The organism is Streptomyces sp. NPDC002835 (genome assembly GCF_053591995.1).
The window spans coordinates 57,672-114,498 of record NZ_JBSFUW010000006.1 but is presented as its reverse complement, the minus strand read 5'-3'; the positions used below and the strand labels follow the sequence as shown (position 1 = coordinate 114,498).

The following is a 56,827-nucleotide window of genomic DNA, read 5'->3' as shown; positions in this document are numbered from 1 at the left end:
GTCAGGAACGACAGCAGGGTGCCGACGAGCGGGTCGGAGTCGGGGAAGAACAACTTGTTGAAGACGAGTGCGGCGGCCGAGCCGTAGAGGAAGAAGTCGTACCACTCGATGGTCGTGCCGATGAGACTCGCGGCGACGATGCGCTTCAACGAACTGGGAGCTGGTGGAGCGCTTGCGGGGGCGGCCATGGACACCACTTCCGGACAGTTGGCGGGGACGATTGCGTGTCGCCACACCGTAGGAACGCGCAGGTCAGGGGCGTATGTGGTGGGACACCATAGTTCTCGGGTCGAGTGTGCGCGGGACCACCATGCGAGACACATCGGCGCTGGTTCGAGGGCCGTTTCGTAGGGCCAGGGAGGGCTGTCCGGGTTGCGCCGTTCGGTATGTTTTGGGGGCCTGATGCTGACTCCCGTGCTGGTTTGGTGCTGACCTGAAGCCGCATGTCAGTACTCCTGATCATCTGTCTCGTGCCGACTTGGTGCTGACTACGCAGCGTAGAACTCCGACATTCGGCATGGATCAGGCATGGCGCTGAATCAAGGCGGACGTGACCCATGCAGTCACTGGACGAGCGAGGTCCGAGGCGGAGATCGCAGCCCGCCCCAACCGTGGAGGGTTCAGTCAGGGAAATTTCGTTCGCCACCCATGCCGTTCCGATAATCCGCGCGGAATACGGAATCCCGCGGGTGCGGGGAGCAGAGCGCGCCGGCGGCCCACGTGTCGTAGTCGCCGGGACCATCCCCGCGGGTGCGGGGAGCAGCCCGACGTTCGGCCCCATGGCGGCGATGTACCGGGGATGGTCCCCCGGCGGGACGACACGGACATCTCCAGGCCCGCGATCAGCCGAGCCCCTCGACGCTTCGCAGCGCGCAGGGCCACTGGCCCAGGAACTGGCCTGGCCGCCAGCGTGGGCCAGGGAGTTGCCAGTAATGCCGGACACCAGGCCGGTGCTGCAGCTGGTGTAGCGGCACGGCGCTGGTGTGGGCTGGCGGGATGGCCGTCAACATGCCGTCGCCGCGAAGGAAGGGTCGGGTGGGGTCCCGAGCCTTCCTGTCAAGGCCCCATCTGCTGATCAGAAAGATGGGGCCTGGACAGAACAGCTCTCCGCCATCGGCATGCGCTGGCCAGGGGTTCACCGCGATGGTGCAGCCGTACATGGCGGGCATCGACGCCTCCGGGGAGCGGGCGTTGCAGTTCTTCGGGGGGCGGCTGCTGCACGCCAGCCGGAAGGGCGCCGTGCTCGCGTCCGGGAAGCCGTACGACGTGCGCAAGCTCGCCCATCCGGGACTGGAGGTCTGGGAGCCCACCGGCGCCGAACCCCGGGTTGCACAGGCGGCCTTGGACGCTGTACCGGACGGGCTCGGCGAGCCGCTGTACGCGCGTGTCGACCTCGGGGACGGGGAGCCGCGGCTGATGGAGCTGGAGCCGGTCGAGCCGAATCTGTTCCTGTCGCTGCACACCGGGTCGGTGGCGCGGGTGGCGGAGGCGGTGCTGCGGGCGGCCGGGTCGGCCTCGGAGCGGGGACGGCCGCTCCCGCGGTGGGTGCGGGAGCGGCCGGTGGGTCACCAGCAGCGGGAGCTGACGTTGCCCACCTCGTTGCCCTTGAGCAGGCCGCCCCAGATGTAGTTGTCGTCCGAGAGGTACACCCACTTGTTGTGGGTGTAGCCGTTGGCGGAGACCGTGCCGCCCTCGAGCCAGCACACGGCGGTGAGGTTCTGGTTCGCCGCGACGGTGTAGGCGATGCGGTGGTCCGTCGACGGCCCGATCCGCACATTGCCCTGGACCCAGGTGGTGACCGTCTCGAACTGGGCGCTCACGTTCGTCCGGTCGGCCTGCGGGGCTTCCGCCGCGGAGGCCGGAGCCGCCATACCGGTGGCGGCCATCACGCCCACCGCTGCCGTGATCACGATCTTGGTCAGCGGGCGTGAACTCGTCCTGTGCATCCTCTGATTCCCCCTGATGGGTTCCGGGAGGCCCTGGTCCGGGCGGTGTCCCTCGTGCGGCCAGCATCGCCCGCGGTGGGGCGCCGTGCAAAGCTTTTCGGAACTCCCCGAAACGTTGCCGCGGCCGTCCGCCGCGGTGGGCGGAAACCGACGTCCGGGGAACGGCATTCGGCTGGACGGTGTAGTGCTGACTGAGGCCGAGCGGGAGATGCTGCAATAGTGGGTGCGTCGTCGTTCGAGTGCCCAGTCGTTGGCGTTGCGTTCGCGGATTGTGTTGGAGTGCGCGGAGGGTCGTGCGATCGCGGAGGTCGCCCGGCGGCTGCGGGTCACGACGGGCACGGTCCGCACCTGGCGTCGGCGCTTACTGGAACGCCGGCTGGACGGCTTGTGCGACGAACCACGGCCGGGTGTCCCGCCGCCTCCAGGAACCGCGCCCCCTCACCGACTGGCCGTCATTGAGGCCATTCCGAACGGATTGAACCAGCCAGGCTGCCACTTGACCGGAACGCGGCGGTCACAACATTGCCGACACGGGTGGAAGACCAGTCTCCGGGAGCTATCCGACCGCCATCAATGATCGACCGGACAGCTCGTTGGTCCATGCCTACCTCAACGACACCATTCCCAGCGAGGTGCCTGGTTCAGCCCCGGCGGCGGGCGACAGGGGGGCCGGGCGACGGTGTCGACGCTGGGACCGAGGGCGGCCCGCTGGACGGCGAGGTCGTCCTGTCGCCGGACGCCTGCTCACCTGGTCGGCCGACCTGGAGGCCGGCTACGCCCAGAGCTACCGGGCAGGAGGCTAGAGCTCTCCGTTATGCCCGGGCGGGCACCCGGTTGTCGATCGTCACCACGACGGGATCCCCTTCCTCGTAGTGGGGCCCTGCTGAGGACCCGGGCACCCCCGTCATACCTCGGTCCGTCTCACGCACCACGCCTCGAAGCCCCTGAAGAGGATGAGCTGGTCCCCTCGACGGTGCGGCAGCAGGCAGGGACAGCCTGGCTGCGGGGCCTCAGCTACGACTCTTCGCGCCACAGGGGGAGGTGTTGTTGCATCCGAGCACAGAGGCAGCCGGCTGCCGCAGGGCTGAGGCGCTCGGGACAGGCCGCCGGTGGCTGGCTGGAGGGCGCGGCCTGGTCGGCGGGCTGGTCCAGCTGCTGCTGGCGGCGCCGCTGCTCGCTGCGGTGCTGCTCGACGCGCTGGGTGAACAGCTTCAGCGCCTCGCCCTCCGAGCCGGGCCCGTACTCGCTGTACGGTCCGATGCCGAGCCGGACGGCGTTGGCCTCCTCCTCGATGGCGTCGGCGGTCTGCTGGAGGAAGTAGCTGCGCTCGCGGAATTCGCACTGGCGTGCGAGACCACCCTCGGTACTTACGCGCCGGCGCCGTAGCTGCTCACGGAAACCGAAACAGTTCGCCCCCGCCCCGCGCAGGGTCATGGTGTCGACGCTCGGGTCGTTCAAGCCGTCTGGACGGTGAGCAGTGCCCACACGGTTTTGCCGGTCGGCGTACCACTGCACCCGGATGCTTGGGTCAGTTTGCGGACGATGTCCAGGCCTCGGCCTCGCTCGTCATCCGGCCCCGACTGGGGGGCCTGGGATGGGGATGTGAGCAGGGCAGGGGTCGTGGACCGACACGATCAGCCAGTTTCCATGCGCGAGCAGGCACAGCTCGGTGGGCCCGTGCGCTGTGTGCTGCTGCGCGTTGGTGACGAGTTCGGAGACGACCAGGGCGGCGTCGTCGAGTGTGGTGCGAGGTGTTCCCCAGGCGGTGAGTGCGTTCCTGGTGTGGCGTCTGGCTGTGGGCACCGGGTGCTGCTCATCGGCCAGGGAGAGGCAGCTTGTGCGGGAGTGGTGGTCGGAGTGGCGTCTTGGCTGGGTGCGGGGAAGGGGGCGGTGTTCATGGTGTACCTCGGCTCTGCCGGGAATGCGGCCGGGAGGCGGCCGCGAGCGGCCACCCCCCGGGGTGTGTTGTCTGGGACGTACGGTGACGACGGCTGGAGTCCTGCGCTTTCGGTAGGCGGGTGCGATATGTGGACCCCGGGTCCGGATGCGGGGCGGGCGTTGGCCGGACCCGGGTGGTGCAGTGGCTACTTGACGGCGCCGGCCGTCAGGCCGCGGGTGAGGGAGCGTTGGAAGATGAGGAAGAAGATGACCATGGGGATGACGCCGAGGAGGGCTGCGGCACTCATGGCGGTGGGGTCGCTGGTGTACTGCCCTTGCATGACCGACAGTCCGAGTGGGACGGTCTGGTTGTCGTTGGAGATGAGCAGGACGAGGGGGTAGAGGAACTCGTTCCAGCTCCAGACGAAGAAGAAGACGCACATCACCGACAGCGTCGGCCAGCTCATGGGGAGAACGATGCGCCACAGGATGGTCCATCGGCCGGCTCCGTCCATGGACGCGGCTTCGATCAGCTCTCGGGGGAAGCTGCTGAAGACGGAGGAGAGCAGGTAGGTGCCGAAGGCGCTGTACGTGATGCCGACGAGGATCGTGTAGCCGAGCTTCCCGTCGTACAGGCCCATCTCCTTGAAGAGGTAGTAGATGGGGTAGACGAGACCTTCCTGGGGCAGGACGTTGGCGCCGAGGAAGAAGACGAGGAACGCGGTGCGCCAGCGCACCCGGCCGATGCCGATCGCGTAGGCGTTGAACAGGGCGAACAGCACGGCGATGAGGACGACACCGAGGCTGATCTGGATGCTGTTGACCAGCTTCTGGCTGAAGTCGACGCGTTCCCAGACGTCGCTGATGATCTCCCAGTTCCACTGTGTGGGCCAGGAGAGTGATCCGTTGGTCCGGTAGTCGGCGCTGGTCTTGAACGAGTTGAGCAGGATGATGACGAACGGAGAGAGGAAGGCCAGGACGAAGACGCCGACTGCGGCGGTGACGGCGTACGAACCGGCGCTGCGCTTGCGTGGCTTCTTGCTGGGGCGTGGGGCGGGGGTGACCGGGTGTGTTGGCGGGTGGGCACGGTGCTTGGCCGTGCGTTCGGTCATCATGGTCATGGTCATCCGTCCTCGCGGGCCTGGCGGGTGAGCATCGTTCCGGCGATGATCAGCACGAGCAGGGTGATGGTGCTGGAGATGGCTGATCCGTAACCGACGTCGGCGCGTTCGAAGAAGTTCTGGTAGGCGAAGTAGGCGGGGACCAGGGTGGAGTTGCCGGGCCCTCCTCCAGTGAGGACGAAGATCTGGGCGAAGACCTTCAGACCGGCGATGGTGGTCGTGACCAGGACGACGTAGACCTCGGGGCGGAGGATCGGCACGGTGATGCGGGTGAAGCGCTGCCACCAGGTGGCGCCGTCGAGCGCGGCTGCTTCGTAGAGCTCGGGGTCGATGCGCTGGAGGCCTGAGAGGAACAGCACCAAGGGGTAGCCGAGTTGCATCCAGACGAGGACGGCGAGGACGACCCACAGGGCGAGGTCGGGGTCGCCGAGCCAGTTCTCCGCAAGGGACGCGAGGCCGACGGTCTCGAGGATGCTGTTCACGGCGCCTTCTGGAGCCAGGATCCACCCCCACATCAGGCCGGTGACCGCGACGGGGATGACCTGGGGCAGGTAGAGGCCGGATCGGAAGACGCTGACGAGGCCGTCGCCGTGCTTCTTGCCGATGTAGTCGAACAGCAGGGCGGCGAGGAAGAGGCCGAGGAGGGTGGGAACGACCGCGATGCCGATGATGACGAAGGCGATGTTGCGGAACGAGGCCCAGAAGTCGGCGTCCTGGAAGAGGCGGACGTAGTTGTCCAGGCCGGTGAAGACGGGCTCGCCGATGCCCTGCCATTCGGTGAGGCTGTAGTAGAAGGTCATCACCAGCGGGACGACGAGGAAGAGCAGGCTGAGGAGCAGGCCGGGTGCGAGGAAGACTGCGTAGCCTGTGGCCCGCGGGTGACGTGTGGCTTTCACTGTTGCTCCTAGGTGGGCGGGACGGCAGCCCGGTGCGGGCGGGCCGCCGTCCCCGGAGGGAGGGTGAGGGACCGGCGGGCGAGTGCCGGTCGAGCCTCAGGATCGGGTCGCCGCGTACTTCTCGTAGGGGGCTGCCAACTCATGGAGGACCTCGTTCGGCTTGCCGCCGTTCATGAGGTTCTGGGTGGCCGCCAGCCAGGTGTCGTAGTAGCCGGCGACGGGCCAGTCGGGGTAGAAGGCGAGTCCGCTGCCGTCCTGGTAGGTGGCGAACGCCTGGATCAGCTGGCGCGAGTGCGGGTTGCTGACGGTGTCGGCCTCGGCCGCCAGGGGGATGTTGCCTTCTTCGCCGATGAGCTTCTGGATCTTCTCGGACATGGTGATGTCGATGAAGTCCTCGGCGAGCTTCTTGTTCTTCGCCTTGGTGGGGACGACCCAGTGGTTGCCGCCGGAGCCGAGGGTCTTCTCACTGCCCGGGTAGGGGCCGGTGGACCACTTGAAGTCGGTGATGTCGTTGGTCAGGCTGCCGAACCACCAGTTGCCGCCGACCATGATGGGCCGCCTTTGGGACACGAACTGCTCGGTCATGTCGGAGCCCTTGAGGCCGACGTCCTTCTTCTCGAAGTAGCCCTTGTCCAGCCAGTCCTGGTAGGTGTTGACGGCGTAGGTCCACTCGGGGCCGTGGAAGTCGACCTTGCCCTTGTAGAGCTGGTAGTTGTCGACCCAGGTTTCGTCGGCCTTGGACAGGGCGAGCAGGTAGAGCCAGTGGCCGGCGGGGTGGTCGTTGCCGGCGTTGGCGAGCGGGGTGATACCGGCGGCCTTGAACTTGGCCAGGGCGGCTTCGAAGCTCTTGAGGTCGGTGGGCTTGGTGACGTTGTGCTTCTTGAAGAGGTCGTCGTTGTAGTAGGTGAGGACGAACTCGCCGTAGTTGGGTATGCCGTACCACGTGTCGCCGCCCATTTCGCCCTTGGCGTTGTACCGGGCGGTGACAGAGGCGCTTTCGCTGATCTTCTTGTCCCAGCCGCGTTCCTTCGCGGTGGCGGTGAGGTCGGTGAGCAGGCCCTGCTTGGCGAGCAGGCCGGTGGTGGCGTTGCCCTTGTTGTACTCCATGACGTCGGGCGCCTTGTCGGAGTTGAGGATCATGCCCGCGTTCTGCTGGATCTGCTCGAACGTCTTGCGTTCGAAGACGACCTTCACGTCGGGGTGGGTCTTCTTGAACTCCGCGATGGCCGCGTCCCAGGCCCTGCTGAGGGCGCCGTCCGCCTGCTCGTAGTGCCACAGGCGCAGGGTCTTGCCATCTCCCTGCGCGGTGTCGGATCCGCCGCCGCATGCGGCGAGCGGTGCCACGAGTGCCAGGGCGGACACGGCGAGCAGGGCTCGGCGTGTGGTGCGGCGGGTGGCACGGAGGCGCATGTTCGTCATGAGATGTCCTTGGGTCTGCACGGGTAGGGCGGTGCGGGGGAGATGGTGGGGCTGTGGGGTTCTTTCGGCAGGACGGTGGGGCGTCAGGCGGTGCGGCGGTGGACGCGGGCCTCCCAGGGCCGGAGGGTGTGCGTGGCCGTGAGCGGGGTGGTGGCGGGGACGTTGGCGATGAGCGTTTCGCTGTGTTCCCAGCCGTCGGGTACGGCGACGGTGAGGTCGTCCCCGCCGACGTTGGCGAGGACCAGCAGTTCGGTGCCGGAGGCCGTGTCGTGGCGGGTGAAGGCGTAGAGCTGTTCGTGCTCGGGGTGGAGCATGTGGAAGTCGCCGTGGGTGAGGGCGGGTTCGGTGTGCCGCAGGGCGATGAGGCGGCGGTAGTAGTGGAAGACGGAGTCGGGGTCGGCGAGTTGGGCCTTGGCGTTGACGCGGGTGTGGTCGGGGTTGACGGCGATCCAGGGGGTGCCGGTGGTGAAGCCGGCGTGGTCGGTGGCGTCCCACTGCATGGGGGTGCGGGCGTTGTCCCTGCTGCGGTGGCGCAGGCCGGTCAGGATCTTCTCCTCGTCGGCTCCGAGTGCGGTCTGTTCGCGGTGGTGGTTGAGGGACTCGATGTCGCGGAAGTCGTCGATGGAGGTGAAGGGGGCGTTGGCCATGCCCAGTTCCTCGCCCTGGTAGACGTAGGGTGTGCCGCGGTGGAGGTGGAGCACGGTGGCGAGGAGTTTGGCGGAGCGGTCGCGGTAGGCGGGGCCGTCGTCGCCGAAGCGGGAGACCACCCGGGGCTGGTCGTGGTTGTTCCAGTACAGGCTGTTCCAGCCGGTGTCGCCGAGGCCGGTCTGCCACCGGCCGAGGCTGGCCTTGAGATCGGTGAGCCTCAGCGGGCGGGGGTCGAATTTGCCGCCGGGGCCCTGGTCGAGGCCGACGTGCTCGAACTGGAAGACCATGTCGACCTCGCGGCGGGCGGGGTCGGTGAAGAGTCTGGCGTCCTCGACGGTGACTCCGGGCATCTCGCCGACGGTCAGCAGCCGGCGGGGGTGGCCTTCGAACACCTCGCGGTGCATCTCGGCGAGATACTCGTGGATCCTCGGGCCGCAGATGTAGTGGGGGCTGCCGTCCCCATAGCGGCTGCCTTCGTGCACGGCTCCGTCGGGCAGGCCGGGGGTTTTGGAGATCAGGTTGATGACGTCCATGCGGAAGCCGTCGACACCCCGCTCCAGCCACCAGCGCATCATGGTGTAGACGGCTTGACGGACGGCGGGATTCTCCCAGTTGAGGTCCGGCTGCTTGCGGGAGAACAGGTGCAGGTAGTACTCGTCGCTCGCCTCGTCGTAGGTCCACGCGGGGCCGGAGAAGAAGGAGCCCCAGTTGTTGGGCTCCGCGCCGGGCGTGCCCGGCTGCATGCCGTCGCGGGCGGGGCGCCAGATGTACCAGTCGCGCTGCGGCCCGTCCGGCCCGCCGTCGCGGGAGGCGGTGAACCACGGGTGCTCGTCGGAGGTGTGATTGACGACGAGGTCCATGACGAGCTTCATGCCCCGCTCGTGGACGGCCGCCAGGAGGCGGTCGAAGTCGGCGAGGGTGCCGAACAACGGGTCGATGTCCTGGTAGTCGCTGATGTCGTAGCCGTTGTCGTCGTGCGGGGAAGGGTAGACCGGCGAGAGCCACAGGACGTCGACGCCGAGCCGGGTGAGGTGGTCGAGGCGCTCGGTGATGCCTTGCAGGTCGCCGATTCCGTCCCCGTTGGAGTCGGCGAAGCTGCGCGGATAGATCTGGTAGACCACCGACTCGCTCCACCAGGCGTCCGCGGGACTGGATTCGTTCACGGGCACGTCAAACCTCATCGTCTGTCTTCGGGTGCGTGTGGGTGATGTCGTCGGCGACGGTCAGATCGCCGCGCCGACTGCGTCGCTGATCACGAGACAGGCGGCGCCCCGGGCCCACAGATCGTGGCGGACCGGGTCGATGTGGATCTGGCAGTCTCGGGCCGCGGTGGAGAATGCGTGGGCGTCCAGGGTCGCGGTCATGGCGGGGCCGAAGAGGTCGTACGCGACCGCCCCCTCGCCCGCAATGATGATCTTCTGCAGGTTGAGCAGGTTGCACATGCCGGCAAGGCCCCATCCCAGAGCGGTGCCGGCTTCGGCGAAGGCGGAGCCGGCAACTATGTGGCCGGAGGTGCCCGGCGAGCGGGCGAGGTCGATGGCGTGCGCGATGGAGGTGCAGTCGACTCCGCCGTCCTGGAGGTGCCTCAACACGGCCCTGTCGCCGGCCAGGGCTTCCAGACATCCGCGCCGTCCGCAGCTGCACATGGGACCGGCGGGGTCCAGTGGCATGTGGCCGAGCTCCCCGGCGAGTCCCGAGGTGCCGGAGAAGAGCGTGCCGTCGAGGAAGAGGCCGCATCCGATACCGGGGCCGACCGTGACCACGGCGAACGAGTCCACGTCGCGGCCTTCACCGAACCAGCGTTCGGCGACAACCAGCGTGTTGACGTCGTTGTTGACCACGACCGGCAGGCCGGTCGCCTCACGCAGTGGACGGGCCACATCCACCTTGTGCCAGTCGAGCAGCGCCGAGTACCGGCAGACGCCTGAGGTGGAGTCGACATGGCCGCTGACCCCCACACCCAGGCCGAGGACCCTGTCCGTCGCTCCGGACACCTCGGACAGGAGCCGGCTGGTCAGGGCGGCTGCCGCGGACAGGGCGGTTTCGGGTGTGCAGTCGGTGATCCGTTCCTCCGCGCGGGCCAGAACTCGTGCCGCCATGTCGGTGATCACCCCGGAGACCTGGGCCGGACCGATCTTCAATCCGACCACCAGGTGTTTGTCTGGGTTGACCTCCAGCATCTTCTGCGGCCGGCCCCTGCCCTGGGGCGCCGTGTCGCTCTCGCGCAGATAGTCGTGCTCGAGCAGCGGTGGGAGCATCCGGGTCACCGACGAGGGCACCAGCCCCAAGCGCTGAGCGAGCTGGGTTCGCGAAATGGGCCCCGCGGTCAGGACCGTCGCGAAGATCTCCGCACGGGTCTGCTCGCTGACCAGCTCCGAGAAACGGATCTTGGACGGGGTCATCACGCGATGCCTCCACAGATGGGCCGAGGGGGAGTGCTCCGGGGTCACCACGGGTGCTGCGTGTGTCTGCCCCGGTGGCCGAACGACTGTGTATGACAGGAGTGTGACCCCGATGTTTTTCGTGCGTCAAGAAAGAAAACAGGGCGTTACTCAACCGTGACGCACGCCACTCCGTGACTTTATGTACCCAGTTCGCCCGCATTTGTGAGGCGTTCACATCCCCCTCTGCATCCCACAGATAGCGAATCTCGTTCATTTCATTGACACGGTGAAGAAATGGCGGGACGTTATGCGGCGATCGGACCTCGAACCGCAACGTCGGTCACGGCCTGCGGCACGACCCGACGGTCCACCCACGTGTCCCCGGCCCACAGCGCCCCGTGCGTCTGCGTCCTGCTCCGGCAGACACGACACACGCCTGCCGGAGCGCCGGCAGCAAGGGCCGGCCGAACGGCACGCCTGCCCCCGGCCGCATGAGGCCGGGCCACGTCCCCTGTGACGAAGGAGAGGCTCCTCGATGCCCGCAGCAAGACCGCAACGACTGGCCAGACTGGCGGCGATCGCCGTCGGACTCGCACTGTCGCTCGCCGGGGTCGCCGCACCCGCCACGGCGACTCCCAAGCCAGGGCCGGCCAAGGCTCCGAAGGCCGCCACTCCCCGTACGGCAGCCGACTCGGCGACCACAGCCGACAGCCCACAACTACAGACCTGGTGGCACGACAACCAGGAATTCAACACCAGCAGTCCGGTGGCGAACGGCAAGGTCCGGCGCTCGTCGTTCTACGACGTGAAGGTCGCCACCGCCGCGGCGCCGGGGGTCAAGTACGACTCGTTCGCCTACATGAGCATCCCGCGCAGCGGTAAGGGCAAGATCGGCTACACCAAGGAGGACGGCGCCGAGTTCGCCTCGGGTGCGAACCTCACCATGAGCTGGACGTCCTTCCAGTACACGACCGACGTGTGGGTCGACGTCACCCTGCGCTCCGGCCAGACGATCTCCTCGGCCGACCAGGTCAAGATCAAGCCGAGCAGTCTGAACTTCGCCAAGGAACTGGTCGACAAGAAGACCGTGCGCGTCAAGGTGCCCTACGAGGCCAAGGGCTACCGGTTCTCCGTGGAGTTCGACCCGCAGCTGTACACGTCCTACAACGACATGTCCGGCCCCGCGAGCGACGCCGGCAAGCTCACCGACCAGGGCGGGAGCGGCCGACGGGCCATCCACACCGAGCCCCGCAACTCGATGATGATCTTCGCGGAGCCGGCCCCGGCCGGAGCGGAGAAGGACCGGCTGATCCCCACCGCCTCTTCCGGAAGCATCCACTACCCGCAGCAGGGCCAGGTCACCCACCTGAACACGATCACCGAGGAGATCGTGTACTTCCGTCCCGGCACCTACTACATGACCTCGAAGTACCACGCCCTGCTGCCCAAGCAGGTCAAGTGGGTCTACCTGGCGCCCGGTGCCTACGTGAAGGGAGCCTTCCGGTTCCCCGACGACAGCCAGGGCCTCTACAAGGTGACCGGCCGGGGCGTCCTCTCCGGTGAGCAGTACGTGTACGAGGCGGACACCAACAACAACTACGACCACCTCAGTGGTGCGTCGAACTGCCACGCCTCCTGCGTGAAGATGCTCCAGTTCCAGTCCGCCGACGCCCAGCAGTACCTCGATCTGCAGGGCGTGACGATCAACGAGCCGCCCTACCACTCCTTCGTCGTCTACGGCGACGAGCAGACCTTCAGCATGCGGGTCGACAACTACAAGCAGGTCGGGTCCTGGTACTGGCAGACCGACGGCATCGAGCTCTACCGCGGCAGCACCATGAAGAACACGTTCTTCAACGCCAACGACGACGTGCTGAAGATGTACCACAGCGACGTCACCATCGATAACACCGTCATCTGGAAGAACGAGAACGGGCCTGTCATCCAGTGGGGCTGGACCCCGCGCAGCATCGACAACGTGCGAGTGAGCAACACTCACGTCATCCACAACCGGATGTACTGGAAGGACGTCAAGTACAACACCTGCATCCTCAACTCCTCCTCGCACTGGGAGGACATGGGCTCGACCACCAAGGCCGACCCGAGCACGTGGGTGAAGAACATGACGTTCGAGAACATCACCGTCGAGGGCATGACGAACTGCGCGATCCGCGTCTTCGCCCTCTCCAGCACGGAGAACATCCACGTCAAGAACCTCAAGATCGATGCGTGGAGTCAGCTGGACGCCGCCTCCCAGGTCAGCCTCCTCAAGCGCTACACCAACGCCGCCGGGCAGAAGGTGACCCTCGGCAACGAAACCCGTGACAGCCGCGGACTCAAGCTGGAGAACTACACCGTCGGCGGCACCGTCATCCAGAAGTCCGGCACCAACTGGGCCGCCGACAAGCTCGGCAGGCTCGGCTTCGACGCCGAGACCTGGGACAACTGGAACGCCTGGGGGCCCTGTGGCAGCAACCCCGACCCCGACCCGGTCACGGGCGGAAAGATCGTCAACGGCGCGACCTCCAAGTGCGTCGACCGCGCCGGCGCCGGCACCGCCAACGGCACCGCGATCCAGCAGTGGTCCTGCGCCGACGTCGCCTCGATGACCTGGACGCTCGACGGGCAGCAGCTCAAGTCCGGCGGCAAGTGTCTGGACGTCGAAGGCGGCCACACCGCCAACGGCACCAGGGCCCACCTGTGGGACTGCGGCGGCTGGGACAGCCAGAAGTGGGCCTTCCAGTCCGACGGCACCCTGAAGAACCTCAAGGCCGGACGCTGCCTCGACATCGAGAGCCAGCGCACGGCCGACGGCGCCCGCCTGCACCTGTGGGACTGCAGCAGCTGGGCCAGCCAGAAGTGGACTCTCACCAGCTGACGGAACCGAGGGCTCGCCGCCCTGTACCGCCGCCAGCCCTGCTGGCCGCCGGCCCCGCACGGCCGGCGGCCGGCCCGCCCCTGACGCACCCCGACGAAAGGGCAACTCTGTGGAAGCAAGATACGCAACGCAGGCTCTCGCCTGTTCCGCATCGTGGTCGGCCTGCTGTTCGTCTGCCACGGGGCCGCAACTCTCTTCAACGTCCCCGGCGGGCCCCACGGCCAGGCGCCCTCGGTAGGACAGTGGCCCGGCTGGTGGGCGGCGCTCATCCAGCCCAATGACCAGGCCCCGCGGGCACGCTTCGCCCGCGGGGCCTGTGCACCTTCCGCACCAGCGACACCTGTACCTCTCCACACGGTGTACCTCCCGGCCGGCGAGTTCCCCGTCCTCCTGCGGCCCTCGGGCTGCGGCAAATCCACGCTCCTGCGCATGATCGCAGGCCTCGAAACCGTCAGTTCCGGTGAGATCCACCTCGACGGCACCCTGGGGAGCGATCTCGAGCCCCGCGACCGGGACACCGCGATGATCTTCCAGAACTTCGCGCTGTACCCGAACATGACAGCGGCTCAGAACATCGCCTTCCCCCTCGTCGTCCAGAAGCACGAGCCCTCCCACGTCACCAAATTTCCGTACCCCCTGGGCGGGCCCGCCGACGCGGGGACGACGGAGTCATGGGCGAGCACGACCACGACCAGGACGACGTCACCGAACCCAGGCGGCTGCCGCTCAGTGCGGAGCAGGGCCGGGGGAGTGACCCGGCAGGTGTGTCCGGGACGCGCGGAGCGGCGGGGAACGCGGTCAACTGGCCCTGCAGAAAGGGATACTGGTCCTTTCTTGCAATGTGGCGACCAGGGGAGTAGTCGGTGGACTCTGCCGGAGAGACGGAGCGTCGGGGCGTGGGCCGCGGCCGGGGCGGGCGGCATGCGGTCGTCGTGGGCGGGAGCCTCGCGGGGCTGCTTGCGGCACATGTCCTCGCCGGACACGCCGACCGGGTGACCGTCGTCGAGCGCGACCGGTTCCCGGACGACATGAAGCCGCGGCCGGGTGTGCCGCAGGGCCGGCATCCACATGTCCTGCTGGAGGGCGGGCAGGTGGCTCTGGAGTCGCTGCTGCCGGGCTTCCTCGCAGAGCTGCGGGCGGCGGGGGCGCCGAGGGTGGGCATGCCGTCGGACATGGTGATGTGGCAGACCGGGCGCTGGTTGCGGCGGCTGCCCGCGACGACGCACATCTACACCGGTTCCCGCGCGCAGCTCGAGGAGCGGGTGCGGCGGCGGGTTCTCGCCAACCCGGTGATCAGCGCGGTGGAGGGGACCGAAGTCGTCGGGCTCCTCGGTGACGCCTCACGTGTGCGGGGTGTGCTGCTGCGGGAGCGCTCCGGCGACGCCCGCGGGGAGCGGCGGGCCCTCGAGGCCGACCTGGTCGTCGACGCCTCCGGCGGCGGCACGAAGGCCCCGCAGTGGCTGACGGCGATCGGGGCCGAGGCCCCGCACGAGGAGACCATCGACACCGGGCTCGCGTATGCCTCGCGCGTCTACCGCGGCAGGAGCGGCGTCCTCGACGGCGACACCGTCGGCTACTACGTCTACCCCGACCCCGCCCAGGTCCATGGCGGCGGTGCGCTGCCGCTGGAGGACGGCACCCATCTGGTCATCGTCTCCGGGCTGCGCGGCGACGAACCGCCCACGGACGACGACGAGTTCGTGGCGTACACCAAGAGGCTGCCGCATCCGCTCCTGCACCAGTGGCTGCAAGAGGCCGAACCACTCTCTCCGGCGTTCGGCTACCGGCGGACCGCGAACATCCGACGCCGCTACGACCTGCCCGGCCGCCCGGCCGGATTCCTCGCCACCGGCGACGCCCTGTGCACCTTCAACCCGATCTACGGACAGGGGATGGCCGTCGCCGCGATGAGCGCGGTCGCCCTGCGCGACGCACTGGCCGATCCGCGCCGGACCCCCACGACGCGGCGCGTGCAGCGGTCGCTCCTGACGGCGTCCCGGCAGGCGTGGGACATCTCCGCCGGTGCGGACCGCAAGATGCCGGGCGCGGTCGGCAACGCGGTCGCCGCCGGGCCCGCGGACAGCGTCGCCGACTGGTACCTGCGACGGGTCCAGGAGCGCTACGCCGGCGACGCCGTCGTGGGGCGCGCCTTCCGGTCCGTGCTGACTCTCTCCGCTCCTGTCACGACCCTGTTCGCCCCGCCCGTGGCCGGGGCCGTCCTCTTCCGTCCGCCCGCGCCGACGCCCACCGAGCCGCCGGCGACACCGGAGGAACCGGGGACCTGAGCGAGGCCGGCAGCCGGCGGCATCTCCGGGCCGGTCCGCGGATCAGCGTTCGGCCATCCGGCAAGAGATGCTCCGGTGCTCGTCTGCGGGTGCGGTGAATCCGTGTCGAGGTCGAGCCAGTAGTCGTCGTCCTGCATCCACCCCGCGGCCGTAGCCACCGGTTCCGGTGTTCTTCCAGTTCCCTCGCGGTAGAAGTGCGGCTCACCTTCCCACTGCGGGCCCAGTGGGAAAGGAGCCGTCGGCCGGCCGCCGGGGCCGCTCGGGTCAGCGGGTGCCGAGCAGGGCGCGCCAGGTGTTCGGGCCGATCACGCCGTCGACCTGCAGGCGGTGCTTGCGCTGGAAGGCGATCGTCGCCGACTTCGTCTTCGCGCCGAACCCGCCGTCGACCGCGAGGCCGTAGCCGTAGACGTTCAGCTGCGTCTGCGCCGCCTTCACCGCGTTGCCGGACGAGCCGGACTTCACCGTCTTGATCAGCTTGGACCACGTGTTCGGGCCGACGACGCCGTCAGCGGCCAGGGACCGGGACCTCTGGAACTTGATCACCGCGGAGCGGGTGTTCGGGCCGAAGATGCCGTCGGCCCCGATGGAGTAACCATGCGCGGCCAGCAGCTGCTGGGCGGACCGCACGTCCGAACCCTTGGAACCGCTCTTGAGGATGGGCCAGGAGGCGCTGGGGGCCGGGACCTGCCCGCCGCCACCGCCGCCGCCACCCAGCTTGACCGGGCGGAACGGGTCGTAGTTGTCCCTGCCGATCCCGTACTTGAGCTGCCGGTGGGTCGTACCGTACCTGCCGCGCTGCTCGTACGCCCAGTAGGCGCTGTGCGACGCGTTGGCCCACTTCTCGAAGATCACAACGTGACGGAAGTCGCCGTCAGTGGTGCTGTAGTCGATCAGCAGGTCACCCTTCTGGAGTTGACTCACGCTGCTGAGCCGCTTGGTGACGCCGTTTCGGGAATCGGCAAGCCCGACGGTGTTCAGGCCGGGCTTCCCCAGTCCGAGCGCCATGGAGACGAAGCCGGAGCAGTCCTGGCGGTAGCCGTCCTTCCAGTTGCGCTCCATGCTGTACGGGACCGGGCGGCCGTTGTCGGCCGTGAGCCAGGTGCGCGCCCGGTTGATCATCGTGTCGCGCGACAGCGTGCCGGTGGCCATGGTCGTCAGCTCGCTCGCCTGGGTGACGAGCTTGCTGTTGGCCTCGGGCTCGGGCCCGTAGTCGGTCTCGTTCTGCGCGGCGACGGTCGCCGACTCCGAGGAGTCGCCGTCGGTGAGCGACGGTACGACGACGATTGCGGCCGCGATGCTTCCGGCGGCGACGCCTATCAGAGTGACCTGTGCGCGGCGTGTCAGCCGACTGCGAAGAGACATGGTTCCCCCGAGGTTTCTTTTGTTGTGGCATGCCGACCCGGGTGCGGGCCGAACAGCGCCTGGAGTGTTCGTCGTTCATGAGGTGCCGCCTGTGGTCCCTGGCGAGTCATCACGATTGCAAAGATTGCGGCCCGCGCCCAGCGCTGTACGGAAGCCGCATCACTCGGTGACGTGACCTCGACAATGTCCGCGTTGTGCGACCGACCTCGTGACAGTTGATCGTTCTCGCCGAGTGCGGCAGGCGTGACGAGTCGCCACCGCCCCAGGAGCCCCTCACCGGCGGACGGCTCGCCGGCACTGCCGCCGCCTGCGCGGAACACTGGGGCCGAGCTGCCCGGTTGGGCGGTCCGGTGTCCGCGGACCCGTGCCGGGCGAAGCAACAGAGCCCCTTGCTATGGTGCGCCGATGTCATCCATCAAGCAGTTCCAGGTCACCTTCGACTGCGCGGAACCCGCGCGCCTCGCCAACTTCTGGTGCGAGGTGCTGGGTTACGTCACACCGCCGATCCCGGAGGGGTTTGCCACGTGGGAGGACTACCATCGCTCGCTGCCGCCTGAGGAGCAGGTCGCCTACTTCGCGTGCAGTGATCCCTCGGGTGTGGGCCCGCGCCTGCTCTTCCAGCGTGTTCCCGAAGGGAAGATCGTCAAGAATCGGGTGCATCTCGACGTGCGGGCCGGCACCGGACTCGTGAGTGAAGAGCGCCTCGCCACGCTGGAGGCCGAATGCGCCCGACTGGTCGCGCTCGGTGCGGTACACGTGCAAACACTGCTCGCCGACGACGACAACGAGTCGTGCATCGTGATGCAGGACATCGAGGGTAACGAGTTCTGCCTCGACTGAGCCTCCCCAGGGCGTCTCTTCAGTCACGATCCAGCAGTGGGGTGGCTGCCGTCACGGACGGCAGCCACCGATTGCGCACATGAACCAAAGGGCCCTCGGACGGATCCTGACCCGAGGGGCAGATGATGCCTTCTCCGGGCTCTGCTCCCACCTTGCGGGGACTCTCGTGGTCACCGACGCACTCGGTGCCGCATCAGCCCGAGCATCGCAGCGCGGGACGAGAGCCGGCGGCAGGCCTTTCAGCTCTCCTTCTGCGCCAGGTAGTCGGCGAGCAGGGCCGCCGCGCTCAGCATGGCGAGGCCGCGCGCGGTGACGCGCTGCCGCCAGTCGTCCAGGGCCGCGGCCAGTGCCTGCGTGTCCCCGGCCGTCCGGATCTGGTGGACCACGGTGGCGATCAGTTCGAGCGGGTAGCCGCCGCGCCGCAGGAAGTGCGCGAGTTCCGCGTCGCGGATGTCGTCGGCGTCGTACGTGCGGTGCCCCGTCTCCGGTCGGCGGTCCGGGGACAGGACGCCCACGGCCTCCCACTTGCGGATGGTCGCCACGCTGACGCCGAGGCGGTGGGCGAGCTCCCCGATGCTGAAGGGCTGGACGTGCTTCGGGGTGCGCCATGCGCCGTCCGAACGCCTCGTCAGGTGGGCCAGGACCTCGCCGACGGCGTCCAAGGTGCCTCGGTCCTGCTGGAGTTCGGCATGGCTGCGGTCGATGGCGGCCAGCGCGTCGTCCACCCGCCCCTCGGTCACGGCCCGCATGATCGCGCCGCCCGCCGCGTATCCGTGTGCCGGGACGAGTGCCCGGTACGCCCGCAGAGCCGCGGCGTGCCGCTCGGTGTACCGCCGGTAGCCCGTGTCCGTGCGCTCGGCCGGCGGCAGGAAACCGTCACGCTCGTAGTTGCGCACGGTCTGTGGCGAGATGCCGTGCTCCTGAGCGAGGTCGGCCGGTCGGAAATATGCCATGTTTGAAACTATACGGCTCACAACCCGGCAGCCGGGCGGGCAAAGGCTCAAGCCGTTGTTCAGGTGTAACTTTCATGACCAAGGCGACCGGGGAATTCGTCGGATCCGGTGGGCTCCGTCATCGCGCTCGGCCCGCGGCGACATCACGCTGGGAACTGGAACCGGCCGCGACGACCCGCCGCAGGCCAGCGCTGACGACCAGTCACCCACCGGATTCCGGCCCCCCGTTCCGCCGATGTCCCGTACAACCCCACCCCTCTGCAGCGAAAGGCTGAGCCTATGAATGCCGCCATGGAAGACGCCGCTCATGTCATCGACGTCGCCGGCGTCATGGGGTTGCTCCCCGCCCGGCCGCGGCTGCTCGCCCTGGGGGAGCCCACCCACGGCGAGGACATTCTCCTCGAAGTGCGCAACGACCTCTTCCGGCAGCTCGTCGAAGAAGAGGGCTACCGGATCATCGCGATCGAGAGCGACTGCCTGGCCGGCCTTGCCGTGGACGACTACGTCACCTCTGGTGCGGGCAGCCTCGACGACGTCATGGAACGCGGATTCAGCCACGGTTTCGGCAGGTCCGCGGCCAATCGCGAACTGGTCCGCTGGATGCGCGCGTACAACGACGGCCGGCCCGCGTCGCGGCAGGTGCGTTTCGCCGGTTTCGACGGCCCGCTGGAAATGACCGGTGAGAGCCCACGGCAGCCCCTCGCCGCGCTCCACGCCCACCTCGCCGACCGGTGCGACGCCGCGATGCTCCCCTGCACCGCCGAGGAGCTCGACCGGCTGCTCGGCGACGACGACCGCTGGAGCGACCCCGCGACGGTGATGGACCCGTCCCGGTCCGTGGGGCGGACGCCCGAGGCCGAGCGGCTGCGGCTGATCGCCGACGACCTGGCGGCCCTGCTCGACGCGCAGGAGCCGGGCCTGCGGGCGGAGTTGTCGCGGGACGGCTGGGACCGGCTACGCCTGTACGCACGGACCGCCACCGGACTGCTGCGCTACCACTCCCGGATGGCCGACACCTCACCCGGCCGCCTGGGGTGGCTGCTGGCCCTGCGCGCTTCCCTGATGGCCGCCAATCTGCTCGCCCTTGCCGAGCGGGGCCCGGTCCTGGCGCACGCCCACAACGCGCACCTCCAGCGCGACAGGAGCAGCACACGGATGGGTGGGCGGCGGCTGGAATGGTGGAGCGCCGGGGCGCTCGTCGACGCCCGGCTGGGCGAGGAGTACGCCTTCGTGGCCACGGCACTCGGCACGATCCGCCACCGTGGGGTGCGGACCCCGCCGCCGGACACCGTCGAAGGGCTCCTGTACGCGCTGCCGGAGGACCGGTACGTCATCGACGTCCGCCGGCTGGCCGCCGCGCTCGGTGACGTGCCGCCCGCACCCCGCGAGTCCCCCTGGCACGGCTACGCCCCGCTGGATCCGGCCCACTTGGCGAGCAACGACGCCCTTGTGTTCGTCAAGGACGCCCCCGAGGGGCCGATGTGGTGGCCACCGGCAGGCTGACCGCCGGCAGGCCGTGACGCCCCGCGAAAAGGCCGGGCCGCCCGGCCCGCATACCCGACCCGTTTTAAAGCTGGGCTCGCTCATCCCGCCAAGTACAGTCCCAAGTCTCAAACGCATCCTCCACCACGAGCCGGTCCGGATGAAGGTCGCCGGCCTCAACACGACGTACGAGGGGCTCGTCTCCCGGGTGCGGAAGTCGCTGCTCGCCAAGGACGTCGAAACGCTCCAGCCGCACGTGCGGGCCTTCGTGGAGCGGGCGGTCGCCTTCCAGCCGTGCCCCGACTGCGACGGCACCCGGCTCAACGAGAGCGCCCGTTCGTCGAAGATCAAGGCGATCACCATCGCCGACGCGTCCCGCATGCAGATCAGCGACCTCACCGAGTGGGTCCGCGGCCTCGCCGAGCCGTCCGTCGCACCGCTGCTCACATCGCTCCGGCACACCCTCGACTCGTTCGTGAGCATCGGGCTCGGCTACCTCTCCCTCGACCGGGCCTCCGGCACGCTCTCCGGCGGCGAGGCGCAGCGCGTCAAGATGATCCGCCACCTGGGCTCACCGCTCACCGACGTCACCTACGTCTTCGACGAGCCGACGATCGGCCTGCACCCCCACGACATCCAGCGGATGAACGGCCTGCTGCTGCGGCTGCGCGACAAGGGCAACACGGTGCTCGTCGTGGAGCACAAGCCCGAGACCATCGCCGACCATGTGGTCGACCTTGGCCCCGGCGCCGGCACGGCGGGCGGCACCGTCTGTTACGAGGGCACCCCCGCCGACCTGGTCGCCGCCCGGTCGACCCTCACCGGCGAGCACCTCGCGGGGTACGTCGGCGCCTGACAACGGCCCGACCGGTAGCGCCCGACTACGCTCCGGGCCGCCGGTAGCGCCCGACAACGGCCCCGGCCGGCCCTGCTCGACACGGTGCCGGCCGGAGGACCGGGCGTCGCCCGGCACCGGCGAGGGTGCCGCCTCCGCCCCTCGCCGCCCCGCCCCGCCTCACCCAAATGGCCCGCACCCCGGTGAGAGGTGCGTAACCGGGTTGCAGGGTGGTCCCATGTGGTCCCGCCGGATCGTCCTGGGCGCCGGAGCCGTGGTGCTGGCTCTGCTGGTGATACGGGACGCCCCGCTGCGCCCCGCCCGGCCGGAGCCCGTCGCCGTCGGCCCCGGGGTTCCCCGCCCCCCGATCGTCAGCCGGAAGACATGGCGGGCGAACGAGGCCCTGGTCCGGGAGCAGGCCGCTTACACGGGTGCGGTGAGCGCGGTCTTCCTCCACCACACCGGTCATCTGAACAGTTACGACTGCGCCGACGTCCCCCGCATGCTGCGGGCGATGCAGCAGGACCACATCGAGAGCGAGGGCTGGGACGACATCGGCTACAACTTCGTGGTCGACCGCTGCGGAACCATCTACGAAGGAAGGGCCGGCGGCGTCGGCCGTCCCGTCCGAGGCGCGCACACCAAGGGCTTCAACTCCGACAGCATCGGCATCGCCGCACTTGGTACCTTCGGCCCCGGTACGACGGTCCCCCCGGCGCTCGAGGCGGGAATCGTCAAGGTCGCCGCCTGGAAGTTGCGGCCGGGGGCCGACCCCCGTGGCACGGTCCGGCTCGTGTCGACGAACGACGAGAGCAAGTACAAGAAGGGCGAGGCAGCCGTGTTCGACGTCATCTCGGGACACCGCGACAGCTTTCGCACCAACTGCCCCGGCGACGTGCTGTACGGGCGGCTGCCCGTCATCAGGGAGTCCGTGGCGCGACTGCGCAAGCCCTGAGCGGGGCACCCCCGCCTACGCCCGCGCCGGCTCCGCGGGCCCCGTGCTCTCCCGCACCACCAGCCGGTAGCCGGCGGCCACTTCGCGCACCTCGGCGGCGGCCCGCCGGCTCGGCCGGGTGCCGTTGATCTGTGCATCGAGCATGCCGACGGCCACGTGCGCGATCTGCTCCTTGTCGGGGGAGACGGTGGTGAGAGTGGGGGTGCTGTAGCGGCCGTCCTCGATGTCGTCCCACCCGGCGACGGCGACGTCCTCAGGTACGCGCAGACCCGACGAGAGCGCGGTGCGCAGCGCGCCGAGCGCCAGCAGGTCGTTGAAGCAGAAGACGGCCTGCGGCGGCTGCGGCAGGTCCAGCAGCTGCCGCATCAGCCGGGCGCCGTCCGCGCGGCGGTACGCGGGCGTGGGCGGCGCGAGGGCTTCGTCGTAGGCGAGACCCGCCGCCTCCAGGGCCTGGCGGTAGCCGGACAGTCGCAGGTGGGCGGTGTTGGCGCTCGGGTTGTCCTGCCGGCCGATCGCGGCGATCCGCGTGTGGCCGAGGGAGAGCAGGTGCTCGGTCAACTCCCGGGCGGCACGCTGGTTGTCGATGGCCACATGATGGGTGGGGCCGTCGAGGACGCGTTCCCCGAGGAGCACCAGCGCGGTGGTGTCCGTACGGGCCGCCAGTTCCTCCGGTCCGACGGTGATGGGGCTGAAGACGAGGCCGTCGATCCGCTGTTCCCGCACCCCGTCCAGTACTTCCCGCTCGCGCTCCGGGTCTCCGTCCGTCTGCTCGATCATGACGGTCCAGCCGCGCTCGGCGGCGGCGGCGATCACGAAACGGGTGAGCTCGGCGAAGTACGGCGCGTCCAGCTCCGGCAGCGCCAGGGCGATCACCCCGGTCCTGCCCTTGCGGAGATTGCGGGCCGACAGATTGGGGCGGTAGTCCAGTACGGCCAGCGCCCGTTCGACCTTCTCGCGGGTCGGCGGGGAGACGTACGTATGGCCCGTGACGACGTTGGACACGGTCTTGACCGACACTCCGGCCAGGGCCGCGACGTCCTTGAGACTCGCCCCCACCTGCACCCACCTCCATCGGCACCGGCGCGGTGCCCTCCCCGCCCGTGACCTGCCCCACCGGCGTCCAACGGTACGCGGCTCCCGACCGGGCCCACGCCCGGAAGCTTCTCGCAAGAACTCCGGCGCTAGCTATTTACGACGCTGTTTCAACGATGTAATCGTAGCAGTCGACGGCGGACGGCCGTGGCCCTCCCCGGCCTGCGGCCGACCGCCGGCCCCGCCCTTCCCGCGGCGCACCCGTGCGTGACGTGCGCCGTGCAAGCCAACCCGCAGGAGTCTTCGCCTCATGCCCACGGCCCGCCTCACCCTGGACCCCGCATTCCGGACCGGAACCGTCGACCGCCGGCTGTTCGGCTCCTTCGTCGAGCACATGGGCAGGTCCGTCTACACCGGCGTCTACGAGCCGGACCACCCGACCGCCGACGAGGACGGACTGCGCACCGATGTGCTGGACCTGGTGCGCGAACTGGGCGTGACCGTCGTGCGCTACCCCGGCGGCAACTTCGTCTCCAACTACCGCTGGGAGGACGGCGTCGGCCCCCGCGAGACCCGCCCCCGCCGGCTCGACCTCGCCTGGCGCAGCGAGGAGAGCAACGCCTTCGGGCTCAACGAGTTCATGACGTGGGCCCGCAAGGCGGGCGTGGAACCCATGCTCGCCGTGAACCTCGGCACCCGCGGCACCGCGGAGGCCCTCGACCTGCTGGAGTACACCAACTACCCCTCGGGGACGACCCTTTCGGACCTGCGCCGCTCCCACGGCGCCGCGGACCCGCACGACGTGCGGATGTGGTGCCTGGGCAACGAACTCGACGGCCCCTGGCAGATGGGGCACAAGACCGCCCATGAGTACGGCCGGATCGCCGCCGAGACCGCCCGGGCCTTCAAGCGCTTCGACCCCGCGCTCGAACTCGTCGCCTGCGGCAGCTCCAACGCGTACATCGACACCTTCGCCTCCTGGGAGGCCACGGTGCTGGAGCACACCTACGAGTTCGTCGACCACGTCTCCCTGCACGCCTATTACGAGCCGGTCGGCGGCGACGTCGACTCGTTCCTGGCCAGCGCCGCCGAGATGGACCAGATGATCTCGGCGGTCACGGCCACCGCCGACCACGTGGGCGCCAAACTGGGCAGCAAGAAGAAGATCAAGCTGTCCTTCGACGAGTGGAACGTCTGGTACCAGAGCCGGTTCGGCGGCGAGACGTCGCTGGATTGGCGCTCCGCGCCCGAACTCATCGAGGACGTGTACGACGTCACGGATGCGGTCGTCGTCGGCAGCCTGCTCGTCACACTGCTGCGCCACGCCGACCGCGTCGGCGCCGCCTGCCAGGCCCAACTGGCCAATGTGATCGCCCCGGTGATGACCCGTCCGCAGGGCCCCGCCTGGCGGCAGACGATCTTCCACCCGTTCGCGCAGACGGCACGGCACGCCCGCGGCACGGTCCTGCGGGTCGAACCCACCTCACCGGTGGTGGAGACGGAGCGCTACGGCGAGGTCCCGACCCTGTGGGCCACGGCCACGCACGACGAGGAGTCGGGCGACGTGGTGCTCTTCGCCGTGCACACGGGACGCGAGGAACCCCTCGTCCTCACCGCCGACGTCCGGGCCCTGGCCGGCGCCAGGGTCGTGGAACACCTCGTGCTGCACGACGAGGACCCCACCGCCGTCAACTCCGCCGAGCAGCCCGACCGGGTCCGGCCGCGCCCGCTCGACGGCACCAAGGCCGAGGACGGTCTCCTCACGATCGAACTTCCCCCCGTCTCCTGGTCCATGGTCCGCATCGCCACCCGCTGAACCGACCCCATCCGTCCACGGGCCCCGCCAGGGCCCACATCCGAGGAGCACAACGATGAGCACCACCTCTCCCCTCGACACGGGGGCCTCCCGCAGAACCTTCCTGGCCGGCACCGCGGTCGCCGCCGCGGGACTGCTGACGGCGTGCAGCGGCGGCACCAGTATCGGCTCTGACGACGGGGCCACGGACGCGGGACCCAGCTTCAGCGGCGGCGAGTACCAGGGCCCCAAGGTGACCCTGGAGTACTGGAACGGCTTCACCGGCGGCGACGGACCGCACATGCAGAGCATGCTCCGCGCCTTCAACAAGCGCCACGCCGGGCGCATCGAGGTCAAGAACATCACCCGCCAGTGGGCGGACCTCTACCCGGCCATGCCGACCGCGATAACCGCCGGCAAGGGACCGGACGTCGCGGTGATCCACAACGACCAGATCGCCACCTTCGCCGCCCGCCGCACCCTCGTCCCCGTGGACGACGTCGTCTCCGCCCTCGGCCTCACCGAGTCGGACTTCATCCCGGCGGTCTGGCAGGCCGGCGTGTACGAGGGCAAGCGCTACGGCGTGCCGCTCGACGTGCACTGCCTCGCGGACTACTGGAACGTGAGGCACCTGACGAAGGCGGGACTCGACGAGGCGCCGAAGGACCGGGCCGGCCTCGAGGACACTCTGCGGGAACTGAAGAGCGCGGGGATCGCCCACCCGTTCTGGATGCCCAACAAGTGGCCCGCCCACCTGATGTTCATGACCCTGCTGTGGCAGTTCGGGGGCGAACTGTACGACACCGAGGGCACCAGGGCGCTGTGGGGCTCCGACGCCGGCGAGGAGGCGCTGGGCTGGATGGTGCGGCAGATCCGGGAGGGCCACAGCCCCCGGCAGGTCGCCCAGGACGCCCAGTACAACGCCTTCAAGAACAACAGGGTGAGCTCTACCTGGGACGGCATCTGGCAGATCAACGACCTGAAGGAGACGGCGAAGAGCATCAGCTGGGAGATGTCCCCGGTGCCCGTCATCGGTGACACGGCGGCCGTGTGGACGGCCGGACACAACTTCGTGCTCACCTCCCAGGCGGCCAAGGACAAGAACAAGGTCCAGGCGGCCAAGTTCTTCATCGACTACATGAGCGAGCGCTCCACGGAATGGGCGCAGGCGGGCATGATCCCGGCCCGCAACACCGTACGCGCCGACCCCGGGGTGGCCCGGCTGCCGCAGACGGCCCTGGCCCGGGACGTGGAGGTGTTCCGGTTCCTGCCCACGCTGCCCGGCCTCGGCGACGTACAGACCGCCGCCCTCGAACTGGCCGTGCAGAAGGCCGTGCTGGGGCAGAAGTCGCCGGCCGACGCCCTGGCCGAAGGGGTGCGGACCGCCGACAAGATGCTGGCCGAGAACAAGCAGAAGTACGCGAAGTGAGGCGGGTGCCGTGCAACGGCTGACAGCGCGGCCGTCCGCCACCGCCGCCAGGGAGCGGAGCCGGGGCCGCGGGCCGGCCCCGGCCCGCCCCAGGTCGTACCGGTGGTGGACTCCGTACGTGTTCACGGCGCCGTACCTGGCGCTCTTTCTGACCTTCGTCGTGGTGCCCATCGGGTACGGGCTGTGGATCAGCCTGTACAACTGGGACATCAACATGCCGGCCAAGCCGTTCGTCGGCCTGGACAACTACCGCGAGCTGTTCGACACCGACAGCGTCGAAGGCCCCCGCTTCTGGCGGGCGATGCGTGCGACCGGCCTCTTCACGGCCCTGTCGCTGCCGTTCCTGCTCGTCGTGCCACTGCTGGTGGCCCTGCTGATGAACGGGAAGTTCCGCGGCCGCAACCTGTACCGGGCCGTGTACTTCGCGCCGTACGTCCTCGGTGTGGCCGTCGTCGGCCTGCTGTGGCGCTTCCTGCTCGACGGCAACATCGGCATGGTCAACCACTACCTCGGCGCCCTCGGCCTGCCCGACGACATCCAGTGGACCACCGACACACCGCCCGCCTGGTGGGCGCTGGTCGGCGTCACCGTGTGGTGGACGCTCGGCTTCAACGCCGTCATCTACCTGGCCGGGCTCCAGGACATCCCCGCCGAGCTGTACGAGGCGGCCAAGGTCGACGGCGCCGGCCCCTGGCAGCGGTTCCGCCACGTCACCCTGCCCGGACTGCGGCCGGTGGCGCTGTTCGTCGTCAACGCCACCCTGCTCGCGTCGGCCAACATGTTCGGCCAGTCCTATCTCATCACCGGCGGAGCACCGGCCGACCAGACGAAGACCGCCATCTTCCTCATCGCGGAGACCGGGCTGCGGCGCTTCGAGATGGGATCCGCGTCGGCGATGAGCTTCGTCCTCTCGGCCGCGCTGATGGCGGCCAGCGCGCTGGTCTTCCGGCTCTTCCGCGAACGGCAGGAGGAACGATGACCCAGACCGACGTCCGCAGGCACGCGCCCCCTGCCCGTACCGCCGAACCCGCCGCCGCACGGGCCGCCCGGCGCCGGCTGCGGCGCTCCCTGCTGCACCTGATCCTCGCGGTGGTGGCGGCCCTGTATCTCAGCCCGCTGCTGTACATGCTGGTCACGTCCTTCAAGACGGGACCGGACGCGGGCGCCACCGACCCGCAGTGGATTCCCTCGCCCGCCACGCTCCAGGCGTACCGCCAGGTGCTGGAGGCCGGCGACAGCCCGGTGCTGCAGTGGCTCCTCAACAGCGTCCTCGCGGCGACCGCGCACGCCCTCCTGGTCCTCGCGACCGCGACCCCGGCGGCCTACGCGCTGGCCCGTCTCCGCTTCCCGGGCCGCCGGCTGATGTTCACGGCGATCGTGGCCACGCTGTTCGTGCCGCCCATGGTCCTGCTGATCCCCAACTTCCTGATCGTCAACGAACTCGCCTGGGTGGACAGCCTGCCCGCCGTGATCGTGCCGGGCGCGGCGAGCGCGTTCGGCGTGTTCTTCATGCGCCAGTTCTTCCTCACCCTCCCGCAGGACCTGGAGGAGGCCGCCGAGATCGACGGCTGCAACCGCTGGCAGATCTTCGTACGCGTGGTCCTGCCACTGGCCAAGCCGGCCCTCGCCACCCTGGGCCTGCTCGCCTTCCTGGCCAACTGGAACGACTTCCTCTGGCCGCTGTACGTGCTGCTCAGCCCCGAGTCCCTCACCCTCCCGGCGGGCCTGGCGAACTTCCAGAGCGCCAACAACATCCACTACGACCTGCTGATGGCGGGGGCCGTCATCGCCAGTGTCCCGGTGCTGCTGCTGTACGTGGTGGCTCAGCGCTGGGTGATCGAGGGGGTGTCCCGGTCCGGTCTGAAGGGCTGACACCGCCGGCCGGCCCGGCTCTGCATACTCGCCCTACTTCTCGGAGTTTGCCGGCCTCCTCGTCGACGCCGCGCGGCAGCGGTCCTGGACCGTCGTCATCGACCAGACCTTCGGGGACCCGGAGGCGGAACGGCGGCTGCTGGAGGACGTTGACGGGCGTCTGGTCGACGGTCTGATCATCAGCCCGTGGTCCGTGAGCCCCGAGGAACTGGCGTTAGGGCCCGCGACGTGCCCGTCGTCCTGCTGGGCGAGCAGGACCCGAACGGGGCCGCCGACCGCGTGGCCGTCGACAACGTACTCGCCGCCGACCAGGCGACGGCCCACCTGATCGTGACGGGCCGCCGCCGGATCGCCGCGATCGGCCTCCAGCCGCAACTCCGCAACGGGACGGCCCGGCGCCGGCTGGAGGGATATCACAACGCCCTGCGGCGCGCGGGCCTGACGCCCGATCCGGCCCTGGAGAAGGCGGTCACCGCCCTGCACCGACGGGACGGAGCGGAGGCGATGGCCGACCTGCTGAGATCCGACGCCCGGCCGGACGCCGTCTTCGCATGCAGCGACGAACTCGCCCTGGGCGCCCTGCACGTGGCGTGGGAGCAGCGTCTGCGACGTCCCGGACGACCTCGCCGCGGTCGGCTTCGACGACGTCGAGGACGCGCGGTACCCCAACCCGCCCCTGACGACCGTGGTCCCCGACAAACGGCAGATCGCCGAACGGGCCCTGCAGTGCCTGGCGGACCGCGTCTACAGCCCCGCCGCACATGTGCCCCCGCTCGACATCGTCGTCCCGCACCGCCTCGAGATCCGCGCCAGCACGCTGCGCGGCGGGTGACCCGCCCGGCGGGGCGCACCGGGACGGATCAGGGCAGGGTCAGGATGCGCGGGCCGTCTTCCGTGACGGCGACCGTGTGCTCGATGTGGGCGGCCCGGCTGCCGTCGACGGTGAGCAGAGTCCAGCCGTCGGTGCCGGTGCGGTAGTCGTCGTGTCCGCCGGCCATGAGCATGGGCTCGATGGCGAGGGTCAGGCCGTGGCGGAGGGGGAAGCCGCGGCGCGGGCGTCCTCGGTTGGGGACGTGGGGGTCTTCGTGCATACGGCGGCCGATGCCGTGGCCGCCGAAGTCGGCGGGCATGCCGCAGCGCGCCGAGCGGGCGACGTCGCCGATGGCGTGCGAGATGTCGCCGATGCGGTTGCCGGGGCGGGCCGCGGCGATGCCGGCGTCGAGAGCGCGCTGGGTGGCGTCGATCAGCTCCACGTCGGCGGGGCGTGGGGTGCCGACGGTGAAGCTGATGGCGGCGTCGCCGGTCCAGCCGTCGAGCTCCGCTCCGCAGTCGATGCTGACCAGGTCGCCGTCGCGCAGACGGTAGCCGGTGGGGACGCCGTGGACGATGGCGTCGTTGACCGAGGTGCAGAGCACCGCGGGGAAGGGGGTGGTGGCGAAGGAGGGCTGGTAGCCGAGGAAGGGCGAACGGGCCCCGGCCTTGGTCAGCACCGTGCGGGCCGCCTCGTCCAGCTCGTGCAGGGACACCCCGACGCCTGCCGCTTCCCGGGCGGCGGCGAGGGCGTTGGCCACCACCCGCCCTGCTTCCCGCATCGCGTCCAGCGCCGTATCGGTCTTGATCTCCACCATGTCCTGCGACTCCCTGTCTCCCGCACAGCGTCCAATTCTTATACCGGTATTAGTATCACGGGACGTGGGTGCGGGGAGCGGTTCGGCGCGCCGCTGCGTCGGGCGTCAGGCGGCTGCGGCACGGCAGAGATCGCCGCGGCGGCGGGGGCGGCGGTGGAGAGGCTGCGGGCGACTGCCTGCGTCCAGAGCGGCGAGGTCCAGTCGGCGTGAACCTCGATTCCGGGGAGGCTCGGACCACCCCGGCCCCGGGAGGGAGCGGCAGCCCGCCGCTCTCCCACCGGCGTCTCAGTGCCCGTGCGGTTCGTCGTCGTGGCCGGGGTCGGCCGGCTCCCCGGACGACGGTGGTTCGCCGGGCTTCGGCGTGGACGAGTCGGGTGAGGTCGGATCCGCCTCCCCGCCGCGGGGAGTGGCAGGCTCCCCGGGGTCCGACCCGTGTTCGTCGTCGCCTTCGTGCCCGTGCGGGGCCGACTCCTCCGCCGTGCCGTGGCTGTGGCTCATGGCGGTTTCCACCGCGGGCATGGTCAGGCCGACCACGGCCGCGCTCGCGGCGCCGACCATCAGGACCGCTCGCACCGAGGACGCGAAGCCCCGCGGGTTGCGGCGTTTCACGTGCCACAGCGCCACCAGGCAGATGACCACCTGGAAGGCCCCGGCGGTGATGCCGGCCCGGCCGATGTCCTCGGGCACCCCGGCGCCGGGGCCCACGGGGGATCCGACGGTCCGGCTGACCGCCCATATCGCGGTGACTCCCGCGTTGCCCAGCAGGCCGAGCAGCATCACGACCGGACCCGGACGCCGGAGGGCCGCCACGGCCCAGCCGGTCTGGAACGCGCCGACGGCGTAGAAGAACACCCCCGCCGCCCACCACTCGCCGTAATGGTCCGGAGCGGACGCGAAATGAATGGCGGCGGCCCCCAGGGCGGCGAACGCCGCCGTGACGCGGGACGCGCTCATGTCCTCCATGACAGAAGGTGCGCTCTTCTTTCTCGATCCCATCTGCGGCTTTCCGTCCTTTCCGTGTGAGCTCTCCTGAAGCACGCTGATCCGCGCGCCGCTCATGGGCGGCGGCACGCGACGCGTCCTCTAGATCCGCCACACGGAGAGAACCGTCAGGGACGGTGCCGGAGGGGACCGGGCCCCCACCGCGCACCCGCGCGGCCCGTCGGGCGGACACCCGTCGCCGAGCGGGCCGACGGTGCAGCCGCTCTCCGCCAGGTCCCGCGAGCCGGGTCCGCCGCCCGCGCCGACCTGGCAGGAGGTGTCGTCCTCACCGGACATGCCGTGACGGTGCGACTCGACGCTGTACGACTCCGGGGACCCGGCGGCCGTCGCCACGAGCGCCCCGTCGGGATGGTGCGGAAGGTGCGTCGCCGCCCCCGCGAACCCGTGCCCCAGGGCGAGGGCAGGAAGCACCACCAGCGCCAGCCAGTACAGTGCCCTCCTCCCGGCCATCGGCGTCGTCTCCCTCAGCAGTCCTGCCATTGGCGGTGCACAGTACAGCAGCCGGATTCGCCGGGACGGCCCTCCCCGAACGGCTGTGCCCGTCTGGCCCGCCCCGGCCGTCCGGGTGATCCTGCAGGCGTCACCCGAGGACGAGGCAGCCGCGGTGACCGCCCCCGGGCCCCGCCCGCCGCGACCGCCTGCCCCACACGCACACGCGGGACGTGAACCCTCCGGCGGCGGCACGCGGCACGCCCGAGAGGCCGTCAAGGAGAGCCGATGCGCCGTTACCCTTCCATCGCCGAGCACGGTCTCGTCGGGGACCTGCAGACCTGCGCGCTCGTGTCGTCCGAGGGCGTGCTGGACTGGTTCTGCTCGCCGCGCTTCGACTCCCCGAGCATCTTCGCCGCCCTGCTCGACCACGACCGGGGCGGCCACTTCACGATCACCGTGGACAGCCCCGGCACCACCGTCCGCCAGCTGTACCTGGCCGACACCGCGATCCTGGTGACGCGCTTCCTCACCCCGGAGGGCGTCGGCGAGGTCGTCGACTTCATGCCGGTCGACGCGTCGGCGGAAGCGAGCGGCCGCCACCGGATCGTGCGCGCCATGCGCGCCGTGCGCGGCACCGTGACCTTCGGCCTGCAGTGCCGTCCCCGCTTCGACTACGGGCGCCTCGGGCACGAGCTGGTCCTCGGCGACGACGGCTCCCGGTTCACCGGCCCGGGCGTCACCGCGCATCTGCAGACCGCGGGACCGGTCCCGCTGGAGCGGGACGGGGACGACGTCGGGGCGACTGCTGCACGCCGGCGAGCTGGCCGCGGTGGTGCTGACGGTGGACGACGCGGACGCCGAGCCCCCGTACCCGGTCACCGAGGAGAGCCTGTGGGCCGAGTTCACCGCCGTACGCCACTTCTGGACACGGCTGGATCGGCCGCTGCCGTTACCGGGGACGCCGGCAGGAGATGGTCACGGCGGCCATGTCCCTCGACGCGGAACTCGACAACGCCGCCGCACGCACGACCGGACCCGCCGCACGTACGGTGTGACCGGGGCGGCCGGGGGCCGGGCCGGGTTCATCCGCCCGGGTGCGCGGAAGCTGACTGCATGAGCCGAGAAGAAGCGAAGGACCCGTCGGACCGGACCGCCGCCCACAAGCGCACGGGCCGGGGCGTCGCGCTGACGCCGACCCGTGTCACCGCACTCGTGCTCGCCGCGCTGGCGATCGTCCTGATCGTCGAGAACACGAGGGACGTCGAGATCCGGCTGCTGGTGCCGGTGGTGACCATGCCGCTGTATCTGGCTCTCCTGATCATGTTCGTGATCGGCGGGCTGTGCGGTGCGCTGCTGATGCGCCGGGTGAAGTGAACCGGAGTCAGTACGACGGCGTGCCGCGCCGGTTCGGGCCTCCCAGGCCCTGGGCGTCCGGCCGGGAGGCCACCTCGCGGAGGAACGGATCGGCCAGGAATCTCGCCGGCCATGAACGGCGACGACCACGGCGGCCGGCGTCCGCCCGCGGAACTCGCCCACCCGCAGCTGAGCGGCGGCGGCCGCGGCCCGCACGCCGTAGCAGAGGAACACGACCGTCCCCGTCGCGACGATCGCCGTCACATTGGTGGCGAACAGCAGCGCCGGCTGACCGGCGTCGTGATACCGGTGCGCGGTGATCAGCAGGCCCGTGACGCTCAGCGGCGGAACGAGGGAGATGGCGATCGCGACGCCCGGCAGGCGAACGCGCCGAGCAGGACGTCGAGACCGAGGACCGACGACAGCGCGAGCATCGCGACGAGGAGCAGCATCACCAGACGGACGGCGAACTGGCCACTGCTGTGCACGGTCGCCTCGACGACCTGCGAGAACCAGGCCGCCCGCTGCATGGACGCCCACCACACCGCCATCACCGTGATCACCGCGAAGACCAGCAGCACCAGGGCGGACGCCAGCGGCTGACGCCCGCTGAGGAGCAGGGCCATGGTGATGACCGGGCCGAACTCGCCGACCGCGCCGAAGGCGAGCATGGCCGTGCCGAACCGGCCCCCGAGCCGCCCGCTGTCGCGCAGGATGGGCGGCACCGTGCCGAGAGCGGTGCTCGTCAGCGCGGTTCCGATGACGAGCCCGCGGTCGATGTCGCCCTCGGCCAGCGCGGTCGCCGCTCCGATGCCGACGACGAGGGCGATCAGCCAGGAGCCGACCGCGCGCCGAAGGGTGCTGCGCCCCAGGGCGGCGAAATCGAGCTCGTACCCGGCCAGGAAGATGAGCATCGCCAGCCCGAGTTCCGAGAGTGTCTCGAGCACCGTGTCCGTGCGGACCCATCCCAGGACGTCCGGCCCCAGCAGTTACCCAGCCCGATCTCGAAGATCACGACCGGCACCGTGAACCAGCGGCGGCCGGCGAACGCGAGCAGCGGCGCGAGTGCCGAGGCTGTCATGACGAGGATGAAGTACCCGATATGCGTCATATCGGCATTCTTCATGGGGTGACCTGCCGAACCGCGCGCGACACCGGGCCGGCCGCGTCTTCGGCGGCGGCGCAGTCGGACCGGCCGCCCGGTCATCACAGCGGCGTGTCACACGGGACAGCGGGGAGCCAACTCCCGTGGCGAGCCGCGGCAGGACGGCTACGCCGAGGAAGCTGAAGGCGCCGACCGTCGGGGCACGGTCCCGGCGGTTCGTGGCCACCGTGGTCATGGGTGCGGGCGCCCGTACGGTCCGCCGGGCGTCGGTGCACACGGCGGCGACGGGGCCGTTTAGGATGCCCGCATGAATCAGCGTGCGCGTCACGGTACCGGGCCCCAGGGGCTGCGGAGCCGCGTGCTGCTGGTTCTGGCGGTCCTCGCCGGAGTCGTGGCCATGCACGGGCTCGGACCTGTGGCCCCCTCGGTGCCGTCCGGCACAGTGGCCGCCGGTACGCACCGGGCGGCGGTGGCCGCCGAAGCCCACGCGCATGCCGACGGCGCGGACGGGTGCGACTGCGCGCACGCCGACGACCACGGTCGCGGGGGCGGGCACACCGAGCACGCCGACGAGACGTGCGCGGCCGGCGGCACGAGCGCCGCGCCCGTGCTGCCGGCTCTCGCTCCGGGGGCACTCGCACCCGCTGCGGCGGACACGCCGGCAGCCGCGCTCGCCGTGACCCGCGACGGCCGGGCGCCGCCGTCGTTGAGTGAACTGCAACTCCTGCGCATATAGGGGCGGCCCCGGCGTGCCCCGGCCTCGGATGCCGGTGCCGCCGTGCGAGCGATGCCCCGATTCCCCTGCACGACACAGGAGCAGCACCACCATGACCGCACACCGTTCCATGCCCCGCCGCACCACGATCCGCCGTACCACCGCCCGCCGTGCCGCCGCCGTGGTGGCCGCGGCGACCGCCGCCGCCGTCCTCGCGGCCTGCGGCGGGGCAGACGACAATCCGGCCGGCCACAACGGCCACAACGCGTCGTCGTCCCCCGGCGCCGTCGCCTCCGCCCCCGCGAAGCAGGGCGAGCACAACGCCGCCGACGTGGCCTTCGCGCACGGGATGATCCCCCACCACCGCCAGGCGGTCGAGATGGCGGACCTGGCGGAGACGCGCGCGCAGTCCGCGGACGTGAAGGCGCTGGCCGCGGAGATCAAGAAGGCGCAGGACCCGGAGATCAGGACCCTCTCCGGCTGGCTGACCTCCTGGGGCGAGGACGTCCCGAAGGAGGGCGGGGGCGGCGATCACGCCGGTCACGCGATGTCCGGGATGATGACGGACGAGGAGATGACCGGGCTCGGGAAGGCCTCGGGCAAGGCCTTCGACACGGCCTTCCTGGACCTGATGGTCAAGCACCACGAGGGCGCGGTCGAGATGGCCAGGACCGAGCAGACCGACGGCGCCTACGGCCCCGCGAAGGACATGGCCGGCGACATCATCACCTCGCAGACCGCCGAGATCACCCGTATGAAGGGGCTGCTCGGCAAGAACTGAGGGCCCGGCAGCGGGGCGGAGCCGTCCGCCCCGCTGCCCCCGCTCCGGCCGGTGCCTCGGGCCGCCTCGGCAGTGCCCGGCCCGCGCACCTTCCTGCCGTACGGCTTCGGCGGCCGGGTCTCCAACGGCCACTGACCGACTCCACTTGGCCGCCGCGCCACCGTCCACGCGGCGATGGACCCGGCCGCAACCGGGCCGTACTCGGGATGCGCCCGGGTTCCCTCCCGTACGGGCGTCGTTCCGGTCATCCTTCCCGGGACCGTGGCCCGCGGCTACCAGGCCCTTTGCGGCGGACGTGCTGGAATCAGGCCAACGCGTCCACCGGTCCCGGTGGTTCGGCGGACGGCCGCGGCAGGTGTGGAGGCTAAGATCACGGCATGGTCACGGCCCGGTCGTCCTCCCGCGTCTCGCGGGCCCGCTCGTCTGCGGGTCCGCTGCGACTGCTGTGGGTGGCGATGGCGCTGTTCGCTTTCGTGTACACGCACGGCGTGAGCATGGAAGGCGTCAGCGGCCATCTGGACACGACTGCCGGGGCCGTCGGTGCGGCGTCGCCCGCTTCCGCTCCGGGGCACCACCCCGGCGGTGAGCACCGCTCCGACCACGTGGTCCAGGAATGCGTCCCCGGCCAGCCGCAGCAGGCTCCCGTGCTGGGCGCGCCGGTGGCCTCCGCCCTCGTCCCGGAAGCCGCGCCCCTGGTCAGCCGGCCGGCTTCGTGCGGCTTCGGTGACACGGCGTCGGCCAGGCCGCTGCCGAGAACCACGATAAGAGCCACGATTCTCCAGATCTAGAATCCCGGCGGACCGGAGACCCCGGCGGCTCCAGGCCGGCCCGGCCCCGCGGCGATCGGCCCCGCCCAGCCGGAGACCGCGCCCGCGCCCCATGCACGGGTGGCGCGGCGACGGCCCACTACGACGGCCCTCAACTGCCCGTCTGGCCCGCCGACTTCTCCTGTCCGGTGTGACGAACCACCGGCGCGGCACCAACCGCTTACTACGGCGAACGGCTCCGCCGCGCCGCCCCCGTCCGACCACAACGCCGCCCCCATGTCCCCGGGCGGTGGCGTGCCGTTCGCGCATGTCGGTGCAGGACCCTCTGCCCGGTCGCCCCGTACGCCGCGACCGCCGCGCAGCCCCGGTGAACAGGGCCGCGCGGTGCGCGAAGAGGCCGCACCCGACGCGCGCGCCATCGACGAAAGACGAGAGCAGACGATGCACTCTCCCGATACGACGACCCATCCGACCCCCAGGCCCGTCCGGGCCGCCCTGTCCGGGCTGGTCGGCAACACTCCGCTGCTGCGCGTCGGCGAACCCTTCGCCCACGCGGGCCGCGGGTTCTGGGCGAAGCTCGAAGGCTTCAACCCCGGTGGCATCAAGGACCGTCCGGCCCTGCACATGGTCGAACGCGCCCGTGCCCGCGGCGACCTGCGCCCCGGGGCGCGGATCATCGAGTCCACCAGTGGAACCCTCGGCCTGGGCCTGGCCCTCGCCGGCATGGTCCACGGACACCCCGTCACCCTGGTCACCGACCCCGGGCTGGAGTTGTCGATGACCCGCCTGCTGACGGCATACGGTGCCCAGGTCAATGTCGTCTCGGAGCCGCACCCGGCCGGCGGCTGGCAGCAGGCCCGCCGGGACCGGGTCGCCCAGCTGATGGCCCGGCACCCCGACGCCTGGTGCCCGGACCAGTACAACAACCCCGACAACATCTCCGCCTACACGCCGCTCGCTCTCGAACTCGCCACCGAACTGGGCCGTATCGACGTGCTGGTGTGCAGCGTCGGCACCGGCGGTCACTCGGCGGGCATCTCGGGCGTCCTCCAGCAGCTCTGCCCGGAGCTGCGGCTGGTGGGAGTCGACACCGTCGGATCGACGATCTTCGGCCAGCCCGCGCGGCCGCGGCTGATGCGCGGACTCGGCTCGAGCATCTATCCGCGCAACGTCGCCTACGACAACTTCGCCGAGGTGCACTGGGTCGCTCCGGCGGAAGCCGTGTGGGCCTGCCGGCAGCTCGCCACCTCGCACTACACCTCGGGCGGCTGGAGCGTCGGCGCGGTCGCCCTCGTCGCGGGGTGGCTGGCACGTTCCCTGCCGGCGGACACCCGGATCGCGGCGGTCTTCCCCGACGGGCCGCAGCGGTACCTCGGGACGGTGTACGACGACGACTACTGCACCGCCCACGGCCTCCTCGACTCGCCGCCCGCGGCCGAGCCGGAGCTGATCGGCCGCCTCGACGAGAAGGAGGTCACCCGCTGGACCCGCTGCACCACGGTGACCGACCCGTTGGGCCCCGCCCGGGACAAGGACCCGGCCGAACAGGTGGCGGGGACCGGCGTGAAGGAGGCCCGGTGAGGAGCATCGTCGCGCAGGTCCGCACGTACGACCGCAGCGTTCAGCTGCTGATGGTGAACCAGTTCACCATCAACCTCGGTTTCTACATGCTGATGCCCTATCTCGCCGCCCACCTGGCGGGGCCGCTCGGGCTGGCCGGCTGGCTCGTCGGGCTGATCCTCGGGGTGCGCAACTTCAGCCAGCAGGGGCTGTTCCTGGTCGGCGGGACGCTCGCGGACCGGTTCGGCTACAAGCCCATGATCGTCGCCGGCCTCGGGCTGCGTATCGTCGGCTTCGCGACGCTCGGGCTGGTCGACAGCGTGCCCGCGCTGATCGCCGCCTCCGCGGCGACTGGTATGGCCGGGGCGCTGTTCAACCCGGCCTCCCGCGCGTATCTCGCCGCCGACGCGGGGGAGCGGCGGGTGGAGGCGTTCGCGCTCTTCAACGTGTTCTACCAGGCGGGCATCCTGCTCGGGCCGCTGGTGGGCATGGTGCTGACGGGAGTCGGCTTCCGGGTCACCTGTCTGACGGCGGCCGGGATCTTCGCGGTGCTCAGCGTCGTGCAGATCCGCGCCCTGCCCGCGCGCCGGGCGGGGGAGGGGGCCGCAACGGGCCCTGAGCAGCGGGGTGTTCTGGCGCAGTGGCGCGGCATGGTGGCCAACCGGCCGTTCCTGCTGTTCTCGTTCGCGATGATCGGCTCGTACGTGATGTCGTTCCAGGTCTATCTGGCCCTGCCGCTCGAGGTCCGACGCCTGGGCGGGGACGGGCAGTTCGGCACGGCGGCGGTGGCGGTGCTGTTCGCCGTCTCCGGACTCAGCACGATCGTCGGCCAGACGAGGGTCACCGCCTGGTGCAAGGCCCGTATGGCGCCGGGCCGTGCGCTGACCTGGGGGCTGCTGACGATGGGCGTCGCGTTCGTGCCCCTGCTCCTGGCGACGGCGGTGCCCGTGCCGGACGGGGGCATCGGGCTGTGGCTCGTCGCGGCGGTGCCTCCGGCGCTGTCCGCGCTGCTGCTGGCGGTGGGGACGATGATCGCGTACCCCTTCGAGATGGACACCATCGTCCGGCTCTCCGGGGGGCACCTGGTGGCCAGTCACTACGGCCTCTACAACACCATCTGCGGGGTCGGGATCGCCCTGGGGAACCTGCTGACCGGGGCCGCCCTGGACGCCGCACGAGCCGCGGGAGTGGCGGCTCTGCCGTGGACCGCCCTCGTCCTGCTGGGCCTCTCCTGCGCCGGCGCCGTCCACGTGCTCCACCGCACGGGCCGCCTGGAGGCCCCGGAGAAGACCACGCGCCCGGCGCCGGCGACCGCCTGACGCTCCGGACGCTGCCGCCGGCCCCGCTCCGGGGCCGGCGGCAGCGGGCGGTCAGCGCTCGGGACGCAGGCCCGACAGGGTCACGGTCACGAGACGGCGGACCGCCGCCTTGGAGCGCAGCGCGCCGGCCGCCGTGAGGGCGTGCAGGCAGTAGCCGGCCGGCTCGTCGGCCGGGACGTCGTCGCGCAGCTCGCCGGTGCGCGCGCCCCGCCGGCAGGTCGCGGACGATGTCGCGGACGTGCTGGTGCGCCAGGGCGACGTGGTCGCCCCGGTGGAGCAGGGCGGCCGGTCCGTCGCCGTGGCCGTGGTGCTGTCCGTCTTCAAGCCGCAGGGGACGACCCGCTACGGACGGCGCCGCTCCGCATCGCCGGGCGACGGCCTCTGACGGCGACGATCCGCCGTACCGGAACCGGTACGGCGGATCGTTGTGTGTACGGGCGGTTGCCGGCCTGCCGGCGCCTCCGCGTTCACGCGGCCTTGAAGCCGCGCAGCCGCAGGGAGTTGCCGACGACGAAGACCGACGAGAAGGCCATGGCGGCTCCGGCGATCATCGGGTTGAGAAGTCCGGCGGCGGCGAGGGGGAGGGCGGCGACGTTGTAGGCGAAGGCCCAGAAGAGGTTGGAGCGGATGGTGCCGAGCGTGCGGCGGGAGAGGCGGATGGCGTCGGCGGCGGCGTTGAGGTCGCCGCGTACGAGGGTGAGGTCGCCGGCCTCGATGGCGGCGTCGGTGCCGGTGCCCATCGCGAGACCCAGGTCGGCCTGGGCCAGGGCGGCGGCGTCGTTGACTCCGTCGCCGACCATGGCGACGCTGCGCCCCTCGGCCTGGAGCTTTTTGACGACGTCGACCTTGTCCTCCGGCATGACCTCGGCGATCACCTCGTCGATGCCGACCTCGGCGGCCACGCTCTTCGCGACGGCCTCGTTGTCGCCGGTGAGCAGGATGGGGGTGAGACCGAGGGCGCGCAGTCGGCGGACCGCCTCCGTGCTGGTGTCCTTGACGGCGTCCGCGACCTCGAGGACCGCGCGGGCCTCGCCGTCCCAGGCGACGGCGATCGCGGTGCGGCCGGCGGCCTCGGCCTCGTGCTTGGCGCGGGCGAGATCCGCGGGCAGATCCATCGCCCACTCGATCAGCAGCTTCTCGCGGCCGACCAGGACGGCGCGCCCGTCGACGATGCCCTGGACACCGAGACCCGGGATGTTGGCGAAGTCCTCGGGGTCGGCGAGAGGGCCGGTCTTCTCGGTGGCCCCGGCGGCGACGGCCTGGGCGATGGGGTGCTCGGAGGCGTTCTCCAGCGCGCCCGCCAGACGCAGGACCTCGGTCTCGGTGGTGGTGTCGGTGGTGTGGACGGCGAGCAGGGTCATCCGGCCGGTGGTGACGGTGCCGGTCTTGTCCAGGACGATCGTGTCGACCTTGCGGGTGGTCTCCAGCACCTCGGGGCCCTTGATGAGGATGCCGAGCTGGGCGCCGCGGCCGGTCCCGACCATCAGCGCGGTCGGCGTGGCCAGCCCGAGGGCGCAGGGGCAGGCGATGATCAGCACGGCGACGGCGGCGGTGAACGCGGCGGTCAGACCGGAGCCGTTGCCGAGCCAGAAACCGAGCGTGCCGAGCGCGAGGGCGATGACGACGGGCACGAACACGGCGGAGATCCGGTCGGCCAGCCGCTGGGCGGCGGCCTTGCCGTTCTGCGCGTCCTCGACCAGCTTCGCCATCCGGGCCAGCTGGGTGTCCGAGCCGACCCGGGTCGCCTCGACCACCAGCCGGCCGCCGGCGTTCAGCGTCGCGCCGGTCACCGGGTCGCCGACGGAGACCTCGACGGGCACGGACTCGCCGGTCAGCATCGACGCGTCCACGGCGGAGGAGCCCTCGACGACGGTGCCGTCGGTGGCGATCTTCTCGCCGGGGCGGACCAGGAACCGGTCGCCCACCTGCAGATCAGCGGTCGCGATCGTCTCCTGGCGGCCGCCGCGCACCACGGTGACCTCCTTCGCGCCCAGCTCCAGCAGCGCCCTGAGCGCGGCCCCGGCCTTCCGCTTGGAGCGGGCCTCGAAGTAGCGCCCGGCCAGGATGAACGCGGTCACGCCCGCCGCGGCCTCGAGATAGATGTTCCCGGCGCCGTCGGTGCGGGCGATCGTGAACTCGAAGGGGTGGGTCATCCCCGGAGTGCCCGCGGTGCCGAAGAACAGCGCCCACAGCGACCACAGGAACGCGGCCGAGACGCCGACCGAGATCAGGGTGTCCATCGTGGCCGCGCCGTGCCGCGCGTTGGTCCACGCCGCGCGGTGGAACGGCCAGGCCGCGTACGTCACGACCGGCGCGGCCAGCGTCAGGCTGAGCCACTGCCAGTACTCGATCTGCAGCGCCGGGACCATGGCCATCGCGATCACCGGCACGGCGAGGGCGACCGCGGTCAGCAGTCGCTGCCGAAGGGGCCGCAGCTCCTCGTCCGCCCTGCTCTCGTCGTCGGCCCCGTCGGGGCCGGACCCGCTCTCGGTGCGGGGCGGGGCCGGCTCCTGCGCGGTGTAACCGGTGGCCTCGACCGTCGCGATCAGATCGGCCACGGCGACGTCGTCGGCGAAGGTCACCTTCGCCTTCTCCGTGGCGTAGTTCACGGTCGCCTCGACGCCGTCCATGCGGTTGAGCTTCTTCTCGACACGTGCCGCGCACGAGGCGCAGGTCATCCCGCCGATGGCGAGTTCGACCGCCGCTGTGCCGACTGTCGTCGTTGGGCTTCCCATGACGTGCTCCTCGTACTCGGAACGCAAGTATCGGCGACGCCGGGACCGGGTGGTCCGGCGGGCCGAAGTGTCATACCCCCTGGGGGTACCGATTGACGAGTTCATGTATACCCCTCACCGGTATCGATACGCAAGGCCGCCCGTGATTTGACTTTATACCCCCTGGGGGTACCGTGTCTGTGTGGCCGCGCGTCGGGCGGCCTTTGCGGAAGGGGTAGGTCATGAACACCGGTCTCAAGATCACGGCCTTTGCGGCGGCGCTCGCGGCGACGTTCGGCGCGGCATATGGGGTCGGCAGCGCCGTGGAGCCGGTCGTCGCCGAGAAGAAGCCCGCGAAGCACACCACGCACGAGGCGAAGGAGAAGGACGCCGCGGCGCATGAGGACCACGTCGAGGAAGGGAGCGGTGAGACGTCGCTGCCGGGCGGGCTCCAGATCGCCGACCAGGGCTACGCACTCGATCTGCGGACCCCGCGCGTCGCGGCGGGCAAACCCGCGGAGCTGCGCTTCGCCGTCGTGGACCAAGCCGAGGACCGCAACGTGACCGAGTTCCGCCGCGAACACGGCAAGGAGCTCCATCTGATCGTCGCGTCGCGCGACCTGACGACCTACCGCCACCTGCACCCGGTGCGCGCCGCGGACGGCACCTGGTCCACACCCGTCGAGCTGCCCACGGCCGGCGGCTACCGGGTCTTCGCCGACTTCGCCCCCGCGGCGAAGAACACCGGCGGCCTCACCCTCGGCGCGGACCTGGCCGTCTCGGGGCAGTCGAAGCCCGAGGCGCTGCCCCGCCCCGTGCGCACGGTGACCGTGGACGGTTACGAGGTGACGCTCAAGGGCGGACTGCGCCCCGGCGCGGGCAGCGAACTGAAGCTCGACGTCGCCAAGGACGGCAAGCCGGTCACCGACCTGCAGCCGTACCTGGGCGCGTACGGCCACCTCGTCGCCCTGCGCTCCGGCGACCTCGCCTATCTGCACGTGCACCCGAACGGCGAGCCCGGCGACGGGAAGACGAAGCCGGGCCCGGAGATCTCCTTCACCGCGACCGCCCCGAGCAAGGGCTCGTACCGCCTCTTCCTCGACTTCCAGCACGACGGCAAGGTCCGCACCGCGGCGTTCACCGTGCAGGCGGGCGGGTCTGCGGCGGGGCAGCAGGAGTCCCACCCCGAGGGCGACGAGCCTGCGGGGCACGGGCACTGACCGGCGCGGCCGGAGCCCGACGGCCGGCACGAAGGGGCGGGACCGCAACCGGTCCCACCCCTTCGGCGTCCCTCACTCCGGGCGCGGCGCCGCCCCCGGCTTCCGTGGCGGCGGATTCCCGCAGTCGCCCCCGCGTGCGCCCGCCCCGGCGGCCGAGGAGGGCTCGGCCAGCCGCGACGCGGCGTACTGGAGCAGCGCCACCGCGACGACGCGGACCAGCGGATGGGCGGCCGTCCGCCGGACCGCGTCCCAGGGGCCCCGCGTCACCTCTCGTCACGCCCGACGAGCTCGTATCCCGCCTCTTCCACCGCCGCGGACACCGCGTCGGGGTCGAGCCGGTCCTCGCTGGTGACCGTCACCTCGCCGGTGGCGAGGTCGACGCTCACCCGCTCGACCCCGGGCAGCGCGCCGACCTCGGTCGTCACCGCGCGCACGCAGTGGTCGCAGGTCATTCCCTGCACGCCGTACACGTCCTGAACCATCGGATCACTCCTTCCCTCGCACCCCAAGTATACGGGTGGGGGGTATGGTCCTCGATGGTTCCGTCCCGGCCGCCGGGCGAGGGCCTCTTACGTCCGCTCCGCCGCCGGCGGCGGTTCCGGCGGGGTGCCGTCCCCGAAGGGGCGGCCGCCGAGCTTCTCCCGGTGGTGCGGCGTGGTCAGCCGCGACAGGTCCGGACCCGCCGGGACGATACGCGTCGGGTTGATGCCGGTGTGGACCGTGTAGTAGTGCCGCTTGATGTGGTCGAAGTCCACCGTGTCGCCGAAGCCCGGGGTCTGGTACAGATCGCGGAAATACGCCCACAGCACCTCGTTCTCCGCGATCTTGTAGCGGTTGCACTTGAAGTGGCCGTGGTACACCGCGTCGAACCGCACCAGGGTCGTGAACAGCCGGATGTCGGCCTCGGTGATGGAGTCGCCGACGAGGTACCGCTGGTCCGTCAACCGCTCCGTCACGGCGTCAAGACGGCGGAAGACGTCCGCGTACGCCTCCTCGTACTCCTGCTGATCCGTCGCGAAACCGGCGCGGTAGACGCCGTTGTTGAGGTCGCGGTAGATCTCGTCCATCACCGCGTCGATCTCCTCGCGCAGCGCCTCCGGATACAGATCCGGGGCGCCCGGGCGGTGCAGGGCACGCCACTGGGTCGCCAGGTCCAGCGTGATGTGCTGGTAGTCGTTGGTGACCAGCTTCCCGCTCGGGACGTCCACCACGGCGGGCACACTGACACCGCCCGGATAGTCCGTCTCCCGCGCGTCGTACGCCTCTGCGAGGTACCGGATGCCCAGTACGGGGTCCTTCCCGCCCGGGTCCAGGGTGAAGCGCCAGCTGCGGTCGTCCTGGACGGGGTCGGCCACGGCGAGCGACAGGGCGTCCTCCAGACCCAGCAGCCGGCGGGAGACCAGCGAACGGCTCGCCCAGGGGCACGCCTTGCTGACCACCAGCCGGTACCGGCCCGGCTCCACCGGCCAGCCGTCACGCCCGTCCTCGGTGATGCGGTCGGCGAAGTGGCTGCGCGAGCGTTTGAACTTCCGCTGCCCGTAGTCGCTGTTGCGGTTCTGCTCGGTGCCGGCTCCGCTGCTGCTCATGCACGGCTCCTTCTCTCGGCGAGGACGGGTGGGTCCGCCCGCCTCCTGTCAGGACCGGGCGGCACGCGTCTGGGAACGGTTCTCCTTGCGGATCGCCTCCAGCAGCTCCGCCCGGTTCATCTTCGACCGGCCGCCGATGTCGAGGCGGCGGGCCACCTCGTGCAGATGCTGCACGGTGGCGTTCTCGTCGACACCTTCGCCGCTGCGGGCCGGCCGGTCCCGCGGCGTACCGGCGCGCGGATCGGAGGGACCCTTGCGGCCCTGCTCCTTGCGCTCCCAGTGGTCCGCGACCTTCTCGTACTTGTGCTTCAGCGCGCTGAAGGCGACCCGGTGGGCCCGCTCACCCTCCCCGTACTGCTCGACGGCGGAGTCATGGGCCTTGATCCAGGTCCGCTGCGCGTCCTTGGGCGAGCGCTCCAGCGTCGAAGGAAGCTCCTCGCGTCCCGGCATGGTTCACCTCCGATGCGATGCGGGGCGGGTGCCCGGGCCGCCACCGCCGAAACAGCCGCCGTGGTGTCCCCCGCGGTGTTTGCGCGCCGCGAACCGGGACACCATGGTCATGTGCCGCAGTGCCCGCCGCGTGAGGGGACCGTGAGGGATACGGGGACCGGCACCATCGTTCCGATCGGCCCCGGCAGCTGCGGCACACCGCACGCGCCGGACGAGCTTGGAGGCCGGGTCGCGTCTTCACCACAGCAGGCCCACCGACCCGGGCTACCGCCGCATCCGCCACGGGCGCGGCTTCCGTTACGCCGACACCGACGGCCGCCCGCTGCGCGACCCCCGCCGAGCGGGCCCGCGGACGCGCACGCCTCGGGGACGAGGGCGCCTACGGCATTTCCGCGGCCGGGGACCGGCCGAGTCGACCGTGCGGCACTGCCGCGCACCGGGCTGACCGGCGGTCCGTCGACGGCCGTCAGCGCGGGCCCTCCGCGACGATCGCCGCCAGAGCGGCGACGGGCGGCCACGACCACTGGCCGGCGCGCGCCAGAAGGGAACTGCGGCGTGTGCCGGCCAGCGGGTCCAGCGGACGGAAGGCGACGTCCGTCCGATGCCGCTCGATACCCGAACTGGCCAGCACGGCCACCCCGAGACCCGCGCCGACCAGGCTGTTGACCAGATGGAGGCTGTCCACGCGGTGCGCGATCCGGGGTACGAAGCCGGCCATCGCGCACACCCGCTGCACCAGCTCGTCGTCGTCCGTGCCGCGGGAGTTGGCGATCCAGCCGGTACCGGCGAACTCCGCCAGCCCGGACAGGGCGACAGGGCGGCCGGCGTCCGGATGGTCCGCGGGCACGGCGAGATACAGCGGCTGCTCCTCGAACTGCCGGGCGCTCAACTCCGGTGGCACGGTCCGCGGTACGAGGCTGTAGTCGTACACCACGCCCAGGTCGGCGCCTCCCGAGCTCAGCAGCCGCGCCGTGTACTCGGGCTCGTGCTCGTGCACCTCCACCGTGACCCGCGGATACCGCTCCCGCAGACGGGCTATGGCGGGCAGCACCACCGGCTCGACCGCTGTGAAGAAGCTCGCCAGCCGCACCCGCCCGACCGGATCGGCCGTGCCCCGCAGCTCCGCCTGCGCCTCCTCGACGGCGGCGAGGATGCCCACGGCGTGCCCGACCAGCCGCTCGGCGGCCGGTGTCAGCCGCACCCGGCGGCCGGCCGGGGTCAGCAGCGGGACACCGACCTCCTGTTCCAGGACCGCCAGATGCTTGGAGACGGCCGAGGTTCCGTAGCCGGTGCTCGCCGCCACGGCGGCCATGGTGCCGAGCCGGTGCAGCTCGACCAGCAGCCGCAACCGGCCCAGGTCGGGCAGGTGGTCCGTGCCGTTGCCGGCGCTGTTCCCGGTGTCGTTCGCCGTCTCGTCCGCGTTCATCCGCGCATTGTCCACAAAAAGTGGCCGGTCGATCCACTTTCGGCCCGTGGACAGAAACATAGCGAGGCCGGTCCAATGGGCCCGGTGACCACCGAGACCGCCCGAATCGCCACCACCGACGCTCCCGTCGGCACCGACGCCCCGCCCCTGCCGGGAACGCGTCCGGCCCCCGCGCCCCACCGTGTGCCGGGGGCCGTGCTCGTCCTCGTCGCCATGGTCGTGCTGCACACCGGCAGCGCGCTGGCGACGGAGCTGTTCCACTCGCTCGGCCCGGCGGGCACGACCTGGCTGCGTCTCACCTTCGCGGCGGTCTTCCTTGCCGTGTTCACCGGCAGGTCGCTGTGGCGGACGCTGCGGAAGACCCCGCGGCGCGATCTGCTGGCCACCTGTCTGCTCGGCGGCGCCAGCGCGGGCATGATGCTGCTCTTCTCCGAGGCCGCCGCCCGGCTGCCGCTGGGGACCGCCACCGCGCTGGAGTTCCTCGGCCCGCTCACCGTCGCCGTCTTCGCGTCCTCCCGGCTCAAGGAGCTGGCCTGGCTCGGGCTGGCCGGTGCCGGAGTCGTACTGCTCACCTCGCCGTGGACCGGCGGCACCAGCCCGACCGGCGTGCTCTTCGGCCTCGGCTCCGCGGCCTGCTGGGCGCTGTACGTCGTCGGGACCGCGCACGTCGGCAGCCGGTTCTCCGCGCCGCACGCCCTGGCGGTGTCGCTGGCGGTCGCGGCCGTCGCCGCCGCGCCGTTCGGGGCGCCGGGCGCGCTGGCGGCCCTCACCTGGCAGACGGCCGCCGCCGGGGCGGGGATCGCCGTGCTGATGCCGCTGGTGCCGTTCCTGCTCGAGATGCAGGCGCTCCAGCGGATCGGGAAGACCACGTACGGCACGCTGGCCGGTCTGGAACCGGCCGTCAGTCTCGTGGCCGGCATGGTCCTCATCGCCCAGACGCCCGGGGTTCTGCAGATCGCCGGCACCGCGCTGGTGGTCGCCGCCGGCATCGGGGCGACCCGGGCGGAGGCCCGGCGCTGAGCTTCGGCACCATCACGTACGGCACCACCCGGGCCGCCGACGTTGAAACGCCGGGTCCGCGGGTACCCGGACCGGCGTCCCGCCCCGAAGCGGTCCACGGCCCCGTACGGCGGCGGTCGTTGTGTGCCGAGCCGCCGGGCGGGTACACGGGCGCCGTCGGACGGCGCACGTGCGGGCCGAGCGGGGAGGAGCGCCGGGTGAAGTGGGTGATCACGGCGGCGGGAGCGCTGCTGGTGCTGGCCGGTCTGCGCGATCTGTTCCATACGCTGTGGCACTCCACGGGCCGGGGGACGCTGAGCAGGGCGGTGATGACAGTGCTGTGGCGGCTCGCCCGTCGCTTCGGCGCCCGCGGGACGATCGCCGCTCTGGCCGGCCCTCTGTCGATGATCGCCGTGATTCTCATGTGGACGTTGATCATCGTGGCCGGCTGGACCCTCGTCTACTGGCCCCACGTCCCCGACGGCTTCTCCTACGCTCCCGGCCTCGAGCCCGGCCGGCGTGCCGACATCGTGGACGGCCTGTACCTCTCCCTGGTCATGGTCGGCACCCTCGGCCTGGGCGACATCGCCCCCACCGACGCCTGGCTCCGCATCGCCGCCCCGCTCGAAGCGCTGATCGGCTTCGCCCTGCTGACGGCCGCCGTCTCCTGGATCAGCCAGATCTACCCCGCCCTGACCCGCCGGCGGCTCCTGGCCCTGCGGCTGACGTCCCTGCGCGCCACGGGCGGCCTGCCGCCCCCGCCCGGGGCGACGGCCACCGCGGTCCTGTTCCAGCAGCTGGCCGAGGACGGCAACCACGTCCGTATCGACCTGACCCAGCACGGGGAGACGTACTACTTCCACGACGGTGAACCGGACACCTCACTGGCCGCGACGGCCGGCTACGCCGCCGACCTCGCCGTCCAGGAACAGTACTCCCGGGAAGTGGCCGTCCGCATGAGCGCCGCCATGTTCGGCAGATCCCTGGAGAAGCTCGCCGGGACCCTGGGCGCGCACTTCCTGCGCACAGACGGCACCCCCAGACAGATCTTCGCCGCCTACGCGGCCGACCACGGCCACGCCCGCGAGCCCTGAGCCCGAGTCCTGAACCCGGGCCCGGCTGCCCGCCCCGCGGGGGTGCATCCGCACCGCCAGCCGGGGGACTTGACCGGCCGCCCCGCGTGGTGGGCGTCCCACCCCGGCGCCCCCGCTGGAAAATGCTGCGCGGGCCGGCCGACTGTCCACCCGCATCGCAAGAAGCGGCCCCGTACGGCAGCAGCCGCCCGTGGCCGTGCCGCCACCCGACCAGGGGACCTGCCGAGCAGCGGAGGGGGAGGAACGTGCTGGTCCTGCTGGCACTCCACGCCACGGTCGCCGCCGTGCTGCCCTGGTGGGCACGCCGGTTCGGGGCCACCGCCTGGTATCCGGCCGCCGCCGTGCCGCTGGCCACTGCGCTCTGGGCGGGCTTCCAGGCCCCGGAGGTGCTGGCCGGCGGCGTGGTGGAGGAGTCCTGGGCGTGGGCGCCCGCGCTGGGGCTCGTCCTGGACCTGCGGCTCGACGGCCTGTCGCTGCTGATGCTGTGGGTCGTCGGAGGCGTCGGAGCAGCCGTCCTGCTCTACTCCCGCCACTACACGGAACACGACACGGGCCGGGAGTCGGCCCTGCTGCTGGCGTTCGCCGGAGTCATGACGGGACTTGTCCTCGCGGACAACCTCTTCCTGCTGTACGTGTTCTGGGAGCTCACGACCGTCGTGTCGTTCCTGCTCATCGCCGGACGCGGGGACCGGGCGGAGCGCCGCCGCGCCGCCGTGCAGGCGCTGCTCGTGACGGCCGGGGGCGGCCTCGCCATGCTGCTCGGCTTCGTGCTGCTGGGCGAGGCCGCCGGCACGTACCGGGTCTCGGCGATCGTCGCCGACCCGCCGCAGGGCGGCGCGGTCACCGCCGCGGTCGTCCTGGTGCTGATCGGGGCGTTCGCCAAGTCCGCCCAGATGCCGCTGCACAGCTGGCTGCCCGCGGCGATGGTGGCACCGACGCCGGTGAGCGCCTATCTGCACGCGGCCAGCATGGTCAAGGCCGGTGTGTATCTCGTCGCCCGGCTGGCCCCCGGACTGGCCACCGCAGGACCGTGGCGGCCCATGGTGTTCGCCGTGGGGCTGGCGAGCCTGGTGCTCGGCGCGTGGTGCGCCCTGCGGGAGACCGACCTCAAGAAGCTCCTCGCGTACGGCACGATCAGCGAACTCGGCATGCTGATCGCCCTGTTCGGGGCAGGCACCAGGACCGCCGCCCTGGCGGGCGCCGTGATGCTGCTGGCGCACGCGGCGTTCAAGGCGGCCCTGTTCCTCGTCACCGGCATCATCGACCACCAGGTCGGCACGCGGGACATACGCGAACTCTCCGGGGTGGGACGTCGGCTGCCCGGACTGCTGACCGTCGCCGTCCTCGCGGCCGCCTCCATGGCCGGTCTGCCCCCGCTCATCGGCTTCCTCGGCAAGGAGGCCGCCTTCGAGGCGTTCCTCCACGCCCCTGACCTGGCCGCGCACGGCTGGCTGCTCGCGGCCCTCGTGCTCGGCTCGGCGCTGACGGTGACCTACGCCGCCCGCTTCCTCGCCGGGGCGTTCGGCGGCGCGCCGCGACCCGGCGGGAAGGAGCCGCGTCCGCCCGCCGCGGGGTTCGTGGCGCCTGTGGCGGTACTGGCGGTCGCCGGCCTGGTGGGCGGCGTGTGGGCGACGGGCACGGACCGGGCGGTGCGCCCGTACGCCGACGCCTACCCGCCCGGCCCCAAGGGCCCCTACGAGCCGGCTCTGTGGCACGGACTGACGCCCGTGCTCGGACTGTCGGCCCTCGCCGTGCTCGCCGGTGTGCTGCTGCACCTCGCCGGCCGGCAGGGCATGTCCACTGCTTCCGGACCCTCCCGCCTGGGGCCGCCCCAACTGCCCGGGGAGCAGCCCGGCTACCGCCGTACGCTGGCGGCGCTGGACGAGGCCGCGGCCCGGCTGACCCGCCGCACGCACGTCGGCTCGCTGCCGGTCCACCTCGCGGTCATCCTGACGACGGTGCTCCTGCTGCCCGGCACGGCGCTGGCGGCCATGATCCCGGACATCGGCTCACCGCCGCTGTGGCGGGCCGTCCTCGAACTGCCGCTGGGCGTGGGGGTGCTGGCCGCCGCGGCGATGGTGCTGACCACCCGGTACCGGCTCACCGGCACCCTCCTGGTCGGCGCGGTCGGCTACGGAGTGGCGGGGCTCTTCCTGGTGCGCGGCGCGCCCGACCTGGCCCTGACCCAGTTCCTCGTCGAGACCATGACGCTCGTCGTGGTGGTGCTGGTGCTGCGCCGGATGCCGGCCCGGTTCACGCCCGGCAGGACGACCTGGCGCGTCCGCACCGTGCGCGCCTCCGTCGCCGTGGCCGTGGGGCTCTTCGTGGCCACGTTCGCGCTGGTCGCGGCGTCCGCCCGGCGAAGCCCGTCGGTGGCCTCCGAGTACCTCCGCCGGGCGGAGGAGGCGGGGGCGCACAACGTGGTCAACGCCGTCATCGTCGACTTCCGTGCCCTGGACACCCTCGGCGAGATCTCCGTGCTGCTGGTGACGGCCATCGGTGTCGTCAGCCTGGTGCGGGTCTGGAACGAGCAGCGGCCGTCCCGCACCGCCGCAGAGGACCGCGCCGCAGAGGACGACCGGACCGCCGCCGTGGACCGGGCCTCCGACGAAGGCCGGACCGGCGGGGGCGCGACCGAGCACCAGCCCGGAGACTTCCCCACCGCGCACTGGGACGAGCCGCAGGAGAAGTGGCTGCCCGGAGCGGACGAGCGCGCCGGGAGCGAGCGTTCCGTACTGCTCGAGGTCGTCACCCGGCTGCTCTTCCCGTCGATCCTCGTGCTCTCCCTCTTCCTGCTGTTCTCCGGCCACTCGCACCCGGGCGGCGGGTTCGCGGGCGGGCTGGTGGCCGGGCAGGCGTTCGTCCTCAGGTACCTGGTGGGCGGCAGAGCCGATCCGGGCACGGCGGCCCCGGTCGGCGCGGGCGCGCTGGCCGGCGGCGGACTCGTCCTCGCCGCCGCCGTCGGCGCGCTGCCGCTCCTGGCCGGCGCCGCGCCGCTGTCCGCCACCGTCGTGACGGCCCGGCTGCCGGTGCTCGGGAAGGTCGAGTTCGCCACCAGCCTCTTCTTCGACATCGGCGTCTATCTGCTGGTCGTCGGAGTCACGCTCACCCTGCTGTCGGCCGTGGGCGTCGCCCTCGGCCGTCCCCGCGACACGGCGACACCGCAGGAGGCCGCATCTCAGGGGCCCGCGACGGACAGAGACGGGACGCACCGGCCCGACGGCGCCGAGAGGAGCGACGAGGCGTGAACGCACTGGATCTGACCATGGCCGTGGTCGTCGGCGGCCTGTACGCCCTCGGCTTCTATCTGATGCTGCAACGGTCGCTGATGCGCATCGTCCTCGGTTTCCTCGTCCTCGGGCACGGCACCAACCTGCTGCTCCTGGTCGCCGGCGGCTCACCCGGAAAGCCCCCGATCGTCGGGGACAAGGCCGTGGACGCGGCGGAGTATGCCGATCCGCTGCCCCAGGCCATGGCGCTGACCTCGATCGTCATCACCTTCGGGCTCACGACGTTCCTGCTGGCCCTGGCCTTCCGCTCCTGGCGGCTCTCCGGGCACGACGAGGTACGCGACGACATCGAGGACCGCCGCATCGGAACCGTCCGGGAGCGGGCCGAGGACGGCCGGGCCCGCGATCCGCGCCAGGGCCGGGACGACCGTCCACGCGACGAACCGGGGGAGCACTCGTGACCGACACCCTGCTCGCGGCCCCGGTCCTGCTGCCGGTCCTCGCCGGGGGCGTACTCCTGCTCGGCGTCCCGAAGGCCCTCGTCAGGCTGATCAGTGTCGCCGTGCTGACCTGCGTACTCGCCGTGTCCGTCGCCCTGTTCGCGGTGGTCGACGAACAGGGCCCGGTGGCCGTGCACATCGGCGGCTGGCCCCCGCCCCTGGGGATCGCGCTCGTCGCCGACCGTCTCTCGGGGCTGCTGCTGACCGTCTCCGTGCTCGTGGCGCTGGCCGTGCTGCTCTTCGCCGTCGGCCAGGGCACCGCGGAGGACCGTCCCGGCACGGCCGCCGTGCTGCACCCCGCGTATCTGCTGCTCGTCGGCGGCGTGGCCCTGGCCTATCTGACGGGCGACCTCTTCAACCTGTTCGTCGCCTTCGAGGTGATGCTGGCGGCGTCGTACGTGCTGATCACCCTCGACTCCGACGAACCCCGGACCCGGGCCGGCATGACGTACACGATCGTCTCCCTGACCTCCTCGCTGCTGCTGATCACCGTCGTGGCCCTGGTGTACGCCGCCACCGGCACGGTGACGCTCGCCCAGCTCCCGGAGCGCCTCGCCGCCCTGCCCGGCAGCCTGCAGAGCGCGCTGGGCCTGCTGATGCTCGTGGTCTTCGGCATCAAGGCGGCGGTCGTGCCGCTCCACTTCTGGCTCCCCGACAGCTATCCCACCGCCCCGGCGCCGATCACCGCCGTGTTCGCGGCCCTGCTGACCAAGGTCGCGGTGTACGCGGTGCTGCGCACCCAGACCATGCTCTTCCCCCGCACCGGGGTGTGGCTGCTGCTCGCCGTCGTGTCGATCGCCGCCCTCGTGGTCGGCATCCTCGGCGCGGTCGCGCAGGACGACATCAACCGGCTGCTGTCCTTCACCCTGGTGAGCCACATCGGCTTCATGCTGCTGGGCCTCGCCCTGTTCGACGTGGCCGGCCTGACCGGCACCATCCTGTACGTGGTCCACCACATCGTCGTCCAGGCGACGCTGTTCCTCGTCGCCGGCCTGGTCCTGCGCGGCACGGGCACCACGGCGTTGCACCGCATGGAGGGCGGAGCGGCCACCGGCGCCGGGATCGCGGTGCTCTTCGCCCTGCCGGCGCTCAGTCTGGCCGGCATCCCGCCGCTGTCCGGGTTCGTGGCCAAACTGGCCCTGCTCCAGGCGACGGCGCGGGCGGGCGCCGCCGGTTACGTACTGGCGGGCGCCGCGCTGCTGACGAGTCTGCTGACGCTGTACGCGATGGCGCGCGTATGGAACGCGGCGTTCTCGGGTACCCGGCCGGCTCCCGCACCGCCTGCGCCGGGCGGCGACCCGGCCGCCACGCGGACCATGCGGCGCGGGACGGCGCTGATGCTCGCCGCGACGGCGGGCATGGCGCTGACCGGAGTGGCGATCGCGGCCTGCGCCGGACCGCTGTCCCGCGTCGGCGAGCGGGCCGCGGAGGACCTGCTGGACCCGCGGGAGTACCGGGCGGCCGTACTGGGCGAGGAGGGCCGGTCGTGACGAGAGGTGGGCGACACGCAGCGAGCCGTGCCTTCGCGGTCTGCTGGCTCTGGGCGCTGTGGGTGGTGCTGTGGGGATCACTCAGCCCCCTCGTGGTCACGGCCGGGTTCCTGGCGGCGCTGGCCGTCGTCGTGGCGTTCCCGCTGCCGCCGGTGCGCACGCCCGCGGGCCGGCGCCCACTCCGGGTCGCCGGGCTCGTCGGCCGGCTGGCCCTCGACCTCGTCCGCTCCGCCGCCACCGTGGCGTGGGAGGCCGTCCGCTACGGCAGCAAGACCTCCGCGGCGATCGTCGAGGTGCGGCTGCGGGCCGACACGGACCTGCTCGTCACGACCGTCGCCAACTTCACCACCCTCACCCCGGGAACGCTCGTGCTGGAGATCGACCGCAGTGGCCAGACCCTGTACGTGCACGCGCTGCCGGCCCGCGACCCGGACGGCCCCGAGCGCCGGCGGCGCGAGGTCCGCGCCGTGGACGAGCGCGTGACGCGCGCGCTCGGCCGGGACGACGGCCCCGGAGGCCCCGACGCAAAGGAGGAGCCATGAGCGTCGTCTTCACCACCGCCCAGGCGGTGATCACCGCCGCGGCGCTGCTGACCCTGCTCCGCCTGCTGCGCGGCCCCGCCGCACTCGACCGGATCGTGGCCCTGGACGTCGTGGTCACCCTCGTCATCGCCGGCACGGCCGTGCACATGGCCGCCCACTCGGAAGCCACCCCGCTGCCCGTGCTGCTCGTCCTGGCGCTGCTCGCCTTCATCGGCTCGGTCGCCGCCGCGCATCTCGTCGAGGAACGGGAGCACATGCGATGAGCACGGTGCGGGACGTCGCCAGCGCCGTGCTCCTCCTCGGCGGGGCCGGGCTGTGTCTGCTGGCCGCGCTGGGACTGCTGCGGTTCCCCGACACCGTCACCCGGCTGCACGCCTCGGCGAAGGCGCAGTCGGTGGGGCTGGTCCTGATCCTCACGGGGACGGCGATGCAGGTGCCGGGCCGTTACGCCCCCGTCGTCCTGCTCGTGGCCCTGTTCCAGCTGTTCACCGTTCCCGTCACCGGCCAGATCGTGGGACGCACCGCGTACCGCACCCGTGGCATCGCGCGCGCCGCCCTGGTGCGGGACGAGCTCGGCGACCGCCTGGAACGCGAGGGCGGCGCGCCCCCCGAGGACGAGCGCGACGTGGAGACCGAAGACGACCGGTGAGACCGCGGGAACACCGGGACTCTCACAGTTGCCGGCGTACCCCCGCCTCGCCGGTCACCTGGGCCGACTCGGCCCCAGCCCCCGCTGAACGCCTCGGCGCCCTTGAAGCCGACGGGACACGGGCTGGCCGGCGGGCGCATATGGACGACGGCGGCCGGTGTGTCGTTGGGCTTCGCGGTGCCTGTCATCCCGCTCTCCCTCGGTCGGCGCGGATCGCCCCGCCGCCCGGGCGGCGGGGCACGCTGTCCCTCGGGCGATACGCCGGCGCCGGACAAAACGCCCCCGCCGCAGCCGGGAGCCCGGGCGGACCCGCGGCCCGCCCGGGCTCCCGGCACTACGGAATCTCAGCGCGCGAACCAGCGCTGCGGCTCCGGATCGGTGTTCTCGTAGATGTGCTTGGCCTGGCGGTATTCGGCGAGCCCTTCCTGACCGAGCTCCCTGCCGATGCCGGAGCGTTTGAACCCGCCCCACTCCGCCTGCGGCAGATACGGGCCGAAGTCGTTGATCCACACCGTGCCGTGCCGCAGCCGCCGCGCCACCCGCTCGGCCCGGCCGGCATCCTTGGTCCACACGGCTCCGGCGAGCCCGTAGTCGGTGTGGTTGCCCAGTTCGACCGCGCGGTCCTCGTCGGTGAAGCGCTCCACGGTCAGGATGGGACCGAAGGTCTCCTCCTGGACGATGCGCATGTCCTGCATGCAGTCGACGAACACCGTCGGCCGGTAGAAGAAGCCGTTGCCCAGCTCCGGTTCGTCCGGCCGCTTGCCGCCCGCGACCAGCCTCGCGCCCTCCTCGACGCCCAGCCGCACGTAGGACTCGACCTTGTCCCGGTGCGCGGCGGAGACGAGCGGGCCGCTCTCGGTGTCCTCGTGCAGCCCGTTGCCCAGCCGGATGCGCTCGGTGCGGCGGACCAGTTCGGAGACGAAGGCGTCGTGCAGGGAGTCCTCGACGATGAGCCGGGTGCCCGCCGAGCACACCTGCCCGGCGTGGAAGAACACGGCCATGAGGGCGTGGTCGATCGCGGTCTCGACATCGGCGTCGGCGAACACGATGTTGGGGTTCTTGCCGCCCAGTTCGAGGGCGACGTTCTTCACGGTGTCGGCCGCCGTGCGCATGATCATCTGCCCGGTCGACAGGCCGCCGGTGAAGGACACCAGGTCCACGTCGGGGCTCTCCACCAACGGCGCGCCGGCCGTCCCGCCCGCACCGAGCACGAGGTTGACCACGCCGGCGGGCGCACCGGCCTCCTCGATCAGCTCCACCATCTTGATGGTGGTCAGCGGGGTGATCTCGCTGGGCTTGATCACCATGGTGTTCCCGGCCGCCAGCGCGGGGGCCACCTTCCACGACGCCTGGAGCAGCGGGTAGTTCCAGGGCGTGATCAACGCGCAGACACCGACCGGCTCGTGGACGACGCGGCTGCGGATCTTGGGGTCGCCCGCGTCCACCACCCGTCCGGAATCCACCTCGGCCTGGCCCGCGTAGTAGCGGAACACCGCCGTCACGTCATCGACGTCGATGCCGCTCTCGACGAGTGTCTTCCCGGTGTCCAGCGTTTCCAGCCGGGCGATCTCCGCCCGGTCGCGCTGGAGGTACTCGGCCGTTCTGTGCAGCAGCTCGGAGCGCTGCCGCGGGGCCCAGGACGGCCAGTCGCCGCGGTCGAACGCGGCCCTCGCCGCGGCCACCGCGGCCAGCGCGTCCGTCCGGTCGCCCTCGTCCACGGATCTGACAACGGACTGGTCGTAGGGATTCAGAATCTCGCGTGTGGCGCCGCTCGAAGCGGCGATCCACTTTCCGCCGATAAACAGACTGGACGTAGCAGTCCTTCCCCGGTTGAGCCGAATGCAGCTGCACCGTTGTGCGCCGGAATTCCCCGCCGCTTATGTTTAGCCTGTAACGCTGAGTAGTGCAATGAGCGCGAGGAGCAACATGGGCCGGACGGAGTACGACTACATCATCGTCGGCGGAGGCTCGGCCGGTTGCGCACTGGCGAATCGGCTCAGCGCGGACCGGGAGAACAGGGTCCTCGTGCTCGAGGCCGGCCGCCCGGACTGGATCTGGGACATCTTCACGCACATGCCCGCCGCGTTGACGATGGTCATCGGCAATCGTTTCTACGACTGGTGCTACGAATCGGAACCCGAGCCCTTCATGGACGGCCGGCGCGTCACCCAGGGCCGCGGAAAGCTGCTCGGCGGATCCAGTTCCATCAACGGGATGATTTTCCAGCGCGGAAATCCCATGGACCTGGAACGCTG

At 71.2% G+C, this 56,827-nt stretch carries 49 protein-coding genes and 6 pseudogenes (2 of these 55 only partly in view); 31 read left to right on the top strand and 24 right to left on the bottom strand.

Translation table 11 applies throughout. The features are described from left to right. Positions 1–188, bottom strand: partial view of an MFS transporter gene (locus ACWD01_RS08880; RefSeq protein ID WP_451159583.1) — the start only. Its footprint begins 1,204 nt before the window's first position; the window shows 188 of its 1,392 coding nt (coding positions 1–188); the start codon lies at positions 186–188; its stop codon lies off the left edge, out of view. A 940-nt stretch (positions 189–1,128) separates the two neighbouring features. On the opposite strand from ACWD01_RS08880, the pseudogene ACWD01_RS08875 reads away from it, so the two are divergent. Further along, a pseudogene (locus ACWD01_RS08875) lies at positions 1,129–1,509 on the top strand (hypothetical protein); the annotation flags it as partial. Positions 1,510–1,565: 56 nt separating this feature from the next. Here ACWD01_RS08875 and ACWD01_RS08870 read toward each other — a convergent pair. Further along, a complete protein-coding gene (locus ACWD01_RS08870; RefSeq protein ID WP_451159581.1) occupies positions 1,566–1,946 on the bottom strand; it encodes a hypothetical protein in 381 nt (126 codons plus the stop codon). A 223-nt stretch (positions 1,947–2,169) separates the two neighbouring features. Between ACWD01_RS08870 and ACWD01_RS08865 the strand changes: the two genes are divergently transcribed. Further along, on the top strand, positions 2,170–2,523 hold the full coding sequence (locus ACWD01_RS08865; RefSeq protein ID WP_451159579.1) for a helix-turn-helix domain-containing protein: 354 nt from the start codon (positions 2,170–2,172) through the stop codon (positions 2,521–2,523). A gap of 437 nt (positions 2,524–2,960) precedes the next feature. Here ACWD01_RS08865 and ACWD01_RS08860 read toward each other — a convergent pair whose 3' ends face one another. From ACWD01_RS08860 to ACWD01_RS08830, 7 genes are all read right to left on the bottom strand, one after another. After that, positions 2,961–3,404 (bottom strand): hypothetical protein, encoded by a 444-nt coding sequence (locus ACWD01_RS08860; RefSeq protein WP_451159577.1) that lies wholly within the window; start codon positions 3,402–3,404, stop codon positions 2,961–2,963. Between the two features lie 108 nt (positions 3,405–3,512). Then, complete coding sequence (locus ACWD01_RS08855) at positions 3,513–3,749, bottom strand: ATP-binding protein (protein WP_451159575.1); 237 nt, start codon at positions 3,747–3,749, stop codon at positions 3,513–3,515. 281 nt (positions 3,750–4,030) lie between these two features. After that, positions 4,031–4,945, bottom strand: a complete 915-nt coding sequence (locus tag ACWD01_RS08850; RefSeq protein ID WP_451159573.1) for a carbohydrate ABC transporter permease — start codon at positions 4,943–4,945, stop codon at positions 4,031–4,033. Between the two features lie 2 nt (positions 4,946–4,947). Beyond that, the gene (locus ACWD01_RS08845) at positions 4,948–5,841 is read right to left on the bottom strand and encodes a carbohydrate ABC transporter permease (protein WP_451159571.1); all 894 of its coding nucleotides are present in this window, start codon (positions 5,839–5,841) and stop codon (positions 4,948–4,950) included. Between the two features lie 96 nt (positions 5,842–5,937). Then, positions 5,938–7,260 (bottom strand): extracellular solute-binding protein, encoded by a 1,323-nt coding sequence (locus tag ACWD01_RS08840; RefSeq protein WP_451159569.1) that lies wholly within the window; start codon positions 7,258–7,260, stop codon positions 5,938–5,940. Between the two features lie 83 nt (positions 7,261–7,343). Next, on the bottom strand, positions 7,344–9,071 hold the full coding sequence (locus ACWD01_RS08835) for an alpha-glucosidase (RefSeq protein WP_451159567.1): 1,728 nt from the start codon (positions 9,069–9,071) through the stop codon (positions 7,344–7,346). Positions 9,072–9,131: 60 nt separating this feature from the next. Next, positions 9,132–10,310 carry an ROK family protein gene (locus ACWD01_RS08830; RefSeq protein ID WP_451159565.1) on the bottom strand — a complete coding sequence of 393 codons (1,179 nt, stop codon included), beginning with the start codon at positions 10,308–10,310 and terminating at the stop codon, positions 9,132–9,134. Between the two features lie 517 nt (positions 10,311–10,827). Here ACWD01_RS08830 and ACWD01_RS08825 point away from each other — a divergent pair. The 3 genes and pseudogenes from ACWD01_RS08825 (at position 10,828) to ACWD01_RS08815 (ending at position 15,455) form a co-directional block, all read left to right on the top strand. Further along, entirely contained in the window at positions 10,828–13,170 is a 2,343-nt protein-coding gene (locus ACWD01_RS08825) for a family 49 glycosyl hydrolase (RefSeq protein ID WP_451159563.1), read from the top strand. Positions 13,171–13,527: 357 nt separating this feature from the next. Continuing rightward, a pseudogene (locus ACWD01_RS08820) lies at positions 13,528–13,785 on the top strand (ATP-binding cassette domain-containing protein); the annotation flags it as partial. 317 nt (positions 13,786–14,102) lie between these two features. Continuing rightward, positions 14,103–15,455, top strand: a complete 1,353-nt coding sequence (locus ACWD01_RS08815) for an FAD-dependent oxidoreductase (protein ID WP_451159561.1) — start codon at positions 14,103–14,105, stop codon at positions 15,453–15,455. A 264-nt stretch (positions 15,456–15,719) separates the two neighbouring features. Here ACWD01_RS08815 and ACWD01_RS08810 read toward each other — a convergent pair whose 3' ends face one another. Continuing rightward, on the bottom strand, positions 15,720–16,817 hold the full coding sequence (locus ACWD01_RS08810) for a peptidoglycan-binding protein (RefSeq protein ID WP_451159559.1): 1,098 nt from the start codon (positions 16,815–16,817) through the stop codon (positions 15,720–15,722). Between the two features lie 405 nt (positions 16,818–17,222). Here ACWD01_RS08810 and ACWD01_RS08805 point away from each other — a divergent pair, with 405 nt between their 5' ends. Continuing rightward, entirely contained in the window at positions 17,223–17,657 is a 435-nt protein-coding gene (locus ACWD01_RS08805; RefSeq protein WP_451159557.1) for a VOC family protein, read from the top strand. A 239-nt stretch (positions 17,658–17,896) separates the two neighbouring features. On the opposite strand, the gene ACWD01_RS08800 is transcribed toward ACWD01_RS08805, so the two are convergent. Then, positions 17,897–18,610, bottom strand: coding sequence for a TioE family transcriptional regulator (locus ACWD01_RS08800; protein WP_451159555.1), 714 nt, complete (start codon positions 18,608–18,610; stop codon positions 17,897–17,899). Positions 18,611–18,901: 291 nt separating this feature from the next. Here ACWD01_RS08800 and ACWD01_RS08795 point away from each other — a divergent pair, with 291 nt between their 5' ends. The 3 genes and pseudogenes from ACWD01_RS08795 (at position 18,902) to ACWD01_RS08785 (ending at position 21,882) form a co-directional block, all read left to right on the top strand. Beyond that, on the top strand, positions 18,902–20,113 hold the full coding sequence (locus tag ACWD01_RS08795) for an erythromycin esterase family protein (RefSeq protein WP_451159553.1): 1,212 nt from the start codon (positions 18,902–18,904) through the stop codon (positions 20,111–20,113). Between the two features lie 112 nt (positions 20,114–20,225). Next, positions 20,226–20,927, top strand: a pseudogene (locus tag ACWD01_RS08790) (excinuclease ABC subunit UvrA); the annotation flags it as partial. Positions 20,928–21,165: 238 nt separating this feature from the next. After that, the gene (locus tag ACWD01_RS08785) at positions 21,166–21,882 is read left to right on the top strand and encodes a peptidoglycan recognition protein family protein (RefSeq protein ID WP_451159551.1); all 717 of its coding nucleotides are present in this window, start codon (positions 21,166–21,168) and stop codon (positions 21,880–21,882) included. A 15-nt stretch (positions 21,883–21,897) separates the two neighbouring features. Here ACWD01_RS08785 and ACWD01_RS08780 read toward each other — a convergent pair whose 3' ends face one another. Next, entirely contained in the window at positions 21,898–22,938 is a 1,041-nt protein-coding gene (locus ACWD01_RS08780) for a LacI family DNA-binding transcriptional regulator (protein ID WP_451159549.1), read from the bottom strand. Positions 22,939–23,224: 286 nt separating this feature from the next. Between ACWD01_RS08780 and arfA the strand changes: the two genes are divergently transcribed. From arfA to ACWD01_RS08750, 6 genes and pseudogenes are all read left to right on the top strand, one after another. Continuing rightward, a complete protein-coding gene (arfA, locus tag ACWD01_RS08775) occupies positions 23,225–24,730 on the top strand; it encodes an arabinosylfuranosidase ArfA (RefSeq protein ID WP_451159548.1) in 1,506 nt (501 codons plus the stop codon). A gap of 55 nt (positions 24,731–24,785) precedes the next feature. Further along, on the top strand, positions 24,786–26,138 hold the full coding sequence (locus ACWD01_RS08770) for an extracellular solute-binding protein (RefSeq protein ID WP_451159546.1): 1,353 nt from the start codon (positions 24,786–24,788) through the stop codon (positions 26,136–26,138). Positions 26,139–26,256: 118 nt separating this feature from the next. After that, positions 26,257–27,117: a carbohydrate ABC transporter permease gene (locus tag ACWD01_RS08765; protein ID WP_451159544.1), complete on the top strand. Its 861-nt coding sequence runs from the start codon at positions 26,257–26,259 to the stop codon at positions 27,115–27,117. Next, positions 27,114–28,010: a carbohydrate ABC transporter permease gene (locus tag ACWD01_RS08760; RefSeq protein WP_451159542.1), complete on the top strand. Its 897-nt coding sequence runs from the start codon at positions 27,114–27,116 to the stop codon at positions 28,008–28,010. Before ACWD01_RS08765 ends, ACWD01_RS08760 begins: the two co-directional genes overlap by 4 nt. A gap of 186 nt (positions 28,011–28,196) precedes the next feature. Further along, positions 28,197–28,565, top strand: a pseudogene (locus tag ACWD01_RS08755) (substrate-binding domain-containing protein); the annotation flags it as partial. A gap of 73 nt (positions 28,566–28,638) precedes the next feature. Continuing rightward, a pseudogene (locus ACWD01_RS08750) lies at positions 28,639–28,842 on the top strand (substrate-binding domain-containing protein); the annotation flags it as partial. A 28-nt stretch (positions 28,843–28,870) separates the two neighbouring features. Here the strand turns inward: ACWD01_RS08750 and map are convergent. The 3 genes from map to ACWD01_RS08735 form a co-directional block, all read right to left on the bottom strand. Then, entirely contained in the window at positions 28,871–29,638 is a 768-nt protein-coding gene (gene map, locus ACWD01_RS08745; protein ID WP_451159540.1) for a type I methionyl aminopeptidase, read from the bottom strand. A gap of 285 nt (positions 29,639–29,923) precedes the next feature. Next, positions 29,924–30,592 (bottom strand): hypothetical protein, encoded by a 669-nt coding sequence (locus ACWD01_RS08740; RefSeq protein WP_451159538.1) that lies wholly within the window; start codon positions 30,590–30,592, stop codon positions 29,924–29,926. 129 nt (positions 30,593–30,721) lie between these two features. Beyond that, positions 30,722–31,120, bottom strand: a complete 399-nt coding sequence (locus ACWD01_RS08735) for a hypothetical protein (RefSeq protein WP_451159536.1) — start codon at positions 31,118–31,120, stop codon at positions 30,722–30,724. A gap of 237 nt (positions 31,121–31,357) precedes the next feature. Between ACWD01_RS08735 and ACWD01_RS08730 the strand changes: the two genes are divergently transcribed. Then, positions 31,358–32,446, top strand: coding sequence for a trehalase-like domain-containing protein (locus ACWD01_RS08730; protein ID WP_451159534.1), 1,089 nt, complete (start codon positions 31,358–31,360; stop codon positions 32,444–32,446). Between the two features lie 359 nt (positions 32,447–32,805). On the opposite strand, the pseudogene ACWD01_RS08725 reads toward ACWD01_RS08730, so the two are convergent. Then, positions 32,806–33,536, bottom strand: a pseudogene (locus ACWD01_RS08725) (cation:proton antiporter); the annotation flags it as partial. A 301-nt stretch (positions 33,537–33,837) separates the two neighbouring features. On the opposite strand from ACWD01_RS08725, the gene ACWD01_RS08720 reads away from it, so the two are divergent. The 5 genes from ACWD01_RS08720 to ACWD01_RS08700 all read left to right on the top strand — a co-directional run bounded on the left by ACWD01_RS08720 (position 33,838) and on the right by ACWD01_RS08700 (position 38,672). Then, entirely contained in the window at positions 33,838–34,266 is a 429-nt protein-coding gene (locus ACWD01_RS08720) for a DUF6153 family protein (protein WP_451159532.1), read from the top strand. A 91-nt stretch (positions 34,267–34,357) separates the two neighbouring features. Further along, positions 34,358–35,026: a DUF305 domain-containing protein gene (locus tag ACWD01_RS08715; protein WP_451159530.1), complete on the top strand. Its 669-nt coding sequence runs from the start codon at positions 34,358–34,360 to the stop codon at positions 35,024–35,026. A 377-nt stretch (positions 35,027–35,403) separates the two neighbouring features. Beyond that, on the top strand, positions 35,404–35,814 hold the full coding sequence (locus ACWD01_RS08710; protein WP_451159528.1) for a hypothetical protein: 411 nt from the start codon (positions 35,404–35,406) through the stop codon (positions 35,812–35,814). A 420-nt stretch (positions 35,815–36,234) separates the two neighbouring features. Further along, positions 36,235–37,374: a PLP-dependent cysteine synthase family protein gene (locus ACWD01_RS08705; RefSeq protein WP_451159526.1), complete on the top strand. Its 1,140-nt coding sequence runs from the start codon at positions 36,235–36,237 to the stop codon at positions 37,372–37,374. Beyond that, the gene (locus ACWD01_RS08700; protein WP_451159524.1) at positions 37,371–38,672 is read left to right on the top strand and encodes an MFS transporter; all 1,302 of its coding nucleotides are present in this window, start codon (positions 37,371–37,373) and stop codon (positions 38,670–38,672) included. The genes ACWD01_RS08705 and ACWD01_RS08700 overlap by 4 nt, the downstream gene beginning before the upstream one ends. Positions 38,673–38,723: 51 nt before the next feature. Here the strand turns inward: ACWD01_RS08700 and ACWD01_RS08695 are convergent, their stop codons facing one another. Both ACWD01_RS08695 and ACWD01_RS08690 read right to left on the bottom strand, forming a co-directional pair. Continuing rightward, on the bottom strand, positions 38,724–38,996 hold the full coding sequence (locus ACWD01_RS08695) for a hypothetical protein (RefSeq protein ID WP_451159522.1): 273 nt from the start codon (positions 38,994–38,996) through the stop codon (positions 38,724–38,726). 143 nt (positions 38,997–39,139) lie between these two features. Next, positions 39,140–41,407, bottom strand: coding sequence for a heavy metal translocating P-type ATPase (locus tag ACWD01_RS08690; RefSeq protein WP_451159520.1), 2,268 nt, complete (start codon positions 41,405–41,407; stop codon positions 39,140–39,142). Positions 41,408–41,628: 221 nt separating this feature from the next. Here ACWD01_RS08690 and ACWD01_RS08685 point away from each other — a divergent pair, with 221 nt between their 5' ends. Then, positions 41,629–42,606: a hypothetical protein gene (locus ACWD01_RS08685; protein WP_451159518.1), complete on the top strand. Its 978-nt coding sequence runs from the start codon at positions 41,629–41,631 to the stop codon at positions 42,604–42,606. A gap of 72 nt (positions 42,607–42,678) precedes the next feature. Here the strand turns inward: ACWD01_RS08685 and ACWD01_RS08680 are convergent, their stop codons facing one another. From ACWD01_RS08680 to ACWD01_RS08660, 5 genes are all read right to left on the bottom strand, one after another. Then, positions 42,679–42,873, bottom strand: coding sequence for a hypothetical protein (locus ACWD01_RS08680; RefSeq protein ID WP_451159516.1), 195 nt, complete (start codon positions 42,871–42,873; stop codon positions 42,679–42,681). Further along, complete coding sequence (locus tag ACWD01_RS08675; RefSeq protein WP_451159514.1) at positions 42,870–43,088, bottom strand: heavy-metal-associated domain-containing protein; 219 nt, start codon at positions 43,086–43,088, stop codon at positions 42,870–42,872. Before ACWD01_RS08675 ends, ACWD01_RS08680 begins: the two co-directional genes overlap by 4 nt. Before the next feature lie 87 nt (positions 43,089–43,175). Then, positions 43,176–44,192, bottom strand: coding sequence for a glutathione S-transferase family protein (locus ACWD01_RS08670; RefSeq protein ID WP_451159512.1), 1,017 nt, complete (start codon positions 44,190–44,192; stop codon positions 43,176–43,178). Positions 44,193–44,240: 48 nt separating this feature from the next. Further along, positions 44,241–44,642 carry a ChaB family protein gene (locus tag ACWD01_RS08665; RefSeq protein WP_451159510.1) on the bottom strand — a complete coding sequence of 134 codons (402 nt, stop codon included), beginning with the start codon at positions 44,640–44,642 and terminating at the stop codon, positions 44,241–44,243. A 466-nt stretch (positions 44,643–45,108) separates the two neighbouring features. Next, complete coding sequence (locus tag ACWD01_RS08660) at positions 45,109–46,068, bottom strand: LysR family transcriptional regulator (RefSeq protein WP_451159508.1); 960 nt, start codon at positions 46,066–46,068, stop codon at positions 45,109–45,111. Between the two features lie 75 nt (positions 46,069–46,143). Here ACWD01_RS08660 and ACWD01_RS08655 point away from each other — a divergent pair, with 75 nt between their 5' ends. The 8 genes from ACWD01_RS08655 to mnhG all read left to right on the top strand — a co-directional run bounded on the left by ACWD01_RS08655 (position 46,144) and on the right by mnhG (position 54,572). After that, on the top strand, positions 46,144–47,088 hold the full coding sequence (locus ACWD01_RS08655; RefSeq protein WP_451159506.1) for an EamA family transporter: 945 nt from the start codon (positions 46,144–46,146) through the stop codon (positions 47,086–47,088). 197 nt (positions 47,089–47,285) lie between these two features. Then, complete coding sequence (locus ACWD01_RS08650; RefSeq protein ID WP_451159504.1) at positions 47,286–48,161, top strand: potassium channel family protein; 876 nt, start codon at positions 47,286–47,288, stop codon at positions 48,159–48,161. A 245-nt stretch (positions 48,162–48,406) separates the two neighbouring features. Further along, positions 48,407–51,409 (top strand): Na+/H+ antiporter subunit A, encoded by a 3,003-nt coding sequence (locus ACWD01_RS08645; RefSeq protein WP_451159502.1) that lies wholly within the window; start codon positions 48,407–48,409, stop codon positions 51,407–51,409. Next, a complete protein-coding gene (locus ACWD01_RS08640) occupies positions 51,406–51,852 on the top strand; it encodes a Na(+)/H(+) antiporter subunit C (RefSeq protein ID WP_451159500.1) in 447 nt (148 codons plus the stop codon). Before ACWD01_RS08645 ends, ACWD01_RS08640 begins: the two co-directional genes overlap by 4 nt. Continuing rightward, on the top strand, positions 51,849–53,381 hold the full coding sequence (locus ACWD01_RS08635; RefSeq protein ID WP_451159498.1) for a Na+/H+ antiporter subunit D: 1,533 nt from the start codon (positions 51,849–51,851) through the stop codon (positions 53,379–53,381). Before ACWD01_RS08640 ends, ACWD01_RS08635 begins: the two co-directional genes overlap by 4 nt. After that, on the top strand, positions 53,378–53,923 hold the full coding sequence (locus ACWD01_RS08630; RefSeq protein WP_451159496.1) for a Na+/H+ antiporter subunit E: 546 nt from the start codon (positions 53,378–53,380) through the stop codon (positions 53,921–53,923). The genes ACWD01_RS08635 and ACWD01_RS08630 overlap by 4 nt, the downstream gene beginning before the upstream one ends. Then, positions 53,920–54,186, top strand: coding sequence for a monovalent cation/H+ antiporter complex subunit F (locus tag ACWD01_RS08625; RefSeq protein ID WP_451159494.1), 267 nt, complete (start codon positions 53,920–53,922; stop codon positions 54,184–54,186). The genes ACWD01_RS08630 and ACWD01_RS08625 overlap by 4 nt, the downstream gene beginning before the upstream one ends. After that, complete coding sequence (gene mnhG / locus ACWD01_RS08620) at positions 54,183–54,572, top strand: monovalent cation/H(+) antiporter subunit G (RefSeq protein ID WP_451159492.1); 390 nt, start codon at positions 54,183–54,185, stop codon at positions 54,570–54,572. The genes ACWD01_RS08625 and mnhG overlap by 4 nt, the downstream gene beginning before the upstream one ends. Before the next feature lie 344 nt (positions 54,573–54,916). On the opposite strand, the gene ACWD01_RS08615 is transcribed toward mnhG, so the two are convergent. Then, complete coding sequence (locus tag ACWD01_RS08615) at positions 54,917–56,413, bottom strand: aldehyde dehydrogenase family protein (protein ID WP_451159868.1); 1,497 nt, start codon at positions 56,411–56,413, stop codon at positions 54,917–54,919. An 85-nt stretch (positions 56,414–56,498) separates the two neighbouring features. Between ACWD01_RS08615 and betA the strand changes: the two genes are divergently transcribed. Then, positions 56,499–56,827, top strand: partial view of a choline dehydrogenase gene (gene betA, locus ACWD01_RS08610; protein WP_451159490.1) — the 5' portion only. Its footprint extends 1,330 nt past the window's final position; the window shows 329 of its 1,659 coding nt (coding positions 1–329); its start codon is at positions 56,499–56,501; its stop codon lies off the right edge, out of view.

What these genes read in the sequence shown, in the direction of transcription:
- ACWD01_RS08840 (WP_451159569.1), bottom strand. Translation starts at nt 7,260, where the DNA reads ATGACGAACATGCGCCTCCGTGCCACCCGCCGCACCACACGCCGAGCC.
- ACWD01_RS08670 (WP_451159512.1), bottom strand. Translation starts at nt 44,192, where the DNA reads ATGAGCAGCAGCGGAGCCGGCACCGAGCAGAACCGCAACAGCGACTAC.
- ACWD01_RS08675 (WP_451159514.1), bottom strand. Translation starts at nt 43,088, where the DNA reads ATGGTTCAGGACGTGTACGGCGTGCAGGGAATGACCTGCGACCACTGC.
- ACWD01_RS08785 (WP_451159551.1), top strand. Translation starts at nt 21,166, where the DNA reads ATGTGGTCCCGCCGGATCGTCCTGGGCGCCGGAGCCGTGGTGCTGGCT.
- ACWD01_RS08730 (WP_451159534.1), top strand. Translation starts at nt 31,358, where the DNA reads ATGCGCCGTTACCCTTCCATCGCCGAGCACGGTCTCGTCGGGGACCTG.
- ACWD01_RS08825 (WP_451159563.1), top strand. Translation starts at nt 10,828, where the DNA reads ATGCCCGCAGCAAGACCGCAACGACTGGCCAGACTGGCGGCGATCGCC.
- ACWD01_RS08685 (WP_451159518.1), top strand. Translation starts at nt 41,629, where the DNA reads ATGAACACCGGTCTCAAGATCACGGCCTTTGCGGCGGCGCTCGCGGCG.
- ACWD01_RS08800 (WP_451159555.1), bottom strand. Translation starts at nt 18,610, where the DNA reads ATGGCATATTTCCGACCGGCCGACCTCGCTCAGGAGCACGGCATCTCG.
- ACWD01_RS08810 (WP_451159559.1), bottom strand. Translation starts at nt 16,817, where the DNA reads ATGTCTCTTCGCAGTCGGCTGACACGCCGCGCACAGGTCACTCTGATA.
- ACWD01_RS08805 (WP_451159557.1), top strand. Translation starts at nt 17,223, where the DNA reads ATGTCATCCATCAAGCAGTTCCAGGTCACCTTCGACTGCGCGGAACCC.
- ACWD01_RS08710 (WP_451159528.1), top strand. Translation starts at nt 35,404, where the DNA reads ATGGTCACGGCCCGGTCGTCCTCCCGCGTCTCGCGGGCCCGCTCGTCT.
- ACWD01_RS08705 (WP_451159526.1), top strand. Translation starts at nt 36,235, where the DNA reads ATGCACTCTCCCGATACGACGACCCATCCGACCCCCAGGCCCGTCCGG.
- ACWD01_RS08870 (WP_451159581.1), bottom strand. Translation starts at nt 1,946, where the DNA reads ATGCACAGGACGAGTTCACGCCCGCTGACCAAGATCGTGATCACGGCA.
- ACWD01_RS08850 (WP_451159573.1), bottom strand. Translation starts at nt 4,945, where the DNA reads ATGACCATGATGACCGAACGCACGGCCAAGCACCGTGCCCACCCGCCA.
- mnhG (WP_451159492.1), top strand. Translation starts at nt 54,183, where the DNA reads ATGAGCACGGTGCGGGACGTCGCCAGCGCCGTGCTCCTCCTCGGCGGG.
- ACWD01_RS08715 (WP_451159530.1), top strand. Translation starts at nt 34,358, where the DNA reads ATGACCGCACACCGTTCCATGCCCCGCCGCACCACGATCCGCCGTACC.
- ACWD01_RS08665 (WP_451159510.1), bottom strand. Translation starts at nt 44,642, where the DNA reads ATGCCGGGACGCGAGGAGCTTCCTTCGACGCTGGAGCGCTCGCCCAAG.
- ACWD01_RS08625 (WP_451159494.1), top strand. Translation starts at nt 53,920, where the DNA reads ATGAGCGTCGTCTTCACCACCGCCCAGGCGGTGATCACCGCCGCGGCG.
- ACWD01_RS08720 (WP_451159532.1), top strand. Translation starts at nt 33,838, where the DNA reads ATGAATCAGCGTGCGCGTCACGGTACCGGGCCCCAGGGGCTGCGGAGC.
- ACWD01_RS08655 (WP_451159506.1), top strand. Translation starts at nt 46,144, where the DNA reads ATGGGCCCGGTGACCACCGAGACCGCCCGAATCGCCACCACCGACGCT.
- ACWD01_RS08760 (WP_451159542.1), top strand. Translation starts at nt 27,114, where the DNA reads ATGACCCAGACCGACGTCCGCAGGCACGCGCCCCCTGCCCGTACCGCC.
- arfA (WP_451159548.1), top strand. Translation starts at nt 23,225, where the DNA reads ATGCCCACGGCCCGCCTCACCCTGGACCCCGCATTCCGGACCGGAACC.
- ACWD01_RS08770 (WP_451159546.1), top strand. Translation starts at nt 24,786, where the DNA reads ATGAGCACCACCTCTCCCCTCGACACGGGGGCCTCCCGCAGAACCTTC.
- ACWD01_RS08735 (WP_451159536.1), bottom strand. Translation starts at nt 31,120, where the DNA reads ATGGCAGGACTGCTGAGGGAGACGACGCCGATGGCCGGGAGGAGGGCA.
- ACWD01_RS08660 (WP_451159508.1), bottom strand. Translation starts at nt 46,068, where the DNA reads ATGAACGCGGACGAGACGGCGAACGACACCGGGAACAGCGCCGGCAAC.
- ACWD01_RS08690 (WP_451159520.1), bottom strand. Translation starts at nt 41,407, where the DNA reads ATGGGAAGCCCAACGACGACAGTCGGCACAGCGGCGGTCGAACTCGCC.
- ACWD01_RS08740 (WP_451159538.1), bottom strand. Translation starts at nt 30,592, where the DNA reads ATGAGCGCGTCCCGCGTCACGGCGGCGTTCGCCGCCCTGGGGGCCGCC.
- ACWD01_RS08830 (WP_451159565.1), bottom strand. Translation starts at nt 10,310, where the DNA reads ATGACCCCGTCCAAGATCCGTTTCTCGGAGCTGGTCAGCGAGCAGACC.
- ACWD01_RS08795 (WP_451159553.1), top strand. Translation starts at nt 18,902, where the DNA reads ATGGAAGACGCCGCTCATGTCATCGACGTCGCCGGCGTCATGGGGTTG.
- map (WP_451159540.1), bottom strand. Translation starts at nt 29,638, where the DNA reads ATGGTGGAGATCAAGACCGATACGGCGCTGGACGCGATGCGGGAAGCA.